At 72.2% G+C, this 56,292-nt stretch carries 48 protein-coding genes (2 of these 48 cut by a window edge); 19 read left to right on the top strand and 29 right to left on the bottom strand.

All coding sequences use genetic code 11. From position 1 onward, the window contains the following. Both PSEJ31_RS0103265 and PSEJ31_RS0103260 read left to right on the top strand, forming a co-directional pair. Positions 1-879, top strand: the end of a protein-coding gene (locus PSEJ31_RS0103265; protein WP_028914637.1) for a phosphoglycerol transferase I. It extends 1,236 nt beyond the left edge of the window; only the last 879 of its 2,115 coding nucleotides appear in the window; its start codon lies beyond the left edge, outside the window; it ends in the stop codon at positions 877-879. A 77-nt stretch (positions 880-956) separates the two neighbouring features. Then, positions 957-1,871 (top strand): DUF3011 domain-containing protein, encoded by a 915-nt coding sequence (locus tag PSEJ31_RS0103260; protein WP_028914636.1) that lies wholly within the window; start codon positions 957-959, stop codon positions 1,869-1,871. A gap of 99 nt (positions 1,872-1,970) precedes the next feature. Here the strand turns inward: PSEJ31_RS0103260 and PSEJ31_RS0103255 are convergent, their stop codons facing one another. The 3 genes from PSEJ31_RS0103255 to bla form a co-directional block, all read right to left on the bottom strand. Further along, positions 1,971-2,243 carry a hypothetical protein gene (locus PSEJ31_RS0103255; RefSeq protein ID WP_019397110.1) on the bottom strand — a complete coding sequence of 91 codons (273 nt, stop codon included), beginning with the start codon at positions 2,241-2,243 and terminating at the stop codon, positions 1,971-1,973. A 189-nt stretch (positions 2,244-2,432) separates the two neighbouring features. Further along, the gene (locus PSEJ31_RS0103250; protein WP_019397109.1) at positions 2,433-2,717 is read right to left on the bottom strand and encodes a zinc ribbon domain-containing protein; all 285 of its coding nucleotides are present in this window, start codon (positions 2,715-2,717) and stop codon (positions 2,433-2,435) included. Between the two features lie 300 nt (positions 2,718-3,017). Next, positions 3,018-3,944 carry a class A beta-lactamase gene (gene bla, locus PSEJ31_RS0103245; RefSeq protein ID WP_028914635.1) on the bottom strand — a complete coding sequence of 309 codons (927 nt, stop codon included), beginning with the start codon at positions 3,942-3,944 and terminating at the stop codon, positions 3,018-3,020. A 236-nt stretch (positions 3,945-4,180) separates the two neighbouring features. Here bla and PSEJ31_RS0103240 point away from each other — a divergent pair, with 236 nt between their 5' ends. Then, entirely contained in the window at positions 4,181-5,056 is an 876-nt protein-coding gene (locus tag PSEJ31_RS0103240) for a LysR substrate-binding domain-containing protein (RefSeq protein WP_028914634.1), read from the top strand. Between the two features lie 37 nt (positions 5,057-5,093). Here the strand turns inward: PSEJ31_RS0103240 and PSEJ31_RS0103235 are convergent, their stop codons facing one another. Next, a complete protein-coding gene (locus PSEJ31_RS0103235; protein ID WP_019397106.1) occupies positions 5,094-6,980 on the bottom strand; it encodes an ABC-F family ATP-binding cassette domain-containing protein in 1,887 nt (628 codons plus the stop codon). A 161-nt stretch (positions 6,981-7,141) separates the two neighbouring features. On the opposite strand from PSEJ31_RS0103235, the gene PSEJ31_RS0103230 reads away from it, so the two are divergent. Next, the gene (locus PSEJ31_RS0103230; protein ID WP_028914633.1) at positions 7,142-9,541 is read left to right on the top strand and encodes a TonB-dependent receptor; all 2,400 of its coding nucleotides are present in this window, start codon (positions 7,142-7,144) and stop codon (positions 9,539-9,541) included. Positions 9,542-9,927: 386 nt separating this feature from the next. Further along, the gene (gene ybaL / locus PSEJ31_RS0103225; protein ID WP_028914632.1) at positions 9,928-11,634 is read left to right on the top strand and encodes a YbaL family putative K(+) efflux transporter; all 1,707 of its coding nucleotides are present in this window, start codon (positions 9,928-9,930) and stop codon (positions 11,632-11,634) included. Positions 11,635-11,721: 87 nt separating this feature from the next. On the opposite strand, the gene PSEJ31_RS0103220 is transcribed toward ybaL, so the two are convergent. Continuing rightward, positions 11,722-13,008 (bottom strand): O-acetylhomoserine aminocarboxypropyltransferase/cysteine synthase family protein, encoded by a 1,287-nt coding sequence (locus PSEJ31_RS0103220; RefSeq protein WP_019397103.1) that lies wholly within the window; start codon positions 13,006-13,008, stop codon positions 11,722-11,724. Between the two features lie 164 nt (positions 13,009-13,172). Further along, complete coding sequence (clpB, locus tag PSEJ31_RS0103215) at positions 13,173-15,758, bottom strand: ATP-dependent chaperone ClpB (RefSeq protein WP_028914631.1); 2,586 nt, start codon at positions 15,756-15,758, stop codon at positions 13,173-13,175. 119 nt (positions 15,759-15,877) lie between these two features. Between clpB and PSEJ31_RS0103210 the strand changes: the two genes are divergently transcribed. Next, positions 15,878-16,159, top strand: coding sequence for a GIY-YIG nuclease family protein (locus PSEJ31_RS0103210; protein WP_028914630.1), 282 nt, complete (start codon positions 15,878-15,880; stop codon positions 16,157-16,159). A 10-nt stretch (positions 16,160-16,169) separates the two neighbouring features. Here the strand turns inward: PSEJ31_RS0103210 and PSEJ31_RS0103205 are convergent, their stop codons facing one another. From PSEJ31_RS0103205 to PSEJ31_RS0103185, 5 genes are all read right to left on the bottom strand, one after another. Continuing rightward, positions 16,170-16,757, bottom strand: a complete 588-nt coding sequence (locus tag PSEJ31_RS0103205) for a DUF4166 domain-containing protein (protein WP_051403626.1) — start codon at positions 16,755-16,757, stop codon at positions 16,170-16,172. A gap of 59 nt (positions 16,758-16,816) precedes the next feature. After that, a complete protein-coding gene (locus tag PSEJ31_RS0103200) occupies positions 16,817-17,644 on the bottom strand; it encodes a DUF3014 domain-containing protein (protein ID WP_028914628.1) in 828 nt (275 codons plus the stop codon). Between the two features lie 72 nt (positions 17,645-17,716). Next, positions 17,717-19,330 (bottom strand): hypothetical protein, encoded by a 1,614-nt coding sequence (locus tag PSEJ31_RS15615; protein ID WP_037034314.1) that lies wholly within the window; start codon positions 19,328-19,330, stop codon positions 17,717-17,719. 105 nt (positions 19,331-19,435) lie between these two features. Then, complete coding sequence (locus tag PSEJ31_RS0103190) at positions 19,436-21,679, bottom strand: TonB-dependent receptor (RefSeq protein ID WP_028914627.1); 2,244 nt, start codon at positions 21,677-21,679, stop codon at positions 19,436-19,438. A gap of 62 nt (positions 21,680-21,741) precedes the next feature. Then, complete coding sequence (locus tag PSEJ31_RS0103185) at positions 21,742-22,161, bottom strand: DUF3574 domain-containing protein (protein ID WP_019398401.1); 420 nt, start codon at positions 22,159-22,161, stop codon at positions 21,742-21,744. 206 nt (positions 22,162-22,367) lie between these two features. On the opposite strand from PSEJ31_RS0103185, the gene PSEJ31_RS0103180 reads away from it, so the two are divergent. The 5 genes from PSEJ31_RS0103180 to PSEJ31_RS0103160 all read left to right on the top strand — a co-directional run bounded on the left by PSEJ31_RS0103180 (position 22,368) and on the right by PSEJ31_RS0103160 (position 29,678). Continuing rightward, complete coding sequence (locus tag PSEJ31_RS0103180; protein ID WP_028914626.1) at positions 22,368-24,794, top strand: TonB-dependent receptor; 2,427 nt, start codon at positions 22,368-22,370, stop codon at positions 24,792-24,794. A gap of 68 nt (positions 24,795-24,862) precedes the next feature. Beyond that, positions 24,863-25,636 (top strand): trehalose-phosphatase, encoded by a 774-nt coding sequence (otsB, locus tag PSEJ31_RS0103175; RefSeq protein ID WP_026010477.1) that lies wholly within the window; start codon positions 24,863-24,865, stop codon positions 25,634-25,636. Between the two features lie 30 nt (positions 25,637-25,666). After that, the gene (locus PSEJ31_RS0103170) at positions 25,667-27,460 is read left to right on the top strand and encodes a glycoside hydrolase family 15 protein (protein WP_028914625.1); all 1,794 of its coding nucleotides are present in this window, start codon (positions 25,667-25,669) and stop codon (positions 27,458-27,460) included. Continuing rightward, positions 27,457-28,824: an alpha,alpha-trehalose-phosphate synthase (UDP-forming) gene (otsA, locus tag PSEJ31_RS0103165; protein WP_019398405.1), complete on the top strand. Its 1,368-nt coding sequence runs from the start codon at positions 27,457-27,459 to the stop codon at positions 28,822-28,824. The genes PSEJ31_RS0103170 and otsA overlap by 4 nt, the downstream gene beginning before the upstream one ends. An 89-nt stretch (positions 28,825-28,913) precedes the next feature. Beyond that, positions 28,914-29,678, top strand: coding sequence for a DUF481 domain-containing protein (locus PSEJ31_RS0103160; protein WP_028914624.1), 765 nt, complete (start codon positions 28,914-28,916; stop codon positions 29,676-29,678). A gap of 97 nt (positions 29,679-29,775) precedes the next feature. On the opposite strand, the gene pgeF is transcribed toward PSEJ31_RS0103160, so the two are convergent. Then, on the bottom strand, positions 29,776-30,579 hold the full coding sequence (gene pgeF, locus PSEJ31_RS0103155; RefSeq protein ID WP_051403625.1) for a peptidoglycan editing factor PgeF: 804 nt from the start codon (positions 30,577-30,579) through the stop codon (positions 29,776-29,778). Beyond that, positions 30,576-31,556, bottom strand: coding sequence for a 23S rRNA pseudouridine(1911/1915/1917) synthase RluD (gene rluD, locus PSEJ31_RS0103150; protein WP_028914622.1), 981 nt, complete (start codon positions 31,554-31,556; stop codon positions 30,576-30,578). Before rluD ends, pgeF begins: the two co-directional genes overlap by 4 nt. A gap of 99 nt (positions 31,557-31,655) precedes the next feature. Here rluD and PSEJ31_RS0103145 point away from each other — a divergent pair, with 99 nt between their 5' ends. Further along, complete coding sequence (locus PSEJ31_RS0103145; RefSeq protein ID WP_037034306.1) at positions 31,656-32,534, top strand: outer membrane protein assembly factor BamD; 879 nt, start codon at positions 31,656-31,658, stop codon at positions 32,532-32,534. Between the two features lie 74 nt (positions 32,535-32,608). On the opposite strand, the gene PSEJ31_RS0103140 is transcribed toward PSEJ31_RS0103145, so the two are convergent. From PSEJ31_RS0103140 to sucC, 3 genes are all read right to left on the bottom strand, one after another. After that, complete coding sequence (locus PSEJ31_RS0103140) at positions 32,609-34,246, bottom strand: NAD+ synthase (RefSeq protein ID WP_028914621.1); 1,638 nt, start codon at positions 34,244-34,246, stop codon at positions 32,609-32,611. A gap of 152 nt (positions 34,247-34,398) precedes the next feature. Further along, entirely contained in the window at positions 34,399-35,271 is an 873-nt protein-coding gene (gene sucD / locus PSEJ31_RS0103135) for a succinate--CoA ligase subunit alpha (protein ID WP_028914620.1), read from the bottom strand. Between the two features lie 146 nt (positions 35,272-35,417). Next, positions 35,418-36,584 carry an ADP-forming succinate--CoA ligase subunit beta gene (gene sucC, locus PSEJ31_RS0103130; RefSeq protein WP_019398412.1) on the bottom strand — a complete coding sequence of 389 codons (1,167 nt, stop codon included), beginning with the start codon at positions 36,582-36,584 and terminating at the stop codon, positions 35,418-35,420. A gap of 174 nt (positions 36,585-36,758) precedes the next feature. On the opposite strand from sucC, the gene PSEJ31_RS0103125 reads away from it, so the two are divergent. The 5 genes from PSEJ31_RS0103125 to PSEJ31_RS0103105 all read left to right on the top strand — a co-directional run bounded on the left by PSEJ31_RS0103125 (position 36,759) and on the right by PSEJ31_RS0103105 (position 41,952). Continuing rightward, on the top strand, positions 36,759-38,363 hold the full coding sequence (locus PSEJ31_RS0103125; RefSeq protein ID WP_028914619.1) for an ATP-binding protein: 1,605 nt from the start codon (positions 36,759-36,761) through the stop codon (positions 38,361-38,363). A gap of 52 nt (positions 38,364-38,415) precedes the next feature. Then, positions 38,416-39,792: a sigma-54 dependent transcriptional regulator gene (locus PSEJ31_RS0103120; RefSeq protein WP_019398414.1), complete on the top strand. Its 1,377-nt coding sequence runs from the start codon at positions 38,416-38,418 to the stop codon at positions 39,790-39,792. 49 nt (positions 39,793-39,841) lie between these two features. Further along, positions 39,842-40,615 (top strand): 16S rRNA (adenine(1518)-N(6)/adenine(1519)-N(6))-dimethyltransferase RsmA, encoded by a 774-nt coding sequence (gene rsmA / locus PSEJ31_RS0103115; RefSeq protein WP_028914618.1) that lies wholly within the window; start codon positions 39,842-39,844, stop codon positions 40,613-40,615. An 89-nt stretch (positions 40,616-40,704) separates the two neighbouring features. Beyond that, complete coding sequence (apaG, locus tag PSEJ31_RS0103110; protein ID WP_028914617.1) at positions 40,705-41,091, top strand: Co2+/Mg2+ efflux protein ApaG; 387 nt, start codon at positions 40,705-40,707, stop codon at positions 41,089-41,091. A gap of 9 nt (positions 41,092-41,100) precedes the next feature. Continuing rightward, positions 41,101-41,952, top strand: coding sequence for a symmetrical bis(5'-nucleosyl)-tetraphosphatase (locus PSEJ31_RS0103105; protein WP_019398417.1), 852 nt, complete (start codon positions 41,101-41,103; stop codon positions 41,950-41,952). Between the two features lie 10 nt (positions 41,953-41,962). Here PSEJ31_RS0103105 and PSEJ31_RS0103100 read toward each other — a convergent pair whose 3' ends face one another. From PSEJ31_RS0103100 to gmk, 13 genes are all read right to left on the bottom strand, one after another. Next, a complete protein-coding gene (locus PSEJ31_RS0103100; protein WP_028914616.1) occupies positions 41,963-42,457 on the bottom strand; it encodes a dihydrofolate reductase in 495 nt (164 codons plus the stop codon). A gap of 2 nt (positions 42,458-42,459) precedes the next feature. Continuing rightward, positions 42,460-43,254, bottom strand: a complete 795-nt coding sequence (locus PSEJ31_RS0103095; RefSeq protein WP_028914615.1) for a thymidylate synthase — start codon at positions 43,252-43,254, stop codon at positions 42,460-42,462. Beyond that, complete coding sequence (gene lgt / locus PSEJ31_RS0103090) at positions 43,251-44,138, bottom strand: prolipoprotein diacylglyceryl transferase (RefSeq protein WP_028914614.1); 888 nt, start codon at positions 44,136-44,138, stop codon at positions 43,251-43,253. The genes PSEJ31_RS0103095 and lgt overlap by 4 nt, the downstream gene beginning before the upstream one ends. A gap of 76 nt (positions 44,139-44,214) precedes the next feature. Then, positions 44,215-44,964 (bottom strand): TerC family protein, encoded by a 750-nt coding sequence (locus PSEJ31_RS0103085; protein ID WP_028914613.1) that lies wholly within the window; start codon positions 44,962-44,964, stop codon positions 44,215-44,217. A gap of 27 nt (positions 44,965-44,991) precedes the next feature. Beyond that, entirely contained in the window at positions 44,992-45,372 is a 381-nt protein-coding gene (locus tag PSEJ31_RS0103080; RefSeq protein WP_019398422.1) for a diacylglycerol kinase, read from the bottom strand. 190 nt (positions 45,373-45,562) lie between these two features. After that, complete coding sequence (gene tsaB / locus PSEJ31_RS0103075) at positions 45,563-46,267, bottom strand: tRNA (adenosine(37)-N6)-threonylcarbamoyltransferase complex dimerization subunit type 1 TsaB (protein ID WP_019398423.1); 705 nt, start codon at positions 46,265-46,267, stop codon at positions 45,563-45,565. Positions 46,268-46,311: 44 nt separating this feature from the next. Beyond that, positions 46,312-48,360 (bottom strand): ATP-dependent DNA helicase, encoded by a 2,049-nt coding sequence (locus PSEJ31_RS0103070; RefSeq protein WP_028914612.1) that lies wholly within the window; start codon positions 48,358-48,360, stop codon positions 46,312-46,314. Between the two features lie 61 nt (positions 48,361-48,421). Further along, complete coding sequence (locus PSEJ31_RS0103065; protein WP_084220784.1) at positions 48,422-48,952, bottom strand: tetratricopeptide repeat protein; 531 nt, start codon at positions 48,950-48,952, stop codon at positions 48,422-48,424. After that, positions 48,952-51,387: a penicillin-binding protein 1B gene (gene mrcB / locus PSEJ31_RS15610; RefSeq protein ID WP_037034301.1), complete on the bottom strand. Its 2,436-nt coding sequence runs from the start codon at positions 51,385-51,387 to the stop codon at positions 48,952-48,954. Before mrcB ends, PSEJ31_RS0103065 begins: the two co-directional genes overlap by 1 nt. A 102-nt stretch (positions 51,388-51,489) precedes the next feature. Beyond that, complete coding sequence (locus tag PSEJ31_RS0103055; protein ID WP_019398427.1) at positions 51,490-52,467, bottom strand: glycosyltransferase family 2 protein; 978 nt, start codon at positions 52,465-52,467, stop codon at positions 51,490-51,492. A gap of 3 nt (positions 52,468-52,470) precedes the next feature. After that, a complete protein-coding gene (locus PSEJ31_RS15605) occupies positions 52,471-53,316 on the bottom strand; it encodes an NAD-dependent epimerase/dehydratase family protein (RefSeq protein ID WP_037034298.1) in 846 nt (281 codons plus the stop codon). A gap of 152 nt (positions 53,317-53,468) precedes the next feature. Further along, complete coding sequence (rpoZ, locus tag PSEJ31_RS0103045; protein ID WP_026010482.1) at positions 53,469-53,768, bottom strand: DNA-directed RNA polymerase subunit omega; 300 nt, start codon at positions 53,766-53,768, stop codon at positions 53,469-53,471. A 123-nt stretch (positions 53,769-53,891) separates the two neighbouring features. Continuing rightward, positions 53,892-54,530, bottom strand: coding sequence for a guanylate kinase (gene gmk / locus PSEJ31_RS0103040; RefSeq protein ID WP_026010483.1), 639 nt, complete (start codon positions 54,528-54,530; stop codon positions 53,892-53,894). 318 nt (positions 54,531-54,848) lie between these two features. Here gmk and PSEJ31_RS0103035 point away from each other — a divergent pair, with 318 nt between their 5' ends. Both PSEJ31_RS0103035 and PSEJ31_RS0103030 read left to right on the top strand, forming a co-directional pair. Next, complete coding sequence (locus PSEJ31_RS0103035; protein WP_028914610.1) at positions 54,849-55,772, top strand: ATP-binding cassette domain-containing protein; 924 nt, start codon at positions 54,849-54,851, stop codon at positions 55,770-55,772. Further along, positions 55,766-56,292: the 5' portion of an ABC transporter permease gene (locus PSEJ31_RS0103030; protein ID WP_019398432.1), read on the top strand. The gene runs 208 nt beyond the window's last position; the window shows 527 of its 735 coding nt (coding positions 1-527); the start codon lies at positions 55,766-55,768; the stop codon falls past the right edge of the window. The genes PSEJ31_RS0103035 and PSEJ31_RS0103030 overlap by 7 nt, the downstream gene beginning before the upstream one ends.

Here is a 56,292-nt window from a genome sequence, read left to right as displayed (position 1 = left end):
CTGCTGCTGTTCCTCGGCAGCGGCCATGAACCGCGCCAGGTCGCCACCGCCGGCACCACCCTGGACACCGGCGCCACCCTGCTGCAGCTGCTGGACCCGGAGCTGGGCGCGCTGGGCTTCGGCCGCTCGCTGCTGGGCGATCCGGCGCTACCGGGCGCCAGCGTGGCCGCGCGCCGCGACCCGGAGCGCTACCCCCTGTACCTGGGCTTCGCCCGCCAGCTGTGGACCGGCAGCGAGACCCGCACCCTGCGGGTGGAGGACGACCGCGTGGTGGCCGGGGTACAGCGCATCCGCCCGCCGGTGATGCTGGAGTACGACCAGGGCTGGAACATCGCCTCGATCGTGCTGGAGGATGCGCCGCGGCAGTTCGCCCAGCGCGATCCGGACAACATCCTGGCCTACGTCGACCGCTGCACCGCCTTCCTCGACGAGCCCGGCAAGGGCGAGTGGTGCGCGCTGGTGGTGGACCGCAACAACGCCCTGACCCTCTATTCGGAAGCCGAGCTGCAACAGGGCATCCAGGTCGACGCACCGCTGCAGGAAGCCGCCGACGCCCGCCCGCGGCCACGCCGCGCGCTGACCGTGGCGCGCCAGGAGCGGCCGATGCAGCCCGGCCAGTACCAGTTGCGGATGCAGGCGCGCAACCTGCCCTCGCATTCGTTCTGGCTGGAGGCGGTGTCCGACGACGGCACCGTGGTCCGCGCGCGCGAGTGGGTGCAGGTCGACCCCGGCCGCCCCGGGCAGCAGATCCGCCTGCCGCTGTGGCTGGACTCGAGGGTGGACCAGCTGGTGATCCGCGCCTGGCTGGACTACACCGAGGAGATGGAGGTGGAACGCGTGGCGGTGGTGCCGGCCCGCAGCGGCCGCGGCCGCGGCTGAAGCGCAGGTCGGGCGGCGTTAAGCACCTGCCCGGCAAATTCCCGCCACTTCCCGGATGCTGCATGCAAGGAGTTGCAATGAGCCGAGTCCCCGCCTTCGCCCTGGCGCTATGCCTGGGCCTGGCCTCCAGCCTGCCCGCCGCAGCGCGCGGTCCGGTCGAGGACCTGCGTACGCTGCCGCCGGCGCAGCGGGTCGAGCTGATCGAGCGCGAGTACGCCGCGCAGTCGCGCGGGCGCGCCATCCCGGACGACCAGCTGGCCTTCTACCTGGAGCAGGTCGAGCGCGGCTGGGGCATGGGCCAGGTGCGCGCGGACATCTCCGGCTCCCTGCGCGGCCAGGGCAACCGCCGCTGGAACGGCTCCAGCTGGGCCGGCGCCACCGTGGTCTGCTCCAGCAACGAGCGTCGCCGGCGCGAATGCCGCACCCCGTTCAACGGCCGCCCGGTGCTGGTGGAGAACATCTCCGGCACGCGCTGCATCGAAGGCCGCAATTTCGGCGGCGGCGGCGGCACCATGTGGGTCGACGATGGCTGTCGTGGACGCTTCGCCGAAGGCCGCGGCGGCTGGAACGGCGGCGGCACCGGCGAACTGGTGCGCTGCGAGAGCCAGGACAACAAGCGCCGGACCTGCGCCATCAACGGCCGCGCGGTGCTGGTGCGGCAGCTGTCGAAGACCGCCTGCGTGGAAGGCCGCACCTGGGGCCAGCGCGGCAACAGCCTGTGGGTGGACGACGGCTGCCGCGCCGAATTCTCCGTCGCCCGCGGCCCGGCGCCGGGCCATCGCCCGGGTCCGCCCGGCACCAGCGATTACAGCATGACCTGCAGCAGCGAGAACAAGCGCCGCCGCACCTGCGACTGGGATCGCCGCCGCGGACGCCCGGTGCTGGTGCAGCAGCTGTCCAGCACCCGCTGCGAGGAAGGCCGCACCTGGGGCTGGACCGGCAATTCGGTCTGGGTGGATGGCGGGTGCCGGGCGAGGTTTGGGGTGCGCTGACTGGAGCGGGATTGGCGATTCGTGATTCGTGATTCGTGATTCGTGATTGGTGATTGGTGATTGGAAACTTGTCACCAATCACCCGTCCGGAATCACCGCTCACGTGCCAAACAGCTGCCCGATCCCCAGGGTCACCACCGCGGCGACCAGCCAGACGGCGACCCGGCGGATCAGGGCGGGATCGGCGCTGTTGGCGGGCCGGGCACGGCCGAAGCCGACCACGAACACGTGCAGCGGCAGGGCGATCACCAGCACGAAGGCCAGTACCCAGTAAAGGCTGTCGTCGCCCAGGCGCGGCCACAGTACGGCCATCACCAGGGCCGAGACGATCCCGGCCACGGCGGCGGTGACCGGCGACGGCGTGATCTGCATGCTTCCCCTCCCCTTCGTGGTCCTGGCGCCGATCATGACCGCCGCGCCGCCGTGGCGCGAGCCAGACCATCGACGCATGGCCGACCGGACCGGGTGGGGACTGCGGGATGCAAGGACGGGCCTGGCGCGTACCAGGCCCGGGAACCGATCCTCCGGGGGCCGGCGGCGCGGCGCCCCGGGACGCCGCGCTCAGCTGGTCGCGGTAGCGTTGGAGGAGCTGCTGGCGGACGAGCCCGAGGAGCCGGAGCCGCCGTCGCCCTTGTCGGCGAGGTTGCGCTTCTTGTCGCCGTCCTTCTTGAAGTCGGTCTCGTACCAGCCGCCGCCGGCAAGGCGGAACGACGGCGCGGTCACCTGGCGGCGGACCTGGCCCGGCGCGTTGCAGGAGGGGCAGACCTCCGGATCGGCATCGGACAGCTTCTGCAGGCGGTCGAAGGCATGACCGCAGGCAGCGCACTGGAAGGCGTAGATGGGCATGGCACACACGCGATGGGAAAAACCAGGTCCGCTATGGGGATGCCTATTCACGTTTTCAAGGGCCGCCTGCCCCGGGCAGCGGTCCGCCCCCAGCCGGGGCGCAGCCCGGGTCGGCGCTCCCCTGGACCCCAACGCCGGCAAACCCGCGGCCGATGCCGGCCACGCGCGCCCCGGCCGCCTGGCCCCGGCCCGCGCCCCTGGCCGTCCCGGTCAGCAGGCGTAGCCCGGGCAAGCGTGGCGCACGCCCGTGACCGTCCGGCGCCGGATCCGCGGCACCGCTGCTCCGCCCCGTCCGTACGCTCAGGCCGCCGCGATCGACGCCACCGCCAGCTGCCCCGCCCGCGCCAGCACCGCGTCGCGGGCGGCGCTGTCGACCCGGGAGCCCTCCAGATAGGCGGCCACCACCCAGGGGCTGCCGCCGGCCAGCGGCCACAGCACGGCCACGTCGTTGCGGATGTCGGTGCCGTTGCTGCCGGTCCTGTCGCCAACCCGCCACTCCGGGCCGATCCCGGCCCGCAGGCAGTCGTCGCCGGTGGTGTTGTCGATCAGCCAGTCGGCCAGCTGCAGGCGCGAGGCCGGGGCCAGCACCGCGCCGGCCACGCAGCGGCGCAGGCTGGTGGCCATCGCGCGCGGGCTGGTGGTATCGCGCGGGTCGCCGGGGACGAAGCCATTCATTTCCGGCTCCAGGCGGTCGCTGCGGGTGACCGTGTCGCCCAGGCCGCGCAGGAACGCGGTCAGCGCCGCAGGCCCGCCGATCCGCGCGAACAGCAGGTTGGCCGCGGTGTTGTCGCTGATGGTCACGATGGCCCGGCACAGGTCGCGCACGCCCAGGTCCTTGCCCACGTGGCGGCGGGTGACCGGGGCATGCGGGACCAGGTCGGCCGCGCGCACCGGCAGGCGTTCGTCCAGGTCCAGCGCGCCGCGATCGGCCCGTGCCAGCACCGCCGCGGCCAGCAACGCCTTGAACGTGCTGCACATCGGGAAACGCTCGTCCGCGCGGTGCCCGGCCAGGTAGCGGCCATTGCCGGCCTCGAGCACCGCCACGCCCAGCCGGCCCTGGCTGGCCGCCTCCAGCGCGGCGAAGTCCGGTGCGGCGGCAATGCGTGCCCGCGTCCTGTCGCCGGCGGCCGCGCTCGCGGGGACGGCGGCGCGGGCCAGTGCCGGCATGGCCAGCATGGACGCGGCGGCCAGGCCGGCGGACTGCAGGAAACTGCGGCGGTCGGGCATGGATCGATCCTCCTCGGGGGTGGGAGCCGAGTATGGGCAGGGCCGGCGACGGGCCACCATCGCAAGTTTTCGGGAACAGCCATTAGCTGTCCTTGTGGCGCCGTGCAGGTTCCCGGCACTGCCGTGGTCGGCGCCCGCCTTGCAGACCTGCACGGATGCCGGGGCGGCTACCGGCCCGGGACACCGCGCCGGTCCAGCTGCGGTAGCCTCGGCCGTCCACTTCACTTCCGTCCGCGATGCCACGCCCGCCGCTCCCGCTCAACGCGCTGCGTGCCTTCGAGGCCGCCGCCCGCCACCAGAACCTGACCCGCGCCGCGCTGGAGCTGTGCGTGAGCCAGGCCGCGCTGAGCCACCAGATCCGTACCCTCGAGCAGCGCCTGGGCGTGGCCCTGTTCCACCGCCTGCCGCGCGGGGTGGCGCTGACCGAGGAGGGCGCGGCGCTGTACCCGGTGCTGCAGGACGCGTTCGACCGCATCGCCGAGGGCATGCAGCGCTTCCTCGGCGCGCAGGGCAGGCAGGTGCTGACCGTGGGCGCGGTGGCGACCTTCGCCGCCGGCTGGCTGCTGCCGCGGCTGCCGGCGTTCGAGGCCGCGCACCCGGACATCGAACTGCGGGTGCAGACCCACAACAACCGCATCGACCTGGCCAGCGAGGGCCTGGACCTGGCGATCCGCTTCGGCGACGGCGACTGGCAGGGCCAGGCCTGCACTCCGGTGCTGGATACCCCGTTCGCGCCGCTGTGCGCGCCGCAGCTGGCCGAGCGCCTGCGCGGGCCCGGCGACCTGGCCGGCGTGCCGCTGCTGCGCTCCTACCGCGCCGACGAATGGCCGCGCTGGCTGGGCGCCGCCGGCGTTGCCGGCGTGGAGGCGCGGGGGCCGGTGTTCGATTCCTCGCTGGCGCTGGCCGCCGCGGCCGCCGCCGGCACCGGCGTGGCCCTGCTGCCGCTGCGCCTGTTCGCGCGCGAGCGGGGCGAGGGCCGGCTGCTGCAGCCGTTCGCGCAGACCGTGGACCTGGGCCGCTACTGGCTGACCCGGCTGCGCTCGCGCGCCGAGCGCGAGCCGGCGCGGCGGTTCCGGCTGTGGCTGGAGGAACAGGGCCGGGCCGCGGAGTAAGCGGCCGGAGGGCGGGCGCACGACCGCGCCCAGGCCTTCAATCCAGCATTTCCAGCCAGGCCTGCTCGGCCTGCTCCAGGCGCGCGGCCAGGGCCTCGCGGTCGCGGGCCAGGGCGGCCAGGCGCGCCGGGTCGGACATGTTGGCCGGATCGGCCAGCTGCGCGTCCACCTCGGCCAGCTGGGCCTCGAGCTCGGCGACCTTCTTCTCGGCGGCGGCCAGCTTGACCGGGTTGGCCGGCTTCTTCGCCGGCGCCGGCGGAGGCGCGGCCGCCGCCGGCGCGGGTGCCGGCGCCGCTTCCTGCTCCAGGCGCGCGCGGGTGCCCTGCGCCACCGGGCGGGTGCGCAGCCACGCCGCATAGTCGTCCAGGTCGCCGGCGAACGGCTCGACCACGCCGTCGGCCACGCGCCAGAAACTGTCGCAGACCAGGCCGATCAGGTGGCGGTCGTGGCTGACCATCACGATCGCACCGTCGAAGTCGGCCAGCGCCTCGGCCAGCGCCTCGCGCATTTCCAGGTCCAGGTGGTTGGTCGGCTCGTCCAGCAGCAGCACGTTGGGCTGCTGCCAGGCGATCAGGGCCAGGGCCAGGCGCGCGCGCTCGCCGCCGGAGAAGCCGTCCACCGGCTCGAAGGCGCGGTCGCCGGGGAAGTTCCACTTGCCGAGGAAGTCGCGGAAGGCCTGGGTCGGCGCGTCCGGCGAGAGTTCGCGGAAGTGGTCGATCGGCGACTGCCCCTCGCGCAGCGACTCCACCGTGTGCTGGGCGAAGTAGCCGATCCGCAGGTCCGGGTGCGCGTTGCGCTCGCCGGCCAGCGGCGGCAGTTCGCCGACCAGGGTGCGCACCAGGGTGGTCTTGCCGGCGCCGTTGGGGCCAAGCAGGCCAATGCGGTCGCCGGCCTCCAGGCCGAAGCCGACGTCCCTGAGGATCACCGCGGGCTGGCCGCCACTGCCCGGCTCGGGCGGATAGCCGCACTGCGCGTCCTGCAGCCGGATCAGCGAATGCGGCAGGCGGCTGGGCGAGGCGAATTCGATCGTGAACTCGCGCTCCACCCGCACCGCCTCGGTGCCGGCCAGCTTGGCCAGGCGCTTCATCCGGCTCTGCGCCTGGCGCGCCTTGGAGGCCTTGGCCTTGAAGCGGTCGATGAAGCTCTGCAGGTGGGCGCGCTCGGCCTGCTCCTTCTCGAATGCGATCTGCTGCTGGCGCAGCTGCTCGGCACGCTGGCGCTCGAAGTCGGTGTAGCCGCCCACGTACAGCTTCGCGTTGCCGCCGTGCAGGTGCAGGGTGTGGGTGGCGACGTTGTCCAGGAACTCGCGGTCGTGGGAGATCAACAGCAAGGTACCGGGGTACTTCAGTAGCCACTGCTCCAGCCAGTAGACCGCGTCCAGGTCCAGGTGGTTGGTCGGCTCGTCCAGTAGCAGCAGGTCCGAGGGCATCATCAGCGCGCGCGCCAGGTTCAGGCGCACGCGCCAGCCGCCGGAGAACGAGGCCACCGGGCGGCGGTGGGTCTCGGCCGGGAAACCCAGGCCGTGCAGCAGGCGCCCGGCGCGGGCCTCGGCGTCGTAGCCGTTGAGCTCGGCCAGCTTCTGGTGCGCCGCGGCCACGGCCTCCCAGTCCTCGCGGGCGTTGGCCTCGGCCTCCTCGCGCAGTACCTTGGCGATGACCTCGTCGCCGGAAAGCACGAAATCCAGCGCCGGCTCCGGCAACGCCGGCGTCTCCTGCGCCACCGAGGCGATGCGCAGCCTGCCGGGCAGGTCGACGTCGCCCTTGTCGGGCTCCAGCTCGCCGCGGATGGCGGCGAACAGGCTGGACTTGCCGGTGCCGTTGCGTCCGACCACGCCCACCCGGTAGCCCGCGTGCAGGGCCAGGTCGACGTTCGACAGCAGCAGGCGCTCGCCGCGGCGCAGCGCGAAGTTGCGCAGGGAAATCATCGGACGGAGGACTTAGAACGAAAGGGAATGTGCAGATGGCCAGGCATCCTGCGACGTCCATTCTACGTTAACGAATACTTGACATCCCAGCGGGCCAGCATCCAGTCCTGGACCGCCAACAGTGCAGTGCATCCGTTCCACGCAGCAAGGAGTACCCCCCCATGGCCCTCAAGCCGCATCTTCTCGCCGCCGCCGTGACCACCGCCCTGCTGGCCGCTCCGGCGGCGCATGCCCAGGACGCCGGCGACACCGGCAACCGCGCCCCCACCATGCTCGACACCCTGATCGTCACCGGCACCCGCATCGCCGACCGCACGGTGGCCGAATCGCAGTCGCCGATCGACATCATCACCCCGGAGGCGCTGTCGGCCACCGGCACCACCGAGCTGGCCACCGCCCTGGCCCGCGCCCTGCCCTCGCTGAACTTCCCGCGCCCGGCCATGGCCGACGGCACCAGCGGCGTGCGCCCGGCGCAGCTGCGCGGGCTGTCGCCGGACCAGGTGCTGGTGCTGGTCAACGGCAAGCGCCGCCACGTCTCGGCCCTGGTCAACGTCAACGGCACCATCGGCCGCGGCTCCTCGGCGGTGGACCTCAACGCCATCCCGGTGGCGGCGATCGAGCGGGTCGAGGTGCTGCGCGACGGCGCCTCGGCGCAGTACGGCTCGGACGCGATCGCCGGCGTGGTCAACATCGTGCTCAAGGGCGCCGGCGAAGGCGGCAGCCTGGTCGCCAGCGGCGGCGAGTATTCCGAGGGCGACGGCACCCAGTGGCAGCTGGCCGGCGACGCCGGGCTGAGCCTGGGCCGCGAAGGCGGCACCGTGCACCTGGCCGCCCAGGTCGGGCAGCAGGACCCGACCAACCGCTCCGGCCCCTACCAGGGCACCGCGCCGCACACCGGCAACTTCCCCGGCGTGGGCGAGCGCGCCTTCCGCTTCGGCGAGGCCGACGTGGACCAGTTCGCGGTCTCGGCCAACGCCGCGTTCAACGTCGGCGAGCGCTCCCAGGTCTACCTCACCGCGATCGCCAGCAACCGCGACATCACCTCGTTCGCGTTCTACCGCTCGCGCAACCACAGCAACCAGGGCGCGCTGCTGGCCCAGGTCTACCCGGACGGCTACGTGCCGCAGATCGACCAGGATTCCAAGGACCGCAGCGCGGTGCTGGGCTACAAGGGCAGCACCGCCAGCGGCTGGACCTGGGACCTGAGCTACAGCTTCGGCAGCAACGACCTCGACTTCCACACCCGCAACACCATCAACTACGCGCTGGGCGTGGACAGCCCGCGCAGCTTCTACGCCGGCAACCTGCACTACGCCCAGGACGTGTTCAACGCCGACTTCGCCAAGACCCTGGACATCGGCCTGGCCTACCCGGCCACCGTTTCCTTCGGCGCCGAGTACCGCGACGAGGAATGGCGCCAGGGACCGGGCGAGCCGGATTCCTACTTCGGCTCCGGCGCCCAGGGCTTCGGCGGCTTCACCCCGCGCAACGCCGGCAGCTACCAGCGCGACAGCCATGCGGTCTACGCCGGGCTGGAGGCGGACCTGAGCGAGCGGCTGTCGGCCGGCATCACCGCCCGCTACGAGGACTACTCGGACTTCGGCAGCGAGACCTCGGGCAAGCTCTCGGCGCGCTACGCCTTCAGCGACGCGGTCGCCCTGCGCGCCACCGTGGCCAGCGGCTTCCGCGCCCCGGCCCTGGCGCAGCAGAACTACCAGGCGGTCACCACCAACATCAACAACAGCGTGGTCACCGAAACCGGCACCTTCCCGGCCACCGGCGCCGTCGCCCAGGCCCTGGGCGCCGAGCCGCTGAAGGCCGAGACCTCGCTGTCCTACAGCCTGGGCCTGGTGCTGCAGCCGGCCGAGCGGGTGTACCTGACCATCGATGCCTACCAGATCGAGGTCGACGACCGCATCGTGCTGTCGTCCAACCTCAACCTCACCGGCAACCAGGCGGCGCAGGACCTGCTGGCCGGGCTCGGCTTCCCCGGGGTGACCGCGGCGCGCTACTTCAACAACGCCGTCGACACCCGCACCCGCGGCGTGGACGTGGTCGGCACCTGGTCGGTGCCGCTGGCCGCATCAAACCTGGACCTGACCGCCAGCTACAACCACAACAAGACCGAGGTCACCCGGATCGCCCCCAACCCGGCGGCGCTGGCTTCGCTGGGCGCCAACCTGGAGCGCATCGGCCGCGACGAGCGCGGGCGCATCGAGGAAGGCGCGCCGCGCGACAAGTTCGCCCTGGGCGCGATCTGGAAGCTGGCGCAGTGGGACTTCAGCGCCAACGCGGTGCGCTATGGCGAGTTCACCAGCCGCCACGCCACCAACCCGGACCAGGACCAGACCTATGCGGCGAAGTGGACCCTGGATACCGCGGTGAGCTTCCGCCCCAGCGCGAACTGGACCTTCACCCTGGGCGCGGACAACGTGCTGGACGAGTACCCGGAGAAGACCATCTTCGTGAACTCCACCTCCGGCATGATCCCGTACAGCCTGTACTCGCCGTTCGGCTTCAACGGCCGCTACGTCTACGGCCGGATCGGCTACGCCTGGTAAGGCGGGCGCGGTTGCGCTCCCGGCAGGCCCCGGCGTACGCCGGGGCCTTTCTTTTCCGGCGCGGCCGGGACGGCGACGGCAGCGCCGCCCCGGCGGAGATGGCAACCGGCACGCCGCCGACCGGCACCGGGCAGGTCCGCTTCCGCAGCCTGCGGGCCGGAGGACAGGGCTGCAGGGCCGGCCAGCACTGGGCGTCGCTTCGGCCGGGACCACCGGATCGCGGCCCGGACCACCCGGGCCGCCCCTGGCGGGGTGGCCCCGCACCGCCAGGGCCGGGTGCGACATGAGGCGCCCGGCACGATTCGTGCCAACGATTTATTTACGGCGGCCACCGGCATCAGCGAAACTCGGAACCCGCGCGGAGTCCCCGCACACGACCACCCCTGATGCACCACGACACCAGCCTGATCGACATCGTCGCGGTTGGCCTGGCCCTGGCTTTCGTGCTCGGCGCCATCGCCAACCGGTTGCGCCTGTCCCCGCTCGTCGGCTACCTGGTGGCCGGCATCTTCGTGGGGCCGTTCACCCCCGGGTTCGTCGCCGACCAGGAAATCGCCAACCAGCTGGCCGAGATCGGCGTGATGCTGCTGATGTTCGGCGTCGGCCTGCACTTCTCGCTGCAGGACCTGCTGGAAGTGAAATGGATCGCCATCCCCGGCGCGGTGGCGCAGATCGCGGTGGCCACCCTGCTCGGCTGGGGCGTGGCCTGGCTGATGGGCTGGTCGCACCTGCACGGCATGATCTTCGGCTTCTCCCTGGCCACCGCCTCGACCGTGGTGCTGCTGCGGGCGATGGAGGAACGCCGCCTGCTGGAGACCATGCGCGGCAAGATTGCTGTCGGCTGGCTGATCGTGGAGGACCTGGCCTGCGTCCTGGCCCTGGTCATGATGCCGGTGATCGCCGGGCTGTTCGGGCCGGAGGCCGGCGGCGAACGCCACAGCTTCGGCAGCGTGCTGTCCTCGATCGGCTGGACCTTCGTCCAGCTGGGCCTGTTCGTGGCGGTGATGCTGCTGGTCGGGCGCCGGGTCATCCCCTGGGTGCTGGAGCGGATCGCCGGCACCGGTTCGCGCGAACTGTTCACCCTGTCGGTGCTGGCCATCGCCCTGGGCGTGGCGTTCGGCGCCGCGGCCCTGTTCGGCGTCTCCTTCGCCCTGGGCGCGTTCTTCGCCGGCATGATGCTCAACGAGTCCGAGCTCAGCCACAAGGCGGCCAACGACTCGCTGCCGCTGCGCGACGCGTTCGCGGTGCTGTTCTTCGTTTCCGTCGGCATGCTGTTCGACCCGAAGATCCTGCTCGAGCACCCCTGGCAGGTGCTGGGCACCGCGGCGATCATCATGTTCGGCAAGTCGGCGGCGGCGTTCCTGATCGTGCGTGCCTTCGGCCACCCCAAGGCCACCGCGCTGACCATCTCCGCCTCGCTGGCGCAGATCGGCGAGTTCGCCTTCATCATCGCCGGCCTGGGCGTGAGCCTGCAGATCCTGCCGCCCACCGGCCAGGCCCTGGTGCTGGCCGGCGCGCTGATCTCGATCATGCTCAACCCGATGATCTTCATGCTGCTGGACCGCTGGGAGGCGCGCCACCGCGAGGAGGTCCAGGTGCAGCCGGAGCCGGAGGTGCAGCCGGGGCCGCCGCTGCAGGCCGGCAACCACGCCATCGTGATCGGCTACGGCCGGGTCGGCAGCGAACTGGCCAACGTGCTGCGCGACCGCGGCGTGCCGGTGGTGATCATCGACGACAACAGCCTGCACGTGGACCGCGCCCACGCCGCCGGCATTCCCGGCATCCGCGGCCATGCCGCCTCGGACAAGGTCCTGGCCGAGGCGCATCCGGAATCGGCCAGCATCGCCATCCTCGCCATCCCGCAGCCGCTGGAAGCCGGCGAAGCGATCGCCAAGCTGCGCGCGCTCAACCCCGCCCTGCCGGTGCTGGCGCGCGCGCACAGCGACGCCGAGGTCAAGCACCTGCTGGCCCACGGCGCCGACGGCGCGGTCATGGCCGAGCGCGAGCTGGCCTACTCGCTGGCGGAGATGGTCATGTCGACCCCGGCCTACCGCTACGCCAACCGCGGCGACGTGGCGGTGCCGCCGGTCTGACCGCCCTGCCGGCCGGATCCGCCCGGCCGGCACCCCGCCTCGGCGACGGGCGGCCGTCGCGGCATCCGCCGGCGACGGCCGCCTGCCTCAGGCCGCCGCCAGCGCCTGCTCCAGGTCGGCGACCAGGTCGTCGATGTGCTCGATGCCCACGCACAGGCGCACGGTGTCCTCGCTGACCCCGGCCTTCTCCAGCTCCTCCGGCGACAGCTGGCGGTGGGTGGTCGAGGCCGGATGGGTGGCCAGCGACTTGGCGTCGCCGATGTTCACCAGGCGGGTGAACAGCTGCAGCGCATCGAGGAAGCGCGCACCGGCCTCGCGCCCGCCGGGCAGGCCGAAGGTCAGCAGGCCGGAGGCGCCCTTCGGCAGGTACCTCTGCACCAAGGCATGCTCCGGGTGGTCTTCCAGCCCGGCGTAGTTCACCCAGGCCACCTTGGGGTGCTGCTTCAGGTAGCGGGCCACGGCCAGGGTGTTCTGGTTAATCCGGTCCATGCGCAGGGCCAGGGTCTCGATGCCCTGCAGGATCAGGAACGCGTTGAACGGCGAGATCGCCGCGCCCATGTTGCGCAGCGGCACCACCCGCGCGCGCCCGATGTAGGCCGCCGGCCCCAGCGCCTCGGTGTAGACCACGCCGTGGTAGCTGACGTCCGGCTCGTTCAGGCGCGGGAAGCGCTGCTTGTGCTCGGCCCAGGGGAAGCGCCCGGAATCGACGATCGCGCCGCCGACGCTGTTGCCATGGCCGCCCAGGTACTTGGTCAGCGAGTGGACCACGATGTCGGCACCATGGTCGAACGGCCGCAGCAGGTAGGGCGTGGCCACGGTGTTGTCCACGATCAGCGGCACCCCGTGCTCGTGCGCGACCTTCGCCACCGCCTCGATGTCGGTGACGTTGCCGCGCGGGTTGCCGATCGACTCGACGAACACCGCCTTGGTGCGCCCGTCGATCAGCCTGGCGAACGCGTCCGGGTCGCGGTAGTCGGCCAGCCGCGCCTCGATCCCGAACTGCGGCAGGGTGTGGGCGAACAGGTTGTAGGTGCCGCCGTACAGCGCGCTGGAGGAGACGATGTTGTCGCCGGCCTCGGCGATGGTCTGGATCGCATAGGTGATCGCGGCCTGCCCCGAGGCCAGGGCCAGCGCGCCGATGCCGCCCTCGAGCGCGGCCAGGCGCTGCTCGAGCACGTCCTGGGTCGGGTTCATGATCCGGGTGTAGATGTTGCCCGGGACCTTGAGGTCGAACAGGTCGGCGCCGTGCTGGGTGTTGTCGAAGGCGTAGGCCACCGTCTGGTAGATCGGCACCGCCACCGCGCGGGTGGTCGGGTCCGGGCTGTAGCCGGCATGGACGGCCAGGGTCTCGGGCTTCCAGTTCGGTGCACTCATCGATGCGCTCGCGGTTGCGGTGGACAGGAGCGCCGAAGATAGCCGAGCAAAGGCGCGACGGATCGCACGGTTTCAGTGCCAACCATCGCCGCGCGGAATGTCCTCATTCCGCAAAGGCGGGCGGCGCCCCCAGGCGCCGCCCGCCCCGATCACCCATCACCAGTTCACGCCCGCGCGAAGACCAGGTGGCCCCCGTCGGCATCCACCTTGACGGTGTCGCCGTTGCCGAACTCGCCGGACAGGATCTTCTGCGCCAGCGGGTTCTCCACCTGGGCCTGGATCGCGCGCTTGAGCGGACGGGCGCCGTAAACCGGGTCGAAGCCGACGTTGCCCAGCACTTCCAGGGCCGCGTCCGACAGCTCCAGCTTCAGGCCGCGCTCGTGCAGTCGTTTCTCCAGGCCGTGCAGCTGGATCCGGGCGATGGACTTGATCTGCGCCTTGTCCAGCGGGTGGAACACCACGATCTCGTCCAGCCGGTTGATGAACTCCGGGCGGAAGTGCGCCTGCACCACGCCCATCACCGCCGCCTTCATCTGCACGTAGGCCTCCGGCGAACCGTCGCCGGACAGTTCCTGGATCTGGTGCGAGCCGAGGTTGGAGGTCATCACGATGACCGTGTTGCGGAAGTCCACCGTGCGGCCCTGGCCGTCAGTCAGGCGGCCGTCGTCCAGCACCTGCAGCAGGATGTTGAACACGTCCGGATGCGCCTTCTCCACCTCGTCCAGCAGGATCAGCGAGTACGGCCGGCGGCGCACGGCCTCGGTCAGGTAGCCGCCCTCCTCGTAGCCGACGTAACCCGGGGGCGCGCCGATCAGGCGGGCCACCGAGTGCTTCTCCATGAACTCGCTCATGTCGATGCGGACCATGGCCTCGGGGCTGTCGAACAGGAACTCGGCCAGGCCCTTGCACAGCTCGGTCTTGCCCACGCCGGTCGGGCCCAGGAACAGGAACGAGCCGATCGGGCGGTTCGGATCGGACAGGCCGGCACGCGAGCGACGCACCGCGTCGGACACCGCGCGGATCGCCTCGTCCTGGCCGACCACGCGCTTGTGCAGCTCCTCCTCCATGCGCAGCAGCTTGTCGCGCTCGCCCTCCAGCATCTTGCTGACCGGGATGCCGGTCCAGCGGCTGACCACCTCGGCGATCTCCTCGGCGGTCACCTTGTCCTGGACCAGGCGGAACTCCTTCTTCTCGGCCTCGTCGGCCGCGGCCAGCTGCTTCTCCAGCGCCGGCAGCACGCCGTACTGGATCTCGCTCATCTTCGCGTAGTCCTGGCGGCGCTGGGCGGCCTCCAGCTCCAGCCGGGCCTGCTCGATCTGCTCCTTGATCTTCGTGGCGCCCTGCAGGGCAGCCTTCTCCGACTTCCACACCTCGTCGAGATCGGCGAACTCGCGCTCGAGCTTTCCGATGTCGCTCTCCAGGTCGGCCAGGCGCTGCTTCGAGGCCTCGTCGGTCTCCTTCTTCAGCATCTCGCGCTGGATCTTCAGCTGGATCAGGCGGCGCTCGAGGCGGTCCAGCTCCTCGGGCTTGGAGTCGATCTCCATGCGGATGCGGCTGGCGGCCTCGTCCATCAGGTCGATGGCCTTGTCCGGCAGCTGGCGGTCGGCGATGTAGCGGTTGGACAGGGTCGCCGCCGCCACGATCGCCGGGTCGGTGATCTCCACCCCATGGTGGACCGCGTAGCGCTCCTTGAGGCCGCGCAGGATGGCGATGGTGTCCTCCACGCTCGGCTCGCCCACGAACACCTTCTGGAAGCGGCGCTCCAGCGCGGCGTCCTTCTCCACGTACTGGCGGTACTCGTCCAGGGTGGTGGCGCCGATGCAGTGCAGCTCGCCGCGGGCCAGCGCCGGCTTGAGCATGTTGCCGGCGTCCATGGCGCCCTCGGCCTTGCCGGCGCCGACCATGGTGTGCAGCTCGTCGATGAACAGGATGATCTGGCCTTCGTTCTTGGCCAGGTCGTTTAGCACGGCCTTCAGCCGTTCCTCGAACTCGCCGCGGAACTTGGCGCCGGCGATCAGCGCGCCCATGTCCAGGCTCAGCACGCGCTTGCCCTTGAGCTGCTCGGGCACCTCGCCCTTGACGATGCGCTGGGCCAGGCCTTCCACGATCGCGGTCTTGCCCACGCCCGGCTCGCCGATCAGCACCGGGTTGTTCTTGGTGCGGCGCTGCAGGACCTGGATGGTGCGGCGGATTTCCTCGTCGCGGCCGATCACCGGGTCCAGCTTGCCGGACTCGGCGCGCGCGGTGAGGTCGATGGTGTACTTCTCCAGCGCCTGGCGCTGGTCCTCGGCGTTCTCCGACTGCACGGTCTCGCCGCCACGCACCTTGTCGATCGCCGCCTGCAGGCGCGCCTTGTCGGCGCCGGCGGCCTTGAGCGCCTGGCCGACGGCGCCGGTGTCCTCCAGCGCGGCCAGCACGAACCACTCGCTGGCGATGAACTGGTCGCCCTTCTGCTGGGCCAGCTTGTCGGTCAGGTTGAGCAGCCGGCCCAGGTCGTTGCCGACCGACAGGCTGCCGGCCTGGCCGGCGACCTTCGGCAGCTTCTCCAGGGCCTCGCCCAGGCGCTCGCGCAGCAGCGGCACGTTGACCCCGGCCTGGGCCAGCAGCGGCCGGGTGCTGCCGCCGGCCTGGTCCAGCAGGGCAACCATCACGTGCACCGGCTCGAGCAGGTTGTGGTCGCGGCCCACGGCCAGCGACTGCGCGTCCGCCAGCGCCTGCTGGAAACGCGAGGTGAGCTTGTCCATCCGCATCGGATATTCCTCGAAGAGGGGGCCGGCGAGGCCGGCGATGTCCACCAGATGCGGCTGGCCTGGCCGGTTTCAAGCCCCGGCGATACGCAGGGCCGGCCTCCGTTCGGGATAATCCGGCCATGCCCGCCCCGGCCCGCCCCTGGTTCCTGTACCTGATCGAATGCCGCAACGGCGCCTGGTACGCCGGCATCAGCCCGGACGTGGAGGCGCGCTACCAGGCCCATCTGGCCGGCAAGGGCGCGCGCTATACCCGGGCCAACCCGCCGCTGCGCCTGCTTGGTAGCCGCCCGTTCCCGGACCGCGCCAGTGCCTCGCGCGCCGAGTGGCAGATCAAGCGCCTGCCGCGTGAACGCAAGCTGGCCTTCCTGCTGCAGACCGGCCCGGCCGACCTGCCCGCCTGAGCGCGCCGCCTCAGCCGGCTTCGTCCGCAGCCGGTTCCAGCCAGCCGTGGTAGGCGATCACCGGCCCGGCCAGCGGCAGGGCGGCCTCCACGTGGAAGTGGTAGCGCCCGTCCTGCTCCCATTCGCGGCAGCGCACGCGCTGGAACAGCCGCGCCGGCAGCGGCAGCACCCCCAGCAGGCGCACGCGGGCCACGTTCCAGTAGATCGTGCCCTCGGCCGCGTGCACCGCGAAACGGAACTGCAGCGGGCCCAGGCGCTCGGCCAGCAGGCCCTTGCGGCAGCGCAGGCGGGTGGCCAGGCGGTGGCTGCCGAACTGGCGGCGCCAGGTCTCGGACCGCGGATCGGCGCTGAACTCCACCCGCAGCGGCGCCGCCTGCATCGCCGGAGGCATGCCCGCCAGGCGGCCGCACAGGCGCGCCAGCAGGCCGCGGCCGCGCTCGATGTCCACTTCGCCGGCGAACGCATCCTGGCCGCGGATCGAATGCAGGCGGCGCAGGCTCGGCGGGAGGTTGAAGAACGGCGCGCCCAGCAGCTGCTGGAACACGGTGGGCTCGGCGGCTGTGGACAGGGAGAACGGGCGTGGGGCGGCGCCGGACATCGGGGCGAAACGGCACGGGCGGGCGGGCAGGATACTCCCGCGCCGCCCGCCCGTGGCCCTCAGGGCCGCGCCAGTGCCCGGCGCAGCGCGCGCAGCTGGGCCTTGACCTCGGCCTGTTGCGCGGCGGAAAGCCGCATCAGCGCCTTGTGCCCGACCGAGGCCGATTCCAGCGCCGGGTCGGCGTAGCGCCAGCGCCCGCGTTCATCGCGCACCAGCTCCGCGCCGGCCGGCGGCACCGGCGCCTGCAGCAGGTGGTCGATCACCTGCACCAGGCGGTCGTTGAAGTACGCGTCCGGGCCGGCGATCTCGGCATAGGCCTGCTGGAACAGCGGATAGAAGCGGCGGTACAGCGCGGCCATGCGCTGCGCGTCGGCCGCGGCGAAGGCGGCCACGTAAGGCGCATAGCGCGCGGCATTGGCCTCGCCATCGGCCACCGTGCCGCCCTCGCCTTCCACCACCGCGTAGCCGCCGGGCACCTGGCGCAAGGCCAGCGCCGTGGCCGGCACATGCGGCTGGGTGAGGTTGTCGACCATCACCACCAGGCGCTGCACCACGTGCTCGCGCACCAGGATCGACAGGAGCGGGGCGTCGCCGGCCAGTGCCTCCAGTTCCTGCAGCACCACCGCATCGCTGTCGGCCAGGGCGGGGATGGCCGCGTCGGCGGCCTCGGCGGGCGGCTCCACCGGATGCTGGATGCCAGGCGGCCCGTCCTCGCCGGCCATGGGCGGCGGCGGCAGTTCGTCGCCGGTCGCCGGTGCGGAGGCCGCCGCCGGTGCCTGCGGTTGCGCCGGCGGCGCGGGCCGCAACAGCCACCAGGCGGCCGCGGCCACCGCGATGGCCACCAGCAGCCAGGGCCAACGGGCCGGCCGCGTGCGTGCTTGCTGCATGTCGTCTCCTTCTGTTGCGGACATGCAGGTGTGACCGGCGCCGGCGCGCGGGGTTCCCGCCGCCGGTCGGATTCAGTGCGCGCCGGGCGCCTGCGCCGGGCGCGGCGCCTGCAACGACAGCAGGCCCAGCAGCAGCGCCAGCACCGCGTAGGCCGCGGCGAACTGCCAGGCGATGGTGGCGCGCACGCCCTGCAGCGACCACGGCAGATAGATCCCGCCGCGCGGATCCACCGAGTGGACCACCCCGACCAGGGTCAGCAGCGCGGCCAGCAGCAGCACCGCTGCGGCACGGCGCGGCTGCTGCTCCACCAGCGCCACCAGCGCCGTGCCCCACAGCATCGCGGTGATGATGAAGCCGTTGCCCAGGGTCACGATTGCGGCCAGGTCGGCCAGGCCGTGGCCGTCGCCGCCCTCGTACAGCGCGGCGAAGGTCGCCGTCGGGATCCAGGCCGGATTGCCCAGCTTGATCACCAGCAGGTAGGCGATCGCCGGGAGGAACGCCAGCGCCACCGCCGGCGCGTGCCGGCGCGGGCTTTCGTGGAAGGCCTGCAGGGTGATGTCCAGGCCGACGTAGACGATGATCGGCGCCAGCACCGCCACCGGCAGCCACTGCACCAGCATCGACACGTAGCCGAACACGCCGCCCAGGCCGATGAACAGGCCGGTCAGCAGGGTGTAGCCGTGGCGCGCGCCCATGTGCTTGTACGCCGGCTGGCCGATGTAGGGCGTGGTCTGGGCCACGCCGCCGCAGAAACCGGCGACCAGGGTGGACACCGCCTCGGCCAGCAACACGTCGCGGGTGCGGTAGTCGTCGCCGGCCGCGCGCGCGCTTTCGGCCACGTTGATGCCGCCGACCACCATCAGCAGACCGAACGGCAGCAGCAGCGGCAGGTAGGGCACGGTATACGGCAGTCCGGCGATGAAGCCGGCATTGGGCAGCGGCAGCACGAAGGCCAGCGGCTGCAGCGGCGGCAGTTCGAAACCCGGCAGGCCCAGGCCGGCCAGGCCCAGCCCGTAGTACAGCGCGGTGCCGGCGACGAACGCGGCGAACACGCCCGGCACCCGCCATGGCAGCCGCCCCTTGCCGACCAGCACGTACAGCAGCAGGCCGAGGGTGGCGATGCCGACCACCGGATTGCGCAGGGTTTCGATCAGCGGCAGGAAACCCAGCAGCGCCAGCGCGGCGCCGCCGATGGAACCCAGCAGTGCCGCGCGCGGCAGCACCCGCGTGACCCAGTCGCCGGCGAAGGACAGCACCAGCTTGAGCACGCCCATCACCACCAGCGAGGCCATGCCCAGCTGCCAGGTCGCCATTGCCGCCGCATCGGTGGCCATGCCCTGCCCCGTGAAGCCGGCATAGGCAGGACCCAGCACCAGCAGGGCCATGCCGATGCTGGTCGGCGCATCCAGGCCAAGTGGCATGGCAGTGACGTCGTCGCGCCCGCTGCGCAGTGCCAGGCGCCGCGCCATCACCGTGTAGACCAGGTTGCCCACCAGCACGCCCAGCGCGGTGCCGGGAAACATGCGCCCGAACACGACCTCCGCCGGGAACTGGAAGATCCCGACCAGGGCCGCGGCGATGAAGCCGAGGATGGACAGGTTGTCGACCACCAGGCCGAAGAAGCCGTTGAGGTCGCCGGCGACGATCCAGGGCAGGGGGCGGGGCTGGACGGGGGCATTGGACATCGGGATGGTCTTCGCTCGGGTCGCGTGGAAGCGGGACGGCGCCGGCCGGCCCGTGGAGCTGGGAAGGCGCGACGGGGCCGGCGGCGGCGCCGGCCCCGTCCGCGGTCAGAACCGGGTGCGGAACTCCACGCCCCAGGTACGCGGCTCGTTGAGGAAGCCGGTGAGGTTGTTGAAGTCGATCGCGCCGACGATGCGCTCCTGGTCGGTGATGTTGCGGCCGAACAGTGCTACTTCCTGGTCGCCCTGGTTCCACAGGTAGCCGATGCGCAGGCCGCCTTCCAGCGAGGACTTGCCGCGGAACTCGCGCGACTCGTACAGGAAGAAGTTGACCTCGCTGCGGTAGGCCCAGTCGGTGAGGAAGTACAGCTCGCCACCGGCCAGCGGCACGCCATAGCGCGCGCTGAGGTTGTGCACCCACTCCGGCGCCTGCGGCAACGGGTTGCCGTCGATCAGGGCGCGGCCGGATGCGTCCAGCGGGTCGGTCACGGTGCAGGCGGCGCACGGCGCCACCGCCAGGGTGTCGTCCCGGATTTCGGTGTCGTTGTAGCTGGAACCGAGGGTGACCAGCAGCTGGTCGGCCAGGTACGCCTCCAGGTCCAGCTCGAAGCCCTGGCCCACGGTGCGGTCGGCGTTGAGCAGGGTGGCGATGTTGCTGCCGCCGCCGACGGCGATGATCTGCTGGTCGTCGACCGTGTAGCGGAACAGGTTGAAGCCCAGGCGCGCGCGGCGGTCCCACAGGTCGGCCTTGATGCCGGCCTCCCAGGAGATCACCTCCTCCGAATCGGCGGTGGTCACGCCGCCGTTGGGCGCGCCCGGATCGGCGAACAGCAGCCGGCCCTGGATGGAGGGCGCGCGGAAGCCCTTGGCCACGCGCGCGTACAGGTTCACGTCCTCGTCCACCGCGTACACCACGCTGGCGTCCCAGCTGACATCGTTGGCGTCGGTGTGCACCCGGTACGGGCCGCCCACCGGCGCGCCAAACGGCGCGCCTTCGACCACCTGGGCGGCGAAGTCCTTCTTGTCCCGGGTATAGCGCAGGCCGCCGCGCAGCTTCAGCCGGTCGGTGGCGTCGTACTCGCCGGAGGCGAACACGGCCCAGGCGGTGTTCTCCTGCTGCTGCACGGCGAAGCCGGCCTGCGGGTTGCCGGGGGCCAGCGAGTCGTAGTTGAAGCCGTGGATGGTGATGTCCTCGCGGAACCAGAACAGGCCGGCCTGCCAGTTGAACGGGCCGTCGTTGTCCGATTCGAGGCGGAACTCCTGGGTCAGCTGCTCGTGGTCGGGCAGGCCGTCGGCCGACTCGGAGGCGAACGGGATCACGCCGGGGCCGGAATCAGGCAGGAACACCGCGCCGTAGCCGCCGTCGATGTCGCCGCGGTTGAGCGACTCGGCGGTCTCGTAGCCGCTGATCGAGTGCAGCACCAGGCCATCGAAGTCCCAGCGCAGGCGCGCATTGGCGCCCCAGGTCTCCAGGTCGGAGAAGTTCACGCCGTCCAGCGAGACCTTTTCGCGGTCGAAGCCGGGGACCAGGTCGTTCGTGCCCGGCTGGATGATGTTGGCGCGGAACAGGCGCGCGGTGCCGTTGAGGTCGCGCCGGTGCAGGTTCAGCAGCGCCTCGAAGGCGTCGCCCTCGTACAGGAACTGCACCCGCACCGCGGATTCGTCGTAGCCCTCGAAACCCTCGTTGGGCGCGCCGTCGAGGGTGTTGTCGACCCAGTCGTCGCGGCGCTGGTACAGCGCCGACAGGCGCGCCGACCAGCGCTGGCCCAGCGCGCCGCCGACCGCGCCCTCGAAGTTGACCATCTCGTCGCTGCCCAGGCCCAGCTTCGCGTAGCCGCCGAACTCCCGCGACGGCCGCACCGATTCGAACTTGACCACGCCGGCCGGGGTATTGCGCCCGAACAGCGTGCCCTGCGGGCCTCGCAGCACTTCCACACGCTCCAGGTCGAACAGCGGGAAGCCCTTCAGCAGCGGGCTCTCCTGCACCACCTCGTCGTACACCAGCGACACCGGCTGCGAGGCATTGAGGTCGAAGTCGGTGTTGCCCAGGCCGCGGATGTAGAAGCGCGGGAAGGCGCGGCCGTAGGACGACTCGATGTTGAGGCTGGGCACCCGCGCGGAGAGGAAGCGGATGTCGGCGCCGCCGGAGCCATACAGCTCGAGCTTCTCCGCATCCACGCTGGTGATCGACACCGGCACGTCCTGGATGTTCTCGACCTTGCGTTGCGCGGTGACCTGCACCGCATCGAGGGTGGAGGCCTCCTGGGCGTGCAGCACCGGCACGGCCAGCAGCAGGGCGACGGCGGTGGCCAGGCGGCAGCGCCGGGCCGGGATGACGTGCGACGGGTTCATCGGGTGGCTCCTCGTGGGGTGGAGACGGGACGGTCGTGCATCGCGGGACCGGCACGCGCCGGTCAGAAGGAAACCTCGGCCGGCTGCCGCGACCACAGCACCGACTGGTGGCCGGTGGCCCGCTTCCAGGCCAGGCGGATGGCCTCGATGTCGGCGCGGCGCTGCGGCGTGTCCTCGTGCAGGACCACCAGCACCTTGCTGCGCAGCCGCTGCGGCTCGGCGTCGCCGCGGAACAGCCACTGGCCGTAGGCATCGAGCACGGTCAGGCCGTCGGGAAAGCGCGGGGTGACTTCCTCGTCCAGGAAGCGGCGCCAGCGCGCCTCGTCGATGGCGTCGGTCTGCGGCCGCGTGGAGGGGCCATCTTCGCGGCCCACGCCGAAATACAGCTCGCTGCGCACCCAGCCGGCGGCCTCGGCCGGGCGCGTAGCATCGCCCTGCAGCCGCGGCCCCACCGCCGGCGCACCGGCGCAGGCCGGGAGCATCACGGCAAGCAACAGCGCAAGGCAGGGGACACGATGCATGGCAGCTCCAGGAAACCAGGGCGCGAAGCGTGTCGGCAGCCCATCCTGCGACGGAAATAACCCGCCGTCATGTGCTGATGCCGATCCCACGCCTCGTGGCCGCGAAGGACGCGCCTATCCTATCGCTCCATCCGGATGGATATAAGGATCCCCGAGCAGGCCGCCGCATGTCCGCCCATTCCCGCACCCGCCTCGCCCTCGTCCTGACCCTCGCCCTGCCCGCGACCGCCGCCGCGCAGGCGCCCGTCGCCGCCACCACCCTGGACCAGGTCATCGTCACCGGCACCCGCGCCAGCGACCGCACCGTGCTGGAGTCCACCTCGCCGGTGGACGTGCTCACCGCCGAGGACCTGCGCCGCGCCACGGGCCCGTCCGGCGAACTGGGCAGCGCGCTGCAGGCATTGCTGCCCTCGTTCAACTTCCCGCGCCAGTCCAACTCCGGCGGCGCCGACCACGTGCGCGCGGCGCAGCTGCGCGGGCTCTCGCCGGACCAGGTGCTGGTCCTGGTCAACGGGCGCCGCCGCCACACCAGCGCCGTGGTGTCCACCGACTCCAAGATCGGCCGCGGCACCACGCCGGTCGATTTCAACGCCATCCCGGTCGGCGCGGTGGCGCGGATCGAGGTGCTGCGCGATGGCGCCGGCGCCCAGTACGGATCGGACGCGGTGGCCGGAGTGGTCAACATCATCCTCGCCGGCGGCGCCGAAGGCGGCGCCCTGGAGGCCGGCTATGGCTTGCACCACACCCGGCTGGAGCCGATCGGGCGCCGCCTGAGCGACGGCCAGACTGGCCATGCCCATGGCCAGGCCGGCATCGCCCTGGGCGACGGCGGCTTCCTGCGCCTGGGCGCCGGCTACCAGCAGCGCAATGCCACCAACCGCGCCGGCTTCGACCAGGTTCCGCCCTGGGACCAGACCCCGGCCAACCTCGCCGTGCAAGGCCGCCGCAACTACCACCTCGGCGACGGCGACTCCAGGCAGCTGGACGGCTGGTTCAACGCCGAACTGCCGCTGCCCGGCGACGCCGCGCTGTACGGCTTCGGCACCTGGCACCAGCGCGATACCGAGGGCGCCAACTACTACCGTTACCCGGAAGGCGAGGCCAACTGGCCGCAGGTGTATCCACACGGCTACCGCCCGGTTTCGGTCGGCGAGAACCTCGACGTCGGCCTGGTGGCCGGCGTGCGCGGCCGCCTCGGCGCCTGGGACTACGACGCCAGCCTCGACCATGGTGCCAACGAGTTCACCTACCGGCTGCGCGAATCGCTCAACGCCTCGCTGGGTCCGGACAGCCCCACCCGCTTCCGCGTGGCCGACTACCGCTTCGCCCAGACCCTGGCCAACCTGGACTTCAGCCGCGGCTTCGCCGGCGCCGGTGCGGACCACGTGCTGGCCCTGGGTGCCGAGTTCCGCGCCGAGCGTTACCAGACCGGCGCCGGCGACCCGGCCAGCTACGCCGCCGGCCCATACCGCGACCGCCCGGCCGGCGCCCAGGCCGGTGGCGGCCTCACCCCGCAGGACCAGGCCAACCTCCGCCGCGAGGTGGCCAGCGCCTACGCCACCGTGTCCTCGTCCTTCGGCGAGGCGTTCAGCACCGACCTCAGCGCGCGCTACGAGCACTACCAGGACTTCGGCGGCCAGTTCACCGGCAAGCTCGCCGCGCGCCACGCGTTCACCCCGCGGCTGGCACTGCGCGGCACGCTGTCCAGCAACTTCCGCGCGCCGTCGCTGGCGCAGGTCGGCTTCGAGTCCACCAGCACCGGCTACAACGCCGCCGGGCAGCTGGTGCAGGGCCGGCTGCTGGCGGTGGCCAACCCGATCGCCCGCGCCCTTGGCGCGCGCGACCTCGACCCGGAGCAGTCGCGCAACCTCGGCCTGGGCCTGGCCGCGCGCATCGGCGAACGCCTCGACCTGTCGCTGGACCTGTTCCAGATCGAGATCGACGATCGCATCGCCCTGTCCGAGGCCATCACCGGCGACGCGCTGGCCGCCTTCGTCGCCGCCAACTTCGACGTCCCCGCCCTGGAGAGCGCGCAGTTCTTCGTCAACGCCGCCGACACCCGCACCCTCGGCGCCGAGCTGGTGGCCAACTGGCGCGACCACCTGGCCGGTGGCCGCCTGCTGCTGACCGGCGCCTGGAGCTACGCGAAGACCGAACTGGAGCACATCGTCGCCACCCCGCCGCAGCTGTCGGCGCTGGATCCGTCCTACGTGCTGTTCGGGGTGGAGGAACGCAACACCCTCACCGACGCGGCGCCGCGCACCCGCGCGCTCCTCAGCGCCAGCTGGGCCGGCCACCGCTGGAACCTGCTGGCGCGCGTGCAGCGCCACGGCAGCGCCAGGCGGGTGTTCGACTTCGGCGGCGGCTTCCAGCCGGAGCAGCGCTACGGCGCCGAATGGCAGCTGGACGCCGAGGTCGAGTACGCGCCCGCCCCGGGCTGGAGCCTGGCCCTCGGCGGCAGCAACCTCACCGACGCCTACCCGGACCGCTCCAACGAGGACATCCACTACTTCGGCAACCTGCCCTACGACGTGCTCTCGCCGCTCGGCAGCAACGGCCGCTACCTGTACGGCCGCGTGCGCTACGCGTTCTGAGGCGTCGCGGCGCGCGGCCGCGGCGCTGCCGACCTGCCCCTCACGGGCAGTTCGTGCACAATGGGTGCATGGTCGACGAGACGCCATCCCGTCCATCACCACCCGCGCTAGGCGACGACTGCGCGCTCTTCCTCGACGTCGACGGCACCCTGGTGGAGTTCACCGCGGACCCCGCCGCGGTGCACGTGCTGCCCGAGGTACGCGAGGCCATCGGCCGCCTGAGCCGGCGCCTGCACGGCGCGGTCGCGCTGGTCAGCGGGCGTCCGCTGGCGCAGCTGGACGCGCTGTTCGCGCCGCTGCGGCTGCCGGCCGCCGGCCTGCACGGGCACCAGTTCCGGCATGCCGCCGGCGCCGATCCGGACATTCCCGAGGACACCTCCGCCCTGCTGCACGAACTGCACCGCCAGGCGCTGGCGATGGCCGCCTCGCGCCCGGGCGTGCTGGTGGAGGACAAGGGCGTGAGCCTGGCCCTGCACTGGCGCGCCGCGCCGCATTTCGGCCCGGAGGTCGCCGCGTTCGCGCGCGAGCACCTCGCCCGCCTGCCCGGCTACCGCCTGCAGCCGGGCGACCACGTGGTCGAGTTCGTGCCCTGCGGCAGCGACAAGGGCCGGGCGCTGGAACGGATGATGGCCCAGCCCGCGTTCCGCGGGCGGGTGCCGGTGTTCGTCGGCGACGACCTCACCGACGAATACGGCTTCGCCGCGGCCAACCGCGCCGGCGGCTGGAGCGTGCTGGTCGGCCAGCGGGAACCGAGCGCGGCGACCCACGCCCTGGCCCGCACCGCCGACGTGCACGCCTGGCTCATCGCCAATGCGGCAAAAGGGGAGGTCGGCCCGCGGTAGCCCCGGTACCGCCGAATCACGGGACAGGCAATGGACATCAACGTACACGACGCCAACCTCGAGCTTGGCGTGATCGGCAACAGCAGCTTCGGCGCGCTGGTGGACAAGCGCGGACGGGTGGTGTGGAGCTGCCTGCCCTCGTTCGACGGCGACCCGGCCTTCTGCGCGCTGCTGTCGCCACGCGGGCAGGAAGGCGGCGACTTCTCCATCGAGCTGGAGGACTTCGAGCGCTCCGAGCAGCGCTACGAGCCCAATACCGCGATCCTGCGCACCGTGCTGCACGATCGCAACGGCGGCTCGCTGGAGATCGTCGACTTCGCCCCGCGCTGGCGCCAGAACGGGCGCTTCTACCGGCCGGTGTCGATCATCCGCCGGATCACCCCGCTGTCCGGCAACCCGCGCATCCGGGTGCGGGTGCGGCCGCTGGCCGACTGGGGCGCGCGCGTGCCCGAGTCGACCTGGGGCAGCAACCACATCCGCTGGCTGCTGCCTCACTTCACCCTGCGCCTGACCACCGACGTGCCGGTGCGCTTCGTGCGCGACTCGCTGCCGTTCGTGCTGACCCACCGCATGCACCTGGTGCTGGGCCCGGACGAGCCGATGGGGCGCTCGCTCACCGGCTACGTCGAGGAGGCGATCACCCGCACCCGCGAGTACTGGCGCGAGTGGGTGCGCTACCTGTCGATCCCGCTGGAGTGGCAGGATGCGGTGATCCGCAGCGCGATCACCCTCAAGCTGTGCCAGTACGAGGACAGCGGCGCGATCATCGCGGCCATGACCACCTCGATCCCGGAGGCCCCCAGGACGACCCGCAACTGGGACTACCGCTACTGCTGGCTGCGCGACGCGGCCTTCGTCGTGCGCGCGCTCAACCGCCTGGGCGCGACCCGCAGCATGGAGGAGTTCCTGCGCTACATCTTCAACATCGCCAGCCACGACGGCAGCCTGCAGCCGCTGTACGGGATCGGCTTCGAGGACCGCCTGGACGAGGTCGAGGTGCCCTCGCTGGCCGGCTACCGCGGCATGGGCCCGGTGCGGCGCGGCAACCTGGCCTGGATCCAGAAGCAGCACGACGTGTACGGCAGCGTGGTCCTGGCCTCGACCCAGCTGTTCTTCGACCAGCGCCTGGCCGACCCCGGCGACGCGCACACCTTCGCCCGCCTGGAGCCGCTGGGCGAGCGCGCGTTCGCCCTGTACGACGTGCCCGACGCCGGACTGTGGGAGTTCCGCGGCCGCGCCGAGGTGCACACCTACACCGCCGCCATGTGCTGGGCCGCCTGCGACCGCCTGGCCAAGATCGCGGCGCAGCTGGGCCTGCAGGAACGGGTGGACTACTGGCGGCTGCGCGCCAACACCATCCGCAAGACCACCCTGGAGCGCGCCTGGCGCGCGGAGGCCAACCACTTCAGCGCCTCGTTCCAGAGCGACTACCTGGACGCCTCGCTGCTGCTGCTGGCCGACATCGGCTTCGTCGAGGCCGACGACCCGCGCTACGTGGCCACGGTCGAGGCCATCGGCCGCGAGCTGCGCCACGGCGACGGCGTGTTCCGCTACGTGGCGCCGGACGACTTCGGCGCGCCGGAAACCAGCTTCACCATCTGCACCTTCTGGTACATCGACGCGCTGGCCGCGACCGGGCGCATGGACGAGGCGCGCGAGCTGTTCGAGCGCGTGCTGGCGCGCCGCAACCACCTGGGCCTGCTCTCGGAGGACATGGCCTTCGACAGCGGCGAGGGCTGGGGCAACTTCCCGCAGACCTACTCGCACGTGGGCCTGATCATCGCCGCGATGCGGCTTTCGCGTTCCTGGCAGGAGGCCTCATGAGCCGTCTGGTCGTTGTTTCCAACCGCGTCGCCGTCCCCGGCGAGAACCGCGCCGGCGGCCTGGCCGTGGCCCTGCAGGCGGCGCTGTCCGAGCGCGGCGGCGTGTGGTTCGGCTGGAGCGGCAAGACCGTGCGCGGCAACAGCGGCGAGGTCCACGAGCAGGAGGCCGACGGCATCCGCTACGTGACCATGGACCTCAACCGCCCCGACCTGGACGCCTACTACAACGGCTTCGCCAACCGCACGCTGTGGCCGTTGCTGCACTTCCGCCTGGACCTGGTGGACTACGACCGCGCCACCCGCGAGGGCTACCGCCGGGTCAACGCCATGTTCGCCGACCGCCTGGCGCCGCTGCTGCGCGACGACGACACGGTGTGGGTGCACGACTACCACCTGATCCCGCTGGCGGCGCTGCTGCGCGAGCGCGGGGTGGGCGCGCGCATCGGCTTCTACCTGCACGTGCCGGTGCCCTCGGCCGACCTGCTGATGGCGGTGCCGGACCACCAGCGCCTGTTCTCGCCGCTGTATTCCTACGACCTGCTCGGCTTCCAGACCCAGCGCGACAACGACCGCTTCCAGTCCTACGTGCGCCTGTACGGCGGCGGCAAGATCATCGGCCCCGGCCTGCTGGAGGCGCCCGGCGGGCGCCGCTTCCGCACCGGGGCGTTCCCGATCAGCATCGACACCCCGCAGATCGCGCGCCAGGCCGCGGCCGCGTCGGCCAAGCCGGCGGTACGCAGCCTGCGCACCAGCCTGGAGGACCGCCTGCTGGCGATCGGCGTGGACCGGCTGGACTACTCCAAGGGCCTGCCCGAGCGCTTCCACGGCTTCGAGCGCTACCTGCAGCGGCACCCGGACCAGAAGGGCACCCTGACCTACCTGCAGATCGCGCCGCTGTCGCGCGCCGACGTCAGCGAGTACCGCACCCTGCGCAGCCAGCTGGAGCAGATCGCCGGGCACATCAACGGCGCCCACGCCGCGCCGAACTGGACCCCGCTGCGCTACGTCAACCGCAACTTCCCGCACGCCACCCTGACCGGGTTCTACCGCACCGCGCGGGTCGGCCTGGTGACGCCGCTGCGCGACGGCATGAACCTGGTGGCCAAGGAATACGTGGCCTCGCAGGACCCGGAGAACCCCGGCGTGCTGGTGCTGTCGCTGCTGGCGGGCGCGGCGCAGGAGCTGAAGGAGGCGCTGCTGGTCAACCCGCACGACCTGGACGGCGTCGCCGACGCCATCGCCACCGCCGCGACCATGCCGCTGGCGCGGCGCAAGGAACGCTGGCACGCGATGATGGAGCACCTGCTCAAGCACGACATCCACGCCTGGCGCAAGGAGTACCTGGCGGTGCTGGAGTCGACCTGACAGGCTGGCGTCAGCCGCGATCGGCATCATTGGACCTTCGCGCCGGCATGCCGGCGCGCGTCTTTCCGCTCCCCAGGAGGTCCTCCCCCATGCGTCGCGTCCCCACCCTGCTGTTCGTTTCCCTGCTGCCGCTGGCGGCTTCCGCCCAGCAACCGGCCCAACCGGAAGGCTGGACCGGCACCGGCGAGCTCGGCCTGGCCATGGCCCGCGGCAATTCCCGCTCCGAGAGCCTCAACACGCGCCTGCGCTTCTCGCGCGAGGAGGAGCGCTGGAAGAACGGCTTCGCCCTGTCGGCGCTGCGCTCGCGCGCCGAGGTCGAGAACGACGTGGACGGCGACGGCGTCGAGGAACGCCACTACGAGACCAGCGCCAACCGCTACGACGTCTCCGGCTCCAGTGCCTACCGCTTCAGCCCGCGCCACCATGTCTCGGCCAACGGCCGCTACGAGCGCGACGACTTCTCCTCCTACGACTACCAGGGCACCCTGGCCATCGGCTTCGGCAGCCGCTTCATCGACAGCGAGCGCACCAAGCTCACCGGCGAAATCGGCCCCGGCTACCGCCGCGCCCGCACCGCGCTGGACGGCGAGGTGCAAAGCAGCCTGATCGGCCGCGGCCTGCTCGACCTGCGCCACCAGCTCACCGCCAACACCGAGCTGTTCAACACCCTGCTGGTCGAGTCCGGCAAGGACAACACCTTCGCCCAGAACGACTTCGGCGTGTCGGTGGCGATGAACGAGCGCTTCGCGCTCAAGGCCGGCTTGCAGGCGCGGCACAACACCGAGGTCGAGGACCCGGCCACCCGCCGCACCGACACCCTGACCACGGTCAATCTGGTCTACAACTTCCGCTGAGCTGGCCCGCACTGCCGCCCCGGCCGGCGCGCGGGGCGGCGGCGCGGACGCGGGCCGCGAGGAAGCGCAGGTGGTTGCGGAGGCGCCCGGGCGCGACTCAGCGCGGGGCGATGTAGGCGAGCGTGGCCATGCGCCCGGTGCGCTGCTCGCGCCGGTGCGAATAGAACCGTTCCGGGTCGCTGATCGTACACAGCCCGCCGCCGTGGATCGCGCCCGGTGCCAGCCCGGCGGCGCCCAGGCGGCGCCGGGCCAGGGCGTAGAGGTCGACCTTCCAGTGGCCGGGCCGGGCGGGGACGAACGCCTCCGCGGCCTGCGGATCGGCGCCGACGAAGGCGTCGAACACCTCGGCCCCGATCTCGTAGGCCTGCGGCCCGGCCGCCGGGCCGAGCCAGGCCAGCAGCCGTCCCGGGGCGGCATGCATGGCGGCGACGGTCACCTCCAGCACCCCGGCGGCCAGCCCGCGCCAGCCGGCATGGGCCACCGCGACCTCGCTGCCGTCGGCGGCGGCCAGCACCACCGGCAGGCAGTCGGCGGTCAGCACCGCCAGCACCACGCCGGGGACCGCCGTGGTGGCCGCGTCGGCCTCCGGCTCGGCCTCGGTGGGAAGCGGCGCCTGGAGCGGCCGGTCGAAGCGCAGCACGGCGGTGCCGTGCACCTGGCGCAGCCAGTGCGGCGCCGAGGGCAGGCCACGGCGGCGGCGCAGTTCGGCGCGGTTGGCCGCGACCACGGCCGGGTCGTCGCCGTTGCGCGCGCCCAGGTCGAAGCTGGCGAACGGCGCGGCCGAGCCGCCCGCGCCATGGCGCAGGGTGGTGAAGGCATGCACGCCCGGCGGCGCCGGCCAGTCCGCTTCCAGGATGGCCGGATCGCGCGCGCCGCCGTGGCCGTCGCCGCCCGCCGTCATCGCCGCTGGTTCTCCTCCCAGCGGCGGGTGTCCTCGCGCAGCACCCGCAGCAGGTCGAGCATGTCCGCCGGCAGCGGCGCCGCCACCCGCACCGGTTCGCCGCTGACCGGGTGTTCGAACTCCAGCACCTCGGCATGCAGGGCCTGGCGGCCGAACCCGCGCAGGCGCCCGACCAGTTCGTCGCTGGCGCCGCGCGGCAGCTTCAGCGGGCCGCCGTACAGCGGATCGCCGACGATCGGGTGGCGCAGGTGCTGCATGTGCACGCGGATCTGGTGGGTGCGGCCGGTTTCCAGGCGGCATTCCAGCGCGGTATGGGCGCGGAAGCGCTCGCGCAGCCGGTAGTGGGTGACCGCCTCGCGTCCGTCCTCGCGCACGGCCATGCGCAGGCGGTCGCGCGGATGGCGGTCGATCGGCGCGTCGGCGGTGCCGCCCGACACCAGGGCGCCGACCACCACCGCCAGGTACTGCCGGTGCACCTCGCGCGCGGCCAGCTTCGCCACCAGTCCGGTGTGCGCCGGCAGGGTGCGGGCCACCACCATCACCCCGCTGGTGTCCTTGTCCAGGCGGTGGACGATGCCGGCCCGCGGCAGCGCGGCCAGGCCCGGATCGCGGTGCAGCAGGGCGTTGACCAGGGTGCCGGCCGGGTTGCCGGCGCCGGGATGGACCACCCGTCCGGCGGGCTTGTCGAGCACGAACAGGTGCTCGTCCTCGTACAGGATGTCCAGCGGGATGTCCTCGGCCACCGCCTCGGTCTGGACCTCGGCCACCGCGGCCAGGGTCACGGTCTCGCCGCCCTTGACCGGGTCGCGCGGGCGCGCGGCCTGGCCGTCCAGCAGGGCATCGCCGGACTTGATCCAGGCGGCCAGGCGGGAGCGGGAGTATTCGGGGAACAGTTCGGCCAGCACGGCGTCGAAACGGCGGCCGGCGGCCTCGTCGGGGACGATGGCCTGGCGGGGGGCGTCGGAAGTGTGGGACATCGGGGGCTTCGGTTCGGGGTCCGGGCAGGCGAAGTCAGTCGCCGGACAGGCCACTAGGCTATCATCGGCCCTTCCGATTTCCCCGGCATGCCCTCCCCGATGGCCCTAAGCCCCCGTTCCAGCCTCTCCGTCCTCCGCCTGGTGGCCCTGCTCGTGCTCGTGGCCCTGCTGGCCACCGGCTGCGGGCGCAACAAGACCAAGAAGGATGCCGACGAAGGCAGGCCGGTCGCCGAACTGTACGAGAAGGGCCACCACCACATGGAGCGCGGCAACTGGGCCAGCGCCGAGCTGGTGTTCAGGCGCCTGGTCGCGCAGTACCCCTACGGCCCGTACACCGAGCAGGCGCTGATGGAAACCGCCTACGCCCAGTACAAGGCCGGCAAGCACGACGACGCGGTCTCCACCATCGACCGCTTCATCCGCACCTACCCGACCCACCGCAACATCGCCTACTTCTACTACCTGCGCGGCCTGTCCAACTCCAACCGCGACGCGGTGTTCATGCAGCGGGTGTGGTCGCTGGACCCCAGCCGCCGCGACCTGTCCTCGCCGCAGCAGGCCTACGAGGACTTCAACACCGTCGCCCAGCGCTACCCGAACAGCCGCTACGCCGCCGACGCGCGCCAGCGCATGGTGGTCCTGCGCAACGTGTTCGCGCGCCACGAGATGGACATCGCGCTGTACTACATGCGCCGCGGCGCCTGGCTGTCGGCGATCGGCCGCGCCAAGTACATCCTCGAGACCTATCCGCAGAGCGACTACCAGTACGACGCCGTCGCCGCCCTGGCCGAGTCCTACCGCAACCTGGGGCAACCGGAACTGGCCGAGGACGCCGCGCGCGTGCTGCGCCTGAACCAGCCCTCGCACCCCTACCTGAGCGGCGACTGGCCGAAGTACCCGTGGGCCATCCGCAAGCTCAATCCGTTCGCCGGCGAGCGCTCGCCGACCACCGGCCAGCGCGACGCCTCGCGCCGCTGAACAACGGGGTCCCGCGACGAGGAAGGGCGCATCCGCGGATGCGCCCTTCTTTTTTTGCGTGTGCCGGTGGGGCCTCAGCCGGTGAAGCCGTTGCTGATCGGGTAGCGGCGCTCGCGCCCGAACGCGCGCCGCGAGACCTTCGGTCCCGGCGCGGCCTGCTGCCGCTTCCATTCGCTGGTCCGCACCAGGCGCAGGACCCGGTCCACCACCTCGGCGGCATAGCCGGCGGCAACGATCTCCTCGCGCGACTGCTCCTGGTCGACGTAGCGGTAGAGGATGCCGTCGAGCACGTCGTAGGGCGGCAGCGAGTCCTGGTCCAGCTGGTTGGCGCGCAGCTCGGCCGAGGGCGGGCGGCTGATCACCGCCGGCGGGATCACCGGCGCGCCGCCGACGGTGTTGCGCCACTTGGCCAGGCCGAACACCTCGGTCTTGTACAGGTCCTTCAGCGGCGCGTAGCCGCCGCACATGTCGCCGTAGATGGTGGCGTAGCCGACCGCGTACTCGCTCTTGTTGCCGGTGGTCAGCAACAGCCCGCCGAACTTGTTGGACAGGGCCATCAGGATCGCGCCGCGGCTGCGCGACTGCAGGTTCTCCTCGGTGGTGTCGCTCTCCTGCCCGGCGAACACCTGCTCCAGCGACTGCAGGAAGCCGGTGAAGGCCGGCTCGATCGGGATCGTCTCCAGGCGCACGCCCAGTGCCGCGCACTGCTCGGCGGCCAGGTCGTTGGACAGGCCGGCGGTGTAGCGCGAGGGCAGGCGCACCGCGGTGACGTTGTCCGGGCCCAGGGCCTCGGCCGCCAGGACCAGCACCAGGGCCGAGTCGATGCCGCCGGACAGCCCCAGCCAGGCGCGCCGGAAGCCGTTCTTGCCGCAGTAGTCGCGGATCCCGCGCACGATCGCGCGCCAGGCCAGCGCGTCCATGCTCTCGTCGCCGTCGTCCATCCACTGCACCGGGGTGAAGCGGCGGCCGGCGGTGTCGTAGTCCACCACCAGCCACTGGTCGGTGAACGCGGCCGCGGCCGGGTGCACGGTGCCGTCGCCGTCGGCCACCACCGAGGCCCCGTCGAACACCAGCGAGTCCTGGCCGCCGACCAGGTTGAGGTAGGCCACCGCCGCGCCAGTGTCGCGGGTGCGTTCGGCCAGCAGGGCGTCGCGCTGGGCGTGCTTGCCGCGCTCGAACGGCGAGGCGTTGGGCACCAGCACCAGCTGTGCGCCGGCCTCGACCGTGGCCGCCATCGGCTCGGGGAACCACAGGTCCTCGCACACCACCACGCCCACCGGCACGCCGCCGACCTCGAACACGCAGGGGCCGCCGTCGGAGTCGACCTCGAAGTAGCGGCGCTCGTCGAACACCGCGTAGTTGGGCAGCTCGCGCTTGCGGTAGGTGGCCTCGATGCGGCCGTCGCGCAGCACGCTGGCGGCGTTGTACAGCACGCTGCCGGCAGACTCCGGCCAGCCCACCACCGCGGTGATGCCGTGCACGCCGGCGGCGATCCGTTCCAGCTCGCGGTGGCACTGGGCCAGGAACGAGGGCCGCAGCAGCAGGTCCTCCGGCGGGTAACCGCTGATCGCCAGTTCGGGGAACAGCACGATGTCCGCGCCGTATTCGTCGCGGGCCTCGGCGATCATCGCCGCGATCCGTTCGGCGTTGGCGGCGACGGCGCCGACCGGGAAGTCGAACTGGGCCAGCGCGATGCGCAGCGAATCCTTCATGGACGGGGGGCCGTGTTGGGGATGGCCCATGATACCGGCGCGGCGTGGGCATCCTGCATCGGCCGGGCCCGGTGCGCGGGAAACCCGGGGCCCGGACGCGCGAAGGCCGCCCGGAGGCGGCCTTCGCTCCACCGTCGGAAACGGTGGGGGTATTACTTGAGCAGCGAGGCGATCGCGGCGCCCAGGTCGCCCGGCGAGCGGACGGTCTTCACGCCGGCGGCCTCCATGGCCTTGAACTTGCCCTCGGCGGTGCCCGAGCCGCCCGACGCGATCGCGCCGGCATGGCCCATGCGCTTGCCCGGAGGGGCCGAGGCGCCGGCGATGAAGCCGACGACCGGCTTCTTCACGTGCTCCTTGATGTAGGCCGCACCGGCTTCCTCGGCGTCGCCACCGATCTCGCCGACCATGATGATGCCCTCGGTCTGCGGGTCCTCGTTGAACAGCTTGAGGCAGTCGACGAAGTTCAGGCCGTTGATCGGGTCGCCGCCGATGCCGATGACGGTGGACTGGCCCAGGCCCGCGGCGGTGGTCTGCTTGACCGCCTCGTAGGTCAGGGTGCCCGAGCGCGAGACGATGCCGATCTTGCCCGGCATGTGGATGTGGCCCGGCATGATGCCGATCTTGCACTCGCCCGGGGTGATGATGCCCGGGCAGTTCGGGCCGACCAGGACCACGTCGGGGTGCTGCTTGAGCACGTTCTTCACGCGCAGCATGTCCAGCACCGGGATGCCCTCGGTGATGGCGACGATGACCTTGATGCCGGCCGCGGCCGCCTCGAGGATCGCGTCGGCCGCGAACGGCGGCGGGACGTAGATGACCGAAGCATCGGCGCCGGTGGCGTCGACCGCCTCGCGCACGGTGTTGAACACCGGCAGCTCGATGTGGGTGGTGCCGCCCTTGCCGGGGGTCACGCCGCCGACGACCTGGGTGCCGTACTCCACCATCTGGGTGGCATGGAAGGTGCCCTGCTGGCCGGTGAAGCCCTGCACGATCACCTTCGTGTTCTTGTTGATCAGAACGGACATTGTCTTGAAGTCCTCGAAATTCTTGTTGGTTGCCGGCTCCCGGGGCGCGCCTCCCCGGCCTGCGCCGCGCCGCTTCGCGGCGGGCCGCCCCCTGGCTCAGGGGGCCGGCCGGGATTCACGCCGGTTCCGCGAACCGCCAGGGCGGATCAGGCGGCGGCAGCGGCGGCGACGGCCTTCTTGGCGCCGTCGTTGATGTCGTCGGCCGGGGTGATGGCCAGGCCGGACTCGGCCAGCAGCTTCTTGCCCGCCTCGACGTTGGTGCCCTCCAGCCGGACCACGACCGGGACCTTGACGTCGACTTCCTTGACCGCGGCGATGATGCCCTCGGCGATCATGTCGCAGCGGACGATGCCGCCGAAGATGTTGACGAAGATCGCCTTGACCTTGTCCGAGGACAGGATCAGCTTGAAGGCCTCGGTGACGCGCTCCTTGGTCGCGCCGCCGCCGACGTCGAGGAAGTTGGCCGGCGAACCGCCGTTGAGCGCGATCACGTCCATGGTGGCCATCGCCAGGCCGGCGCCGTTGACCATGCAGCCGATGTTGCCGTCCATGGTCACGTAGTTCAGGTCGTACTTGCTGGCCAGGACCTCGGTCTCGTCCTCCTGGCTGACGTCGCGCATCGCGGCCAGGTCCTTGTGGCGGAAGGTCGCGTTGTCGTCGGAGTTGACCTTGCCGTCCAGGGCGTACAGGTTGCCGTCGTCCAGGATCGCCAGCGGGTTCAGCTCGACCAGGGACAGGTCCTTGTCGTTGAACAGCTTGTACAGGGCGCCCATGATGTGGGCCAGCTGGTTGGCCTGCTTGGCGTTCAGGCCCATCTTGAAGCCGATCTCGCGGCCCTGGTACGGCTGCACGCCCTCGACGAAATCGACGTTGAGGGTGTGGATCTTGTCCGGGGTCTCGGCGGCCACCTGCTCGATGTCCATGCCGCCCTCGGACGAGGCGATGAAGGTGATCGACTTGGTGCCGCGGTCGACCAGCACCGACAGGTACAGCTCCTTGACGATCTCGCCGGCGGTGGTCACCAGCACCAGGTTCACCGGCAGGGCCACGCCCGCCGACTGGTAGGTCGCCATCTTCGTGCCGAGCATCTTGCCGGCGGCGGCCTTCACGTCGTCGAGGGTCTTGCAGAACTTCACGCCGCCGGCCTTGCCGCGACCGCCCGCGTGGATCTGCGCCTTCACCATCCAGGGGCCGTCGCCCAGGGACTTGGCGGCCTCGACCGCTTCATCGGCCGTGGACGCGACGCGTCCGGCCGGAACCGGGATGCCATAGTCGGCAAAAAGCTGTTTCGCCTGGTACTCGTGGAAATTCATGCTTCACCAATGGGTGGGGAACGGCCGCCGGTGGCAGGCGGGAAAGGGCCGGAAACGGCCCCGGGACGTGCCGGGCGGGGGCGATATTGTCGCCGATGGCGGGGCGGGCGTGCAAAACCGCCCCGCCAACGCACCGTTCCTATACTGACGCCGAGCCCGACCGGGGAGTCCCGCTTGCCGCACCCTTCGCTGATCGACCGGATCGAATCCATCCCGCGGCGCGAACTGCACGCCTTCGGCCTGTACCGGGTACTGGAGGCCGGACTGATCGCCGCCCTGGCCTTCAGCCCGCTGCGCGACCTGGCCGGGCCGGTGGACGCGCCCCTGGCCTACGCGGTGGCCGCCGGCTACATCGTCGCCGCGGGGGTGCTGCTGGTGCTGGGCCGCGACGAGCGCTGGCTGGCGCCGCTGGTGCTCACCGGCAGCTGCATCGACATCCTGGCCGCGGCGCTGGCCACCCATGCCCTGCCCGGGGTCGGCGCCGGCATCGCCATGATGCTGCTGTTCAACGTGGCCGCCGCGGCCATGCTGCTGCGCCTGCGCCAGGGCCTGGCGGTGGCGGTGCTGGCCTCGCTGGCGCTGGTCGGCGAATACGCCTGGTCGGTCCTGGGCAGCGACGGCCCGCCCCCACGCCCGCTGGCGGAACTGACCATGTTCGTCACCAGCTACCTGGCACTGGGCTGGCTGGGCCACCAGATCGGCCAGCGCGCCCGCGCCAGCCTGCAGCTGGCCGCCACCCGCAGCGCCCAGGTCGCCAACCTGGTGGAGATCAACGAGCTGATCATCCGGCGCATGCGCACGGGGGTACTGGTGGTCGACGGTGACAACCGCATCACCCTGGCCAACGAAGCGGCGCTGATGCTGCTGGGCGACGCCGCCCCGGACCCCGACGGCGGCCGCCTGGCCAGCGCCGCGCCGGAACTGGCGCGCCGGCTGCAGCGCTGGCGCGAGGGCGGCGAGGCCGACGCCGGCCCGCTGCAGCTGCGCCCGGACCAGCCGGAGATCCAGCCGCGCTTCGCCCGCCTGCTGGCCGACAGCGACCTGGCACTGGTGTTCCTGGACGACGCCACCGTGGTCTCGCGCCGCGCCGAATCCCTGACCCTGGCGGCGATGGGCCGCTTCTCCGCCAGCCTGGCCCACGAGATCCGCAACCCGCTGGCGGCGATCAGCTACGCGGTGCAGCTGCTGCAGGAATCGCGCGGCATGGACGAGGGCGACCGCCGCCTGCTGCAGATCATCCACCAGCAATGCCTGCGCACCAACGGCATCGTCGAGAACGTGCTGGGCCTGGCCCGGCGCGAGCGCGCCAAGCCCGAGCACGTGGACCTGCGCGCCTTCGTCCGGCGTTTCGTCGACGATTACCGCGGCACCCTGCCGCTGGAGACGGACACCGTGGAGGCGGCGCTGCCGGACACCCCGGTGCCGGCCCTGGTCGACCCGGCGCACCTGCAGCAGATCCTCACCGCGCTGGTGCAGAACGCGCTGCGCTACGGGCGCCTGCCGGACGAGCCGGCACGGGTGCGGGTGCAGGTCGCCAGCGAGGGCCGCAACGCCGTGGTCGAGGTGCTCGACCACGGTCCCGGCATCCCCGAGGCCGCGGCGGCGCAGCTGTTCCGCCCGTTCTTCACCACCTCCGAGCATGGCACCGGCCTGGGCCTGTACATCGCCGGCGAGCTGGCGCGCGCCAACCAGGCCACGCTGCGCCACGTTCCCCCGCCGGGCGGCGGCGCCTGTTTCCGGATCACCCTGCCCGGCCCGATGGGCATGCTCGCCGTGTGACCGGCATCACCTACTTGGTCACGCGCGAAAGAGTCGGCTATCGTTCCCCGCCATGACCCAAACCCGCAGCGCCCTGATCGTCGACGACGAACGCGATATCCGCGAGCTGCTGGTCCTGACCCTCGGGCGGATGGGACTGCGCGTGGATACGGCGGCCAACCTGGCCGAGGCGCGCGAGCTGCTGGCGTCCCGGCGCTACGACCTGTGCTTCACCGACATGCGCCTGCCCGACGGCAGCGGCATCGAGCTGGTCGGCGAGATCGCGCGCAAGTACCCGCAGACGCCGGTGGCCATGATCACCGCCTTCGGCAACATGGACCTGGCGGTGGAGGCGCTGAAGGCCGGCGCCTTCGACTTCGTCAGCAAGCCGGTGGACATCAACGTGCTGCGCGGCCTGGTGCGGCACGCGCTGGAGCTCAACAACGCCGAGCGCCCGGCCCCGCCCCCGCCGCCGGCCGAGCAGGCCAGCCGCCTGCTGGGCGATTCCCCGGCGATGCAGGCCCTGCGGGCGACCATCGCCAAGGTCGCCCGCAGCCAGGCGCCGGTGTACATCCTCGGCGAATCCGGCGTGGGCAAGGAGCTGGTGGCGCGCACCATCCACGAGCAGGGCGCGCGCGCGGCCGGGCCGTTCGTGCCGGTCAACTGCGGCGCGATCCCGGCCGAGCTGATGGAAAGCGAGTTCTTCGGCCACAAGAAGGGCAGCTTCACCGGCGCCCACGCCGACAAGCCCGGCCTGTTCCAGGCCGCCAGCGGCGGCACCCTGTTCCTGGACGAGGTGGCCGAGCTGCCGCTGGCGATGCAGGTCAAGCTGCTGCGCGCGATCCAGGAGAAGTCGGTGCGCCCGGTGGGCGCGGCCAGCGAGGTGCCGGTGGACGTGCGCATCCTCTCGGCCACCCACAAGGACCTGGCCGGGCTGGTGGCCGAGGGCCGCTTCCGCCACGACCTGTACTACCGCATCAACGTGATCGAGCTGCGGGTGCCGCCGCTGCGCGAGCGCACCGCCGACCTGCCGCAGCTGGCCAACGCGATCCTGGCGCGGCTGTCCGCGGGCCAGGGCCGGGAGGCGCCGGAGCTGGCCGAGGCCGCGCTGGCGGCGCTGGCGCGCTACCCCTTCCCGGGCAACGTGCGCGAACTGGAGAACGTGCTCGAGCGCGCCCTGGCCCTGGCCGAGGGCGACCGCATCGAGGTCGCCGACCTGCACCTGCCACAGGCGCCGATGCGCACCGCCACGGCGCCGGCCGCGGCCGCCCCGGAACCGGCGCTGGAGCCGGCCGGCGGCGCCCTGCCCTCCTACATCGAACAGCTGGAGCGGGCCGCGATCCAGAAGGCGCTGGAGGACAACCGCTGGAACAAGACCCGCGCCGCGGCGCAGCTGGGCATCACCTTCCGCGCCCTGCGCTACAAGCTCAAGAAGCTGGGCATGGACTGAGGCGGCCGCGCCGCCTCCCCGCGCGCCGCGCCAGCGGCGATAATGGCGCATGACCACGAGCCACACGCCGAAGAAATCGCTGGGCCAGAACTTCCTGCACGACGCCCGCTACATCGAGCGCATCGTCCAGGCCATCGACCCGCGCCCCGGCGACCGGGTGGTCGAGATCGGCCCCGGCCAGGGCGCGCTGACCCTGCCGCTGCTGCGCCGCCACGGCGCGCTGACCGTGATCGAGTTCGACCGCGACCTGGTCGGCCCGCTGGCCGACATGGCGGCCCCGGTCGGCCAGCTGGAGATCATCCACCGCGACGTGCTGCAGGTGGACCTGACCGCCCTGGCCGGCGGCGGACGGATCAAGCTGGCCGGCAACCTGCCCTACAACATCTCCTCGCCGATCCTGTTCCATACCCTGGACCACGCCGCTGCGATCCGGGACATGGTGTTCATGCTGCAGAAGGAAGTGGTCGACCGCATGGGTGCCGCGCCCGGCAGCAAGGTCTACGGCCGGCTGAGCGTGATGCTGCAGGCGTACTGCCAGGTGCAGCCGCTGTTCGTGGTGCCGCCGGGCGCGTTCCGCCCCGCGCCCAAGGTCGACTCGGCGGTGGTGCGGCTGGTGCCGCGCGACCCGGCCACGATCGGCATCGCCGACCGCGACCGCTTCGCCCACGTGGTGCGCGCGGCCTTCGGCCAGCGCCGCAAGACCCTGCGCAACGCCCTGCGCGACGTGTGCACGCCGGAACAGTTCGAGGCCGCGGGGGTCAGCGCCGACGACCGCGCCGAGCAGGTCGACGTCGCCGGCTTCGTGCGCCTGGCCAACGCCTGAGGCGTGCGCGGACGCCGCGCTTGCGGCGGACGCCGGCACGCGCGATCTTGTGCCCCCGGCATCACGCGGCGTTCGCTTACACTGTCGCCATGTCCCGCTCCGATACGCCCTACGCGATCGAGGTCGAAGTCGCCCCGCGGTTCCTGGAAGACCAGTCCGAACCCGACGCCGACCGCTACGTGTTCGCCTACACCATCCGCATCCGCAACCGCGGCAGCGTGGCCGCGCAGCTGCTGGCGCGGCACTGGACCATCACCGACGGCCACGGCCGCACCGAGGAAGTGCACGGCGAGGGCGTGGTCGGCGAGCAGCCGTGGCTGGAACCGGGCGAGGACTTCGAGTACACCTCCGGCGTGGTGCTGGAGACCGGGGACGGGTCGATGCAGGGAAGCTACGACATGCTGGCCGCCGACGGCACGCGCTTCGACGCGCCGATCGCCCCGTTCCTGCTGACCGTCCCACGGACGCTGCACTGAGGCCGCCGGATGACCACCTGGGCCATCGGCGACCTGCAGGGTTGCTACGACGCCACCCAGCGCCTGCTGGAGAAGATCAACTTCGACCCGGCCGCGGACACCCTGTGGTTCTGCGGCGACCTGGTCAACCGCGGCGGGCAGTCGCTGGAGACCTTGCGGCTGGTGCATTCGCTGCGCGAGCACAGCGTGGTGGTGCTGGGCAACCACGACCTTTCGCTGCTGGCCATCGGCGAACGCCCGCTGGCGGAGAAGCGCAAGGTCAACCCGGACCTGCAGCGGGTGGTGCTGGCCGACGACGCCGGCGAACTGCTGGGCTGGCTGCGCCGGCAGAAGCTGGTGCACGTGGACCGCGAACTGGGCTGGCTGATGGTGCACGCTGGGCTGGCGCCGCAGTGGACCACGCAGATGGCCGAGCAGCTGGCCAACGAGGTGCAACGCCAGCTGCGCGGCGACGGCTACCGCGGCCTGCTGCGCAACATGTACGGCGACAAGCCGCACTGGTCGCCGGGCCTGCGCGGCCAGGACCGCTGGCGCGCGATCATCAACTGGTTCACCCGCGCCCGCTACTGCACCCCGCGCGGGCGCATCGCGATCGACGAGAAGGGCCCGCCGGGCAGCCAGGCCCCCGGCCTGTACCCGTGGTACGAGGCCCCGGGCCATGCCCCGCGCGACCTGAAGATCGTCTGCGGCCACTGGTCCACCCTGGGCCTGACCATCGCCCGCAACGTGCACGCGATCGACACCGGCGCGGTCTGGGGCGGCAAGCTCACCGCGCTGCGCCTGGACGGCGACGAACTGTGCGTCAAGCAGGTTCCCGGCCGCGACGTGTCGGCGATCCCGCCGCACCTGCGCAAGGAATGAGCCGGCCCGCTCAGCGGCGGCGGTAGTCGACGAACTGGAAGGCGTGGGCGTGGCGCGCGTCGGCCGCATGCGCCTGGCGCGCGACTTCCCGCCACTGCGCCTGGTCCCATTCCGGGAAGAAGGTGTCCGCGTCCTCGACCACGGTGTCGACCAGGGTCAGGTGCAGGTCGGTGGCCAGCGGCAGGGCCAGCGCATAGACCTCGCCACCGCCGATCACGCTGAGGGTTCCAGCGCCCTGCACGCGCGCCAGCCCAAGCGCCTGCTCCAACGAAGCCACCGGCTGCATGCCCTCGAACGGCATCGCGCCGCTGCGGGTCAGCACCAGGTTGGTCCGGCCCGGCAGCGCGCGGCCCAGCGATTCGGCGGTACGCCGGCCCATCAGCACCGGCGTGCCCAGGGTCAGGGCCTTGAAGCGCCTGAGGTCGTCCGGCAGCCGCCACGGCAGGTCGTTGCCGCGCCCGATGGCGCGGTTGCGGTCCATCGCCACCACCAGGGCGACGCGCATGCTCACACCGCCACCGGGGCCTTGATCGCCGGATGCGGGTCGTAGCCCTCGATGGCGACGTCCTCGTAGCGGAAGTCGAACAGGTCGCGCACTTCGGGATTGAGCCGGAGCTTGGGCAGCGGCCGTGGCGCGCGCGCCAGCTGCTCGCGCGCCTGCTCGAAATGGTTGGAGTACAGGTGGGCGTCGCCCAGGGTGTGGACGAAGTCGCCGACTTCCAGCCCGGTGGCCTGGGCCACCATGTGGGTCAGCAGGGCGTAGCTGGCGATGTTGAACGGCACGCCGAGGAAGATGTCGCCGCTGCGCTGGTACAGCTGGCAGCTCAGGCGGCCATCGGCCACGTAGAACTGGAACAGGGTGTGGCAGGGCATCAGCGCCATCTTCGGCAGGTCGGCCACGTTCCAGGCGCTGACCACCAGCCGGCGCGAATCCGGGTTGCGCTTGATCTCCTCGACCACCCAGCGGACCTGGTCGATCTCGCTGCCGTCGCTGCCGGTCCAGCGCCGCCACTGCTTGCCGTAGACCGGGCCCAGCTCGCCGTGCTCGTCGGCCCACTCGTCCCAGATGCTGACCTTGTTCTCCTTCAGGTAGGCGATGTTGGTCTCGCCCTTCAGGAACCACAGCAGTTCGTGGATGATCGAGCGCAGGTGCAGCTTCTTGGTGGTGACCAGCGGGAAGCCCTGGCCCAGGTCGAAGCGCATCTGCCAGCCGAACACGCTGCGGGTGCCGGTGCCGGTGCGGTCCGGCTTGTCGGTGCCGTGCTCCAGCACGTGGGACAGCAGTTCCAGGTATTGCTTCACGCCTTGCCTCCGTCAGCGGTGGGCGCCGGCCGCAGCACCGGCGCGCCGTGCGAGCGCCACAGCAGGAACAGGCCCAGCAGCACCAGCGGCAGGCTCAGCAGCTGGCCCATGGTCAGCCAGCCGAAGGCCAGGTACCCGATCTGGGCATCGGGCACGCGCACGAATTCGACCAGGAAGCGGAAGCAGCCGTACAGCAGGGCGAACATGCCGGCCACCGCGTAGCGCGGGCGCGGCCGGCGCGAGAACCACCACAGCACGCAGAACATCACCAGGCCCTCGAGGAAGGCCTGGTACAGCTGCGAGGGATGGCGCGCGAACGCGTCCAGCGCGCCGGCGTCGAAGCGGGCCTTGAGCGCGGCCGGATCCAGCCCCTGGTATTCGGCCGGCAGGCCGGACGGGAACACCACGCCCCAGTCGCCGCCGGTGTACTTGCCCCACAACTCGCCGCCGACGTAGTTGCCGATCCGGCCGAAGCCCAGCCCCGGCGGCACCAGCGGCGCGACGAAGTCCATGGTGTCGAAGAAGTGCAGGCCCTGGCGGCGCGACCACAGCCAGCTGGCGATGAGCACGCCGATCAGGCCGCCGTGGAAGCTCATGCCGCCGTCCCACACCCGCACCACCATCAGCGGGTCGCGCAGGGCGTCTCCCAGCGCGTAGAACAGCACGTAGCCCAGGCGGCCGCCGAGCACCACCCCGAGCATCCCGTAGAAGAGCAGGTCCGAGTAGGCGTTGGCGTCGGTTCCGGGCAGGCGCCCGGCGGCGATCCGGCGCTGGCCCAGCCACCACGCGGCGGCGAAGGCCAGCAGGTACATCACCCCGTACCAGTGCACCTTGAACGGGCCGAGGCTCAGGGCGATGGGGTCGATCTGGTGCAGGACGATCATGGGGCCACGCGCTGGGTTCGGAGTCGGACTGTATTACAGGGCGGGTCCGCCCGGCGCCGCGGCCGGGCACCGCGGCTCAGAACTCGCCCGCGCCCGGGACCTGCTTGGCACGCGCCACCCGGCGCATGAGCAGGTTCAGGATCTCCACCATCACCGAGAAGGCCATGGCGAAGTAGATGTACGGCTTGGGCACGTGCACGTCGAAGCCGTCCAGCACCAGGACCACGCCGACCAGCAGGATGAAGGCCAGGGCCAGCATCTTGATGGTGGGGTTGGCGTCGATGAAGTTGCCCAGCGGGTTGGCCGCCAGCAGCATGATCGCCACCGCCACCAGCACCGCCACCACCATCACCGGGATGTGGTCGGCGATGCCCACCGCGGTGATCACCGAGTCCAGCGAGAACACGATGTCGATCACCGCGATCTGGGCGATCACCACCCAGAACACCTGCGAGGCCTTGGTGGTGCGCGGGTCGTCGTCGTGGCCGCCGCTGATCAGCTCGCGGATTTCCATGATGCCCTTCACCAGCAGGAACGCGCCGCCGACGATCAGGATCAGGTCGCGCACCGAGATGCCCATCTGCCCGATGTGGAACAGCTCGGTGTGCATGCGCGCCAGGAAGGCCAGCGAGACCAGCAGGCAGATGCGGGTGACGCAGGCCACGGCGATGCCGAACTTGCGGGCGAAGGCGCGCTTCTCCTGCGGCAGGCGGCCGACCGCGATCGAGATGAACACCAGGTTGTCGATGCCCAGCACGATCTCCAGCGCGCTGAGGGTCACCAGGGTCAGCCAGACGTTCGGGTCGGCCAGGAATTCAAGGTTCATGGGGGATGTTTCCAGTGGTAAGCGGGTTCACAGCAGGCGCGGGCCCAGGACCAGGCCCCAGCACGCCAGCACGTTGAGCATCAGCACGAACACCGCGGCCGAGCCCATGTCCTTGGCGCGGCCGGCCAGCTCGTGGTGTTCCGGGCCGTAGCGCTCGATCACCGCCTCGATCGCGGAGTTCAGCAGCTCGGCGGCCAGCACCAGCAGCATCGAGCCGAGCAGCAGGGCGCGCTCGATCCCGTCCCGGCCCAGCCACAGCGCCAGCGGCGCCAGCACCACGAACAGGTAGACCTCCAGGCGGAACGAAGACTCGTGGCGCCAGGCCGCGGCCAGTCCCTGCAGCGACCATTGCGCGGCCTGCAGGATCCGGCGCGGGCCGCGGGGCAGGTGGCCGCTCACGTCAGCCATGGGCTTGCCCTGCGGGGAGATGCGGGTACGGCGGCAATGGAAGCCGGCCGGAGGGCCGGGCCCGGAACTGGGACGTCATCAGGCGGTGGCGGGCCAACGGAGCGCCAATTTTGCCACACCCCTCCCCGGCACGCCGCGCGGGCGCGCGGCGCCGGCCACGGACAGCCGCCACTCCGGCCGTTCGGCCGGGTCACCTGGAGGCGCGCAGCGCCTGCTGTTCGGCCAGGGTCAGGGCGACGTTGTCGCGCAGGTAGGCCGGTTCGACCCGCTCGGCCGGCACCGCCTCGCCGGCCTCGCAGGCACTCGCGGCCAGGCGCGCCAGCACCGCGGCGCGCGGCAGCGCGGCCGGGTCGACCGCGACCATTTCGCCCGCCAGGCGCTGCGCGAGCAGGCCGTCGGCGGCGGCAAAGCCGGTGCCCACGCCCTGCCAGGCTCCGGAGGCGACCGGCAGCCGCACCGCTTCCGGCGCCAGCACCTGCTCGCGGTCCAGCGCCCGCAGGCGCCCGCCTTCGCGTTCGTAGGCGCCGACGTAGACCTCGCCCATGCGCGCGTCGATCGCGGCCAGGATCCGGTCCGGGCCGTCGGCCGCGGCGCCGGCGGCCAGCACCTGCAGGGTCGAGACCGGCACCAGCGGGCGCTCCAGCGCCAGGGCGATGCCCTGGGCCAGGGCGATGGCCAGGCGCACCCCGGTGAACGCGCCGGGGCCGCGGCCCACGGCGATCGCGTCCAGCTGCGCGCGGGCAATGCCGGCCTCGGCCAGCAGTTCCTGTGCCCACGGCAGGGCCAGCTCGGCGTGCCGGCGCGGCACCACGCCGAAGCGCTCGCGGACTTCCCCGTCCAGGTACAGCGCGACCGAGCAGGCCTCGGTGGCGGTTTCGAAAGCGAGCAGTTTCATCGGGGCGGTCTTCGGCAGCGGAACGGGGAAACGGGGGTTGCAGGTTAATCCAGCGGGGCGTCCGGCGCGGCGGTGGCGAAGAACGCCTGCACGTCCTCGATCCGGCGGGTCACCGCGAAGCGCGGCAGCGACTGCATGAACACCCGGCCATAGGGCTTGCCGGTGATGCGCGGGTCGCACAGCACCAGCACGCCGCGGTCGGTCTCGCTGCGGATCAGCCGGCCCACGCCCTGCTTGAGCGCGATCACTGCCTGCGGCAGCTGCTCGTCGCGGAACGGATTGCCGCCGCGCCGGCGCACCGCCTCCAGCCGCGCCTCGAACACCGGGTCGTCCGGGGCGGCGAACGGCAGCTTGTCGATCACCACCACGCTCAGGGCGTCGCCGGCCACGTCCACGCCCTCGCGGAAGGTGGCCGAGCCCAGCAGCACGCCGTTGCCGGATTCGCGGAAGCGGCGCAGCAGCTCCACCTTGGGCGCACTGCCCTGCACGAACAGCGGCCACGGCCCGCCCTCCAGCGCGGCGGCGGCCTCGCGCAGGGCGCGGTGCGAGGCGAACAGCAGGAACGCGCGGCCGCCGGAGGCCTCCAGCACCGGACGCACCGCGGCGAGCATGGCCGCGGTGAACTCGCGGCTGCTGGGCTCGGGCAGGTTGCGCGGCAGGTAGCACAGCGCCTGGCGCTGCCAGTCGAACGGGCTTGGCTCCAGCAGGGTCTGCGGATCGAACAGGCCCAGCTTGCGGCCGATGTGGGTGAAGCCCCCGCCCACCGCCAGGGTGGCCGAGGTGAAGATCCAGGCCGCGTGCGAGCGCTCGCGGTGCTGGCGCAGCGGCGCGGACACGTCCAGCGGCGTGCGCTGGCAGCGGAAGCCGCGCGCGCTCAGCTCGTACCAGTAGACCTCGCCGCCGCGCGCGGCCGCGGCGGCCAGGGCCTCGGCATCGGCCCCCTCGCCTTCGCCGGCGACCGCCTCGACCAGCGAGTCCTGCTCGCCGGGTTCGGCGAAGGCATCGGAGGCGGCGTCGCCATCGCGCCAGCGTTGCAGGCGTTCGCCCAGGTCGCGGGCACGGGCCACGCAGGCCTCGAAACCGGGCGAGGTTTCGGCCAGCGGCTCCATCGCCTGCTCCAGCGCGGCCAGCGCGTCGGCCAGCACGTCGAAGCCATCGGCCACCGCCGGCAGGGCCAGGGCGCGGTAGCGCGTGCCGCGCGGCGGCAGCGCCTCCATCGCCGCGCGCAGCTCGCGCAGGGCCTGCTCCAGCGCGCGCACCGGCCCCTGCACCACCGCGGTGGCGCCGGTGGTCTGCTTGCACTCGGCCAGGCAGTCGCGGCCCAGCTCCTGGATCTGGCGCATGCCGAAGCCTTCGCCGAAGAAGCTGGCGGCCAGCTCCGGCAGCTGGTGCGCCTCGTCGATCACGAAGGCCTGGGCGCCGGGCAGGATCTCGCCGAACCCCTCCTGCTTGAGCGCCAGGTCGGCCAGCAGCAGGTGGTGGTTGACCACCACCAGGTCCGCGGCCTGGGCGCGCTGCCGCGCCTGGACCACGAAGCACTCCTCCCAGAACGGGCAGTCGCTGCCCAGGCAGTTGTCCACCGTGGAGGTGACCAGCGGCAGCAGCGGCGAATCATCCGGCAGGGATTCCAGCTCGGCCATGTCGCCGGCGCGGGTGCGCCCGGCCCAGGCGACGATGCGCTGGAACTGGCTGGCCTGCTCGGGGCTGGAGAAGCGCGCGTCGCCCCTGGCCTGCTCCAGCCGGTAGCGGCACAGGTAGTTGGCGCGACCCTTGAGCAGGGCGCTGCGGACACCCTTGCCGAGGGCGTCGCGCACCCGCGGCAGGTCGCGGTGGTAGAGCTGGTCCTGCAGCGCGCGGGTACCGGTGCTGACGATGGTCTTCAGCCCCGACAACAGCGCCGGCACCAGGTAGGCGTAGGTCTTGCCGGTGCCGGTGCCGGCCTCGGCCAGCAGCACGTCGCGGTGCTCGATCGCCTCGGCCACCGCCGCGGTCAGGCGCTGCTGCGCCGGGCGCGCGGTGAAGCCGTCCAGGCGCGCGGCGAGCGCGCCTCCTTCGCTGAGCGCCTCGCGGCTGGCCTGGGCAAGAAGGGACATGGTCGATGCAGGATGCACGGTCCGGCGCGGCCGGCGGCGGGGTACGCCGCGGCCGCCGCCGTCAGAACCGCTGCACGCCCGGGACGGTGCAGGCGGCCAGCTGCGCCCTGGCCGAGGCGGCATTCTCCGCCTGGCCGCGCGCCAGCCGCGACTGCTCGATGGTGGCCCAGTGCCGCCGGCACATCGGCCCGACCCGCGAGCCGAGGTCATAGGCGCGCCGGGCCAGGGTCTCGGCGCGGTCGTACTGGCCCTGCAACAGCGCCACCTCCGCCCGCTCCTGCAGCACCGCCGGGTCGTCGGGGGTGGCCAGCAGGGCCTGGTTGAGGGCCTCGGCGGCGGCTTCGGCCTGGCCGGCAGCCAGCGCCGCGGCGGCGCGCTCGCGCAGGTCGGCGACCTGCGGGTCGCGCAGCGGCTGCACGTCCAGTTCGGTGTCGGCGGCGCCGGCGGCGGCCTGGACCGCGGCCAGGCGCTGCGCCGGGGTCACCTCGGGCACGGCCGGGGCCGGCGGCGCGGGCGTGGTACCGCAGGCGGCCAGCAGCAGGCAGGCGGCCGCTGCGGCGGGGAAACGGGGGAAGGCTTGCATGCCGGCCATTATGGCGCAGGCGGCTGCGCCGGGGCCGGCGCCTGTTGCGGATCGGCGGCGCGGCCGCCGCCGAACAGGCGCCGCCAGAAGCCCGGCTGGCGCTCCTGCGCCTGCGCCGGCGGCGGCGCGGTGCCATCCAGCGGCAGCGGCAGGTAGTCCGGGGTGCACGGCGCGTAGTCCGGCGCGGTGCCGGCCACGAACGGCAGCCGGCGCGCGCCGGGGCAATCGGCGTCGGTGACGTAGGAGCCCTCGGCCTGCACCCAGTGCCATTCCACGCCCTTGCCATCGACCTGCAGCGGCGAGCTGGGCAGGCGCGAGAACAGGCCCGACCAGATCCGCATCGCGCCGGTGGCGCCGTACAGGCCGGTCTGCTGGTTCTGGTCGTTGCCGACCCAGACCACTGCCAGGTGGTCGCCGGTGTAGCCGGCGAACCAGCTGTCGCGGCCGTCGTTGCTGGTGCCGGTCTTGCCGGCCGGGGACAGGCGGCCGAGGCCGTCGCGCTGCAGCTGGCGCGCGGTGCCGCTGTTGACCACCTGCTGCAGGGCGATGGTCACCAGGCGGGCGGCGATCGAGTCGCCCTCCTGGGCCGGCGCCGGCGCGGTGTCGTAGCGCTTGAGCAGCCGGCCTTCCGGGTCGAGCACGCCGCGCACCGCGCGCAGCGGCTGCACCTGCCCGCCGGAGGCGAGGAACTGGTACAGCTGGGTCATCGCGTACGGGCTCTGGTCGGTGGAACCGAGGATCAGCGAGGGATTGGGTTCGGCCTCGATCCCCGCCAGCACCTTCAGCAGCTGCGCCAGGCGGTCCGGGCCGACCTGCATGCCCACCCGCACCGTGGCCTGGTTGTAGGAATGCGCCAGCGCGTCCACCAGCCGCACCGTGCCGTGGCTGCGGTTGTCGGAATTGCCCGGCGACCAGCGCCGGCCGCGTCCCAGCTCGACCGTGACCGGGGCGTCCTCGACGAAGCTGGCCAGCGAGAAGCGCTGCGGCTGCGCCAGCGCCAGCAGGTACACGAACGGCTTGAGCAGCGAGCCGACCGGCCGCTGCGCCTCGACCGCGCGGTTGAAGCCGTGCAGCTCGGCGTTGCGGCCGCCGACCACCGCCAGCACGTCGCCGCCGCGCACGTCGGTCACCACCACCGCCGCCTCCAGCGGCGGGCGCTTGCCGGTCTGCAGCGCCTCCAGGGTGCGCGCCACCGCGCCCTCGGCATAGGCCTGGGCCGAGGGCGACATGCCGGTGAGCACGGTCAGGCCGGCGCCCTGCAGCGCGCTTTCCGGGTAGTCGCTGGCCAGCTGCCGGCGCACCAGGTCGATGTAGCCGGGGAAGCGGTTGGCCGCGGCCACGCCCGGGCGCGCGGTCACGCCCAGCGGCGCCTTGCGCGCGCGCTCGTATTCGGCGTCGTCGATCAGGCCGGTGGCGTGCATCATCGACAGGGCGACGTTGCGACGCTCCAGCGCGCGCTGCGGGTGGCGGCGCGGGTCGTAGTAGGACGGGCCCTTGACCAGGCCGATCAGCAGCGCGGTCTGCTCGGTGGTCAGGTCGTCCAGGTCGCGGCCGAACCAGAACTCGGCGCCGGAAGCCACGCCGTGGATCGCCTGCCCGCCGCGCTGGCCCAGGTAGACCTGGTTGAGGTAGGTCTCCAGGATCGTGCGCTTGTCGTAGCGCGCCTCCAGGATCAGCGCGTACAGGATCTCGTTGAACTTGCGGCTCCAGGTCTGCTCCTTGCCGATGCCCAGCAGGCCGCTGCGGGCCAGCTGCTGGGTCAGGGTGGAGGCGCCCTGCTTCTTCTCGCCCGAGCGCAGGTTGACCAGCAGTGCGCGCAGCATGCCGGACACGTCGATGCCGTGGTGGCGGGCGAAGTCGCGGTCCTCCACCGCCTGCAGGCCGGTGGTCAGCAGTTCCGGCACTTCCTCGATCCGCACCAGGCGCCGTTCTTCCTGGCGCTGGCCGTAGAGGGTGGCGATCCGCGCCGGGTCCAGGCGCGCGGCCTTGATCGCCTGGCCGCTTCCGGCATCGCGCAGGCGCGAGACCTTGCCGCCGGACAGGCTGACCTCGATCCGCCGCGGCGGCACCACGCCGTCGATGTCGGCGTAGCCGCGGCTGGAGATCGTGAAGCGGGCGCCGTCGACGTGGTAGCTGCCCTGGCGCCGGCCCTCGCCGTCCTCCTGGTAGCCGGCCGCGTCCAGCTCGGTGCGCAGGGTGCGCTCGTCCAGCGCCAGGCCCGGCCGCAGGTGCAGCGGGCGCGCGTACACGCGGGTGGGGATCTGCCACTGCAGGGCGCCGAAGCGCTCGGTCACCTGGTTGTTGAGGTGGACCGTGTACGGGACCAGGAACCCGGCCGCCAGGGCGGCGGCCGCGAGCACCACGGTCAGCAGGCGGCCGCGCCAGGCGGACGCCCCGGGGGACTTCGCGCGGGCGGTATCTCCGGCGGTAGAACGTCGAGGCACAGGAATACCAGGATCAGGAACGGGCGGAGTCTAACCCGAGATCGGCGCGCGCCCGGTCGGGGGGCTGAACGGCCGCCGGGTGCGCGCCGGCGCCACCACAGCTCATACCCGCAGCCCCAGCAGGTCGCCGGCGGCCGAGCGCAGGCCGAAGGAAAACCGCGCGTAGCGGCCGCTGCCCAGTTCCTCGCGCACCGAGGCCAGCCGGCGCAGCGGCGAACGCGGCAGGCGCGCGCGCGCCAGCGCGTGCCGCAGGCGCTGCGCCACCGCCTCGCGCACTTCCGGTTCCACCGCCAGCCCACCCTCGTCGATGCGCTGCAGGAACGAGCGGTACAGCACGCACAGCCGCTCCAGCGAGACCCGCCGCGCCACCCAGCCGTAGGCCAGGCGCTCGACCAGGCGGCGCGGGCGCGCGCCGATCTGGTTGCTGCCATGCTGGCGGTAGTCGATCGAGGCCCAGGGCATGCAGTCGACCCGGGCCTGGGTGGCCGCCGCGATCGCCAGCCACTCGTCGTGCACCCAGCCCTCCGGCACCGGCAGCAGGCGCCCGAGCAGCGCGCCGCGCAGCGCGGTGGTGGCGCCGGTGACCAGGTTGCGCCGCATCAGCAGGTCGAAGGCGCGGCCGGAGTGCTCCATCTCCAGTTCCGCCGGGGACACCTCCAGCGCCTGCAGCAGGTCCACGCCCAGCCAGGCGCCATCGGCGTCGACCAGGCGCGCGTCGGTGTGCAGCAGGCCCAGTTCCGGTTCGGCGAGGAAGCGCGCGGCCATGCGCGCGATCTTCTCCGGGTGCCAGACGTCGTCCTGGTCGCAGAGGAACACCAGGTCGCCGCGGGCGCGCTGCAGCGCGCGCTCGAAGTTGCGCACGTAGCCGAGGTTGGCCGGGTTGCGTTGCAGCTCCACCGCCACCCCGCGCACCCGCGCGCGCGCGGCGAAGGCCTGCAGCCGCTCCCAGGTGCCGTCGGACGAGGCATCGTCCTGGACCACGATCTCGTCGGGCAGGCGCAGCTGCGCCAGCAGGCTCTCCAGCTGCGGACCGAGGAAGCGCTCGCCGTTGTAGGTGCACAGCACCACCGACACGCGCACCGCTCAGCCCTCCGCGTCCATGCGCCACATCGAGGCGTCGACCCGGAACGGGCGCGGCGCCACGCCCAGCAGGGCGCTGGCCTCGGCGTTGTCGGCGACCAGGTCGCGGTCCAGCCGCGACACCGGCCCGCGCGCGCCCGGCAGCAGCGCCGCCAGCAGTCGCAGCAGCGGCCGCCCCAGCGGCAGCGGCACGGTGGCGAACGGCAGGCTGGCGCGCACCCGCGCGAACATCTCCGCCGCCGGCAGGCGCTCGCCGCCGCCCAGGGCAAGGATGCGGCCGTCGGCGGCGCCGGTATCGATGCAGGCGAGGACCGCCGTGGCGAGATCGTCGGCATGCACCGGCTGGCGCAGGCCGCGGCCGGCCGGCAGCGGGAACAGGCGGGTGCGCGCGGCGCGCCGCGCGATCGGAGTCAGGCTGCGGTCCAGCCCGGCGCCGTAGATCAGGGTCGGGCGCAGCACGGTCCAGGCCATGCCCAGGCGCCGGCACTGCCGTTCCAGTTCGGCCTCGCCGGCGGCCAGGCGGCCGATCAGCTCGCGCTCGGCCGGAAGTGCGGAATCGCGCTTGGTCAGCACGCTCATCGAGCTGGTGGCGACCACCCGCGGCGCGGGCGCGGACTGCAGGCCGGACAGCCACTGCGCCAGCGTGTCCAGCGGGGCGAAGCTGGCCACCGCGCGCAGCGGCGGCAGTTCCGGCATCGGTCCCGGCAGCTGGCCCTGCAGCCACTGCACCCCGGCCCGTGCCGGCCGTGGATGGCGGCTGAGCGCGAGCACGCCATCGCCGCCGGCGGCGAGGCGCGGCAGCAGGAAGTGGCCGATCTGGCTGGTGGCGCCGATGACGAGGACGGGCATGGCGGCTGCGGACTGGGTGGCGGGCGCCGGCGCGGCGGCGTCGGACTATAGCGTGCGGCCCCGCCGGCCGGTCCTCCGGCGCATGAACGGCCGCAACGAAGACGGCCCGCGCGAGGCGGGCCGTCGGGTGTGGCGATGCAGGCGGGCGCGGCTCAGTCGTCGCCCTTGGACAGGTCGTCGTCGGCGACGACCTCGGCGGCGGCCCACTCCAGCGCCTCGCGCTCGGCGCGCTCGCGCTCGGCCTTCTCCACTTCGTCGATCAGGTTGGCGTCGACGGTGCGGGCGGCGATCTCGCGCAGCGCCAGCACGGTCGGCTTGTCGTCGCCGTCCTCGTTCTCGATCGTGGCCGGCACGCCATTGGCCAGCTGGCGGGCGCGCTTGGCGGCCATCATGACCAGTTCGAAGCGGTTGTTGACCACTTCCAGGCAATCTTCAACGGTGATACGGGCCATAGGGGTTCCAGGCGACTGCGGTCGCCACTCGTGTCTGGGGAAATGGAGGCGGAGTTTACCCGCGCCGCCGCCTCCGCGGCAAGGCCCGGCGCCGGTTCTTCCTTTCCGTTCAGGGACTTGCGTTCAGGCAGCGGGGCCGGCGCCGGGGTCCTGCCCGAGCAGGGCGCGGATCAGGCCGGCATGGCGCTGCTGCTGCTGGCCGCGGCGCAGGCGGCTGGCGACGAAGATCGCGCACATCTCGTCCACCGCGGTCTCGAACACCTCATTGACGATCACGTAGTCGAACTCGCCGTAGTGCGACATCTCCTCGCGCGCGGCCGCCAGGCGGCGGGCGATGACCTCGTCGCTGTCCTGGCCGCGCTTGCGCATGCGCTGCTCCAGCGCCTCCCGCGACGGCGGCAGGATGAACACGCTGACCGCGTCGGGGACCTTGGCCCGCACCTGGGCCGCGCCCTGCCAGTCGATCTCCAGCAGCACGTCGTGGCCGGCCGCCAGCTGCGGCTCCACCGACTGCCGCGCCGTGCCCTTCCAGTCGCCGTGCACGCGGGCGTACTCGAAGAAGTCGCCGGCGTCGATCATGCGCTGGAACTCTTCCTCGCTGACGAAGTGGTAGTGCTCGGCATGGCGCTCGCCCGGGCGCGGCGCGCGCGAGGTGAAGGAGATCGACAGCCGGATGGCCGGATCGCGCGACAGCACCGCGTTGACGATGCTGGACTTGCCGGCGCCGGAAGGCGCCGCAACGATGAAGAGGGTTCCGCGCATGCTCATCGGCTGTCCTGCACCGGCCCGGCGGCGCGAACTCGGGCCTGGGGACCGGTGCCACTTCTCCAGGCCCCGGGCGGGTCTGGCGCCATTGCCGCGCCTGGGACCCGGGGCCGCGTGTATGGGGTAACGGGGCGCGAATGGTAGCAGACCCCCCCGCCCCGGCCGGCCCCCGGCGCCGCCACGCTTTTGCGCGCAGCCCCTGTCGTTGGTTGGGTTTACCGCGTTTGCGGCCGCTTGGCATGCTCGCCGCCAACGCCCCGACGCCGGCGTGCGCTGGACCACGGCTTGCGGCGGGCAGCCAGGAGCCCACGCCCCATGCCAAGTGCAGCGATCGAACTGCAGGCCGTCGACAAGTCCTACGGCCCACGGCGGATACTGAAGGACCTGCAGCTGGTGGTCCCCGAGCGCAGCGTGTTCGCCTTCCTCGGCAACAACGGGCATGGCAAGTCCACCACCATCCGCCTGCTTGCCGGCCAGGCCGCGCCGGACCGCGGCAGCATCCGCGTGCTGGGGAAGGACATCCGCCAGCACCGGCGCGAGGTGCTGGCGCAGATGGGCTGCCTGATCGAGGCGCCCAGCAGCTACCCCAACCTCACCGCGCGCGAGTTCCTGTCCATCGGCCCGTGCCTGAAGCAGCTGCCGCGCAGCGAGATCGACCGCGCGCTGGAACTGGTCGGACTGCGCCCCGACCGCCGGCAGCGGATCGAGCACTATTCGCTGGGCATGCGGCAACGGCTGGCGCTGGCCCATGCCCTGCTGGGGCGTCCGCGCCTGCTGGTCCTGGACGAGCCCACCAACGGCCTGGACCCGGACGGCATCCGCGACATCCGCGCCCTGCTCTCCGGCCTCCCCGAAGCCGCCGGTTGCACCATCTTCTTCGCCAGCCACTACCTGGACGAGGTGGAGAAGACCGCCACCCACCTGGCCGTGCTGCACGAAGGCACGATCCGGCTGCAGGCCTCGGCCGGCGAACTGGAACGCCAGCTCGCCGGGGTCCTGGCCCTGGACGTGGACGACGCCGAACGCGGCTCGCGCACGCTGCAGGCGCTGGGCTACGCCGCCCGCGCCGAAAGCCCCAACCGGGTGCTGGTGGCCGACGTCGACCGCGACCGCGCCGGCCTGCTCAACTCGCAGCTGGTGCAGGCCGGGGTCGTGCTCTACCAGTCGGTGTTGCGCAAGCCGACGCTGGAGCAGTGGTTCCTGCAGATGACCGCCTCCGGGGGAGCCGTCGCATGCTGATCCGCCTTTGCCTGGTCGAACTGCTCAAGCTGCGCCGCTCGCTGGTGCTGCTGACCACCGTGGCCTGCCCGGCGGCGGTGGTGGCGCTGATGTTCGGGATGGCCCTGCGCCGGATCACCCCGGACGGCATGACCGCCGCGCAGTGGTCGATGCTGTGGGGCAGCGCGTCGGCGCTGTGGAGCCTGCTCATGCTGCCGCTTTACATCGGCCTGTGCACCGCGCTGGTCAACGGCAACGAGCACCGCAACCAGACCTGGCGGCTGATGCTCAGCCTGCCGGTCGGCCGGCTGGAGCTGTACGCGGCCAAGGCCATGGTCTCGGTGCTGCTGCTGGCGGCCGCGCAGCTGGCGTTGTTGCTCGCCCTCGCGCTGGGCACCGGCATCCTCGGCCTGGCCGGATTCCCGCTGGAAACGGCGCTGCAGGCCCAGCTGCCGCGGCTGTGGGCGGCGCCGCTGGCGGCGCTGCCGGTGGTGGCGCTGCAGCATGCGCTGAGCTGGCGCCTGCGCTCGGTGGTCACCCC

Source organism: Pseudoxanthomonas sp. J31 (assembly GCF_000510725.1).
Classification (GTDB): domain Bacteria; phylum Pseudomonadota; class Gammaproteobacteria; order Xanthomonadales; family Xanthomonadaceae; genus Pseudoxanthomonas.
The sequence above is the reverse complement of the archived record's forward strand: the minus strand, read 5'-3'. Positions and strand labels throughout refer to the sequence as shown.

Excerpts from the sequence above, each read along its gene's own strand:
- PSEJ31_RS0103190 (WP_028914627.1), bottom strand. The coding sequence starts at position 21,679 with ATGAACCCGTCGCACGTCATCCCGGCCCGGCGCTGCCGCCTGGCCACC.
- PSEJ31_RS15605 (WP_037034298.1), bottom strand. The coding sequence starts at position 53,316 with ATGCCCGTCCTCGTCATCGGCGCCACCAGCCAGATCGGCCACTTCCTG.
- PSEJ31_RS0103170 (WP_028914625.1), top strand. The coding sequence starts at position 25,667 with ATGGACATCAACGTACACGACGCCAACCTCGAGCTTGGCGTGATCGGC.
- bla (WP_028914635.1), bottom strand. The coding sequence starts at position 3,944 with ATGCCCGACCGCCGCAGTTTCCTGCAGTCCGCCGGCCTGGCCGCCGCG.
- PSEJ31_RS0103035 (WP_028914610.1), top strand. The coding sequence starts at position 54,849 with ATGCCAAGTGCAGCGATCGAACTGCAGGCCGTCGACAAGTCCTACGGC.
- PSEJ31_RS0103160 (WP_028914624.1), top strand. The coding sequence starts at position 28,914 with ATGCGTCGCGTCCCCACCCTGCTGTTCGTTTCCCTGCTGCCGCTGGCG.
- PSEJ31_RS0103185 (WP_019398401.1), bottom strand. The coding sequence starts at position 22,161 with ATGCTCCCGGCCTGCGCCGGTGCGCCGGCGGTGGGGCCGCGGCTGCAG.
- PSEJ31_RS15615 (WP_037034314.1), bottom strand. The coding sequence starts at position 19,330 with ATGTCCAATGCCCCCGTCCAGCCCCGCCCCCTGCCCTGGATCGTCGCC.
- tsaB (WP_019398423.1), bottom strand. The coding sequence starts at position 46,267 with ATGAAACTGCTCGCTTTCGAAACCGCCACCGAGGCCTGCTCGGTCGCG.
- otsA (WP_019398405.1), top strand. The coding sequence starts at position 27,457 with ATGAGCCGTCTGGTCGTTGTTTCCAACCGCGTCGCCGTCCCCGGCGAG.
- PSEJ31_RS0103235 (WP_019397106.1), bottom strand. The coding sequence starts at position 6,980 with ATGATTTCCCTGCGCAACTTCGCGCTGCGCCGCGGCGAGCGCCTGCTG.
- PSEJ31_RS0103255 (WP_019397110.1), bottom strand. The coding sequence starts at position 2,243 with ATGCAGATCACGCCGTCGCCGGTCACCGCCGCCGTGGCCGGGATCGTC.
- PSEJ31_RS0103230 (WP_028914633.1), top strand. The coding sequence starts at position 7,142 with ATGGCCCTCAAGCCGCATCTTCTCGCCGCCGCCGTGACCACCGCCCTG.
- PSEJ31_RS0103180 (WP_028914626.1), top strand. The coding sequence starts at position 22,368 with ATGTCCGCCCATTCCCGCACCCGCCTCGCCCTCGTCCTGACCCTCGCC.
- PSEJ31_RS0103085 (WP_028914613.1), bottom strand. The coding sequence starts at position 44,964 with ATGAACCTTGAATTCCTGGCCGACCCGAACGTCTGGCTGACCCTGGTG.
- apaG (WP_028914617.1), top strand. The coding sequence starts at position 40,705 with ATGTCCCGCTCCGATACGCCCTACGCGATCGAGGTCGAAGTCGCCCCG.
- ybaL (WP_028914632.1), top strand. The coding sequence starts at position 9,928 with ATGCACCACGACACCAGCCTGATCGACATCGTCGCGGTTGGCCTGGCC.
- PSEJ31_RS0103070 (WP_028914612.1), bottom strand. The coding sequence starts at position 48,360 with ATGTCCCTTCTTGCCCAGGCCAGCCGCGAGGCGCTCAGCGAAGGAGGC.
- clpB (WP_028914631.1), bottom strand. The coding sequence starts at position 15,758 with ATGCGGATGGACAAGCTCACCTCGCGTTTCCAGCAGGCGCTGGCGGAC.
- PSEJ31_RS0103105 (WP_019398417.1), top strand. The coding sequence starts at position 41,101 with ATGACCACCTGGGCCATCGGCGACCTGCAGGGTTGCTACGACGCCACC.
- PSEJ31_RS0103220 (WP_019397103.1), bottom strand. The coding sequence starts at position 13,008 with ATGAGTGCACCGAACTGGAAGCCCGAGACCCTGGCCGTCCATGCCGGC.
- rsmA (WP_028914618.1), top strand. The coding sequence starts at position 39,842 with ATGACCACGAGCCACACGCCGAAGAAATCGCTGGGCCAGAACTTCCTG.
- PSEJ31_RS0103240 (WP_028914634.1), top strand. The coding sequence starts at position 4,181 with ATGCCACGCCCGCCGCTCCCGCTCAACGCGCTGCGTGCCTTCGAGGCC.
- PSEJ31_RS0103065 (WP_084220784.1), bottom strand. The coding sequence starts at position 48,952 with ATGGCCGGCATGCAAGCCTTCCCCCGTTTCCCCGCCGCAGCGGCCGCC.
- PSEJ31_RS0103200 (WP_028914628.1), bottom strand. The coding sequence starts at position 17,644 with ATGCAGCAAGCACGCACGCGGCCGGCCCGTTGGCCCTGGCTGCTGGTG.
- sucC (WP_019398412.1), bottom strand. The coding sequence starts at position 36,584 with ATGAATTTCCACGAGTACCAGGCGAAACAGCTTTTTGCCGACTATGGC.
- rluD (WP_028914622.1), bottom strand. The coding sequence starts at position 31,556 with ATGTCCCACACTTCCGACGCCCCCCGCCAGGCCATCGTCCCCGACGAG.
- otsB (WP_026010477.1), top strand. The coding sequence starts at position 24,863 with ATGGTCGACGAGACGCCATCCCGTCCATCACCACCCGCGCTAGGCGAC.
- lgt (WP_028914614.1), bottom strand. The coding sequence starts at position 44,138 with ATGATCGTCCTGCACCAGATCGACCCCATCGCCCTGAGCCTCGGCCCG.
- PSEJ31_RS0103260 (WP_028914636.1), top strand. The coding sequence starts at position 957 with ATGAGCCGAGTCCCCGCCTTCGCCCTGGCGCTATGCCTGGGCCTGGCC.
- PSEJ31_RS0103100 (WP_028914616.1), bottom strand. The coding sequence starts at position 42,457 with ATGCGCGTCGCCCTGGTGGTGGCGATGGACCGCAACCGCGCCATCGGG.
- PSEJ31_RS0103140 (WP_028914621.1), bottom strand. The coding sequence starts at position 34,246 with ATGAAGGATTCGCTGCGCATCGCGCTGGCCCAGTTCGACTTCCCGGTC.
- PSEJ31_RS0103205 (WP_051403626.1), bottom strand. The coding sequence starts at position 16,757 with ATGTCCGGCGCCGCCCCACGCCCGTTCTCCCTGTCCACAGCCGCCGAG.
- pgeF (WP_051403625.1), bottom strand. The coding sequence starts at position 30,579 with ATGACGGCGGGCGGCGACGGCCACGGCGGCGCGCGCGATCCGGCCATC.
- PSEJ31_RS0103145 (WP_037034306.1), top strand. The coding sequence starts at position 31,656 with ATGGCCCTAAGCCCCCGTTCCAGCCTCTCCGTCCTCCGCCTGGTGGCC.
- rpoZ (WP_026010482.1), bottom strand. The coding sequence starts at position 53,768 with ATGGCCCGTATCACCGTTGAAGATTGCCTGGAAGTGGTCAACAACCGC.
- sucD (WP_028914620.1), bottom strand. The coding sequence starts at position 35,271 with ATGTCCGTTCTGATCAACAAGAACACGAAGGTGATCGTGCAGGGCTTC.
- PSEJ31_RS0103210 (WP_028914630.1), top strand. The coding sequence starts at position 15,878 with ATGCCCGCCCCGGCCCGCCCCTGGTTCCTGTACCTGATCGAATGCCGC.
- PSEJ31_RS0103250 (WP_019397109.1), bottom strand. The coding sequence starts at position 2,717 with ATGCCCATCTACGCCTTCCAGTGCGCTGCCTGCGGTCATGCCTTCGAC.
- PSEJ31_RS0103120 (WP_019398414.1), top strand. The coding sequence starts at position 38,416 with ATGACCCAAACCCGCAGCGCCCTGATCGTCGACGACGAACGCGATATC.
- PSEJ31_RS0103080 (WP_019398422.1), bottom strand. The coding sequence starts at position 45,372 with ATGGCTGACGTGAGCGGCCACCTGCCCCGCGGCCCGCGCCGGATCCTG.
- gmk (WP_026010483.1), bottom strand. The coding sequence starts at position 54,530 with ATGCGCGGAACCCTCTTCATCGTTGCGGCGCCTTCCGGCGCCGGCAAG.